Genomic DNA, 56,947 nt, shown 5'->3' on the forward strand with positions numbered 1-56,947 from the left:
ATCTCCTCGGCGACCTGTTTCACCGACCGGTTCGTGGAATCTCCTCGGCGACCTGTTTCACCGACCGGTTCGTGGACAAAACAAGCCGCACAGCATCCTCACGGAAAGCCGCATCGTATTTTCTTCTGGGCGTGGTCATCTGAACTGAAGCTCCCATCAAGCTGTCTCACAAAACCATACGACCGCATGCCAAACGGCACACGACGTGAGAGAACGTTCCGGCAAACGGCGCACGACGTGAGAGAACGTCCTGCCAAACGGCACACGACGTGAGAGAACGTTCCGGCAAACGGCACACGACGTGAGAGAACGTTCCGGCAAACGGCGCACGACGTGAGAGAACGTCCTGCCAAACGGCGCACGACGTGAGAGAACGTCCGACGGCGGGTTGGGAACCGGGGGCGCGCCGGCGCTGGAAGGCGGATCGGGGAGGAAGGGAGTAATCTCCAAGACGGACCATCGGGCCTCCAACCGCCAACCGCCAACGTCAACCACGCAACCGTCAACCGTCAACCGCCAACCGCCACCGTCACCCGTCAACCAACCCCGTCCAACCATCGGGCACAAACCCACCAACAACCCAAGCGGCAAAGGATCACACAGTGCACGTGCTCATCGTCGAGGATGACGACGCGATGGCGTCCGCTTTGAGCGCTGCCGTTGCATCCGCCGGCCACAAAGCCACCAGGGTATCCCGCGGCGAGGACGCACTCCTGGGGCATCGGCACCACGAGGTGATCCTGCTGGATCTCGGTTTGCCGGACTTGGACGGCCTGGACGTCCTGCGGAAACTGCGTCAGGTCACGCAAATTCCCATCCTGATCCTCACGGCGCGCGACGACCAGCGCAGCGTGGTCCTGGGTCTGCGTTCCGGGGCAGATGACTATCTGGTCAAACCTGTGAAGCTCGTGGAATTGCTGGCGAGGATCGAGGCTGTGACGCGTCGTACCAACCGTGCCGGGCAGTCGGCGCCCCACAACATCCAGGTGGGAGACGTCAGTGTGGACCTGGACCGCAGGACGGCATCTGTTGGCGAAAGGGAGCTCTCCCTGACCGCAACAGAGTTCGAACTCCTCAGCCTCCTGGCAAGGAATGCGGGATCAGTAGTGACAAGGGAACAGATCCTCGATGCCCTCTGGGGTGATGCTTTCCTCGCAAATTCCCGCTCGCTGGATGTGCACCTCACAGGCCTCCGGTCCAAGCTCCAACTACCCGGCTTCATCATCAACGTCCGCGGGGTCGGTTACCGCGTCGAGCAGCCGTGAAAATCCGTGTCCTGGCCATCCTGAGCGTGATCGCGGTGCTCATCGTGGTCACGGTATCCAGCGTGATACTGACATCGGCCGGCAGGGAGCTTGCCCAGGAACTCCAGATCAACCGGGTCACGTCTTTGAACCGATTCGCCCAGCTCGCAAATGACGCTTCATCGGACAACGACACCACCCAACTCCAACGCGAAATGGATCGCTATTCCGAGCTCTACGGCGAGGGGATCCTGATCCGCCTGCAGCAGCAGACAGTCCGCTCGGGCAATCTCAACGAGGACCGTGCCGAAGTCCGTGACGCACTGAACCGGGCCAGCCTGAACCTCAGCGACACCACCCTCAGCCCGCTCAGGCCCTTCGGATCCGGGACGGAGGTTATCTCGAGGTCCTTCGGCACAGCCAGCCAGGTACTTGGTGAGGCCGTCCTTGAAGTCAACCCCGAAGCGGCCCGGCAGAAACTACGGGAGCGGTGGCTCGTCGTCGGGCTTGCCGCAGTGGCGCTCGGTGCTCTCCTCCTCCTGGCAGCGGCCCGCCTCACCGGCTGGGTCCTGCGGCCGGTCCATCGCCTGAGCAAAGCCGTCCACGAACTTGAGACGACGGGCAAAACGACCCATCTTCCCGACGCCGGCCCACCCGAGCTGAGGGAGCTGAGCCGTTCGTTCACCGCGATGGCCAACACTGTCACTGAGAGCATCGATTCGCAGCGCCAACTGATCGCCGACACATCGCACGAACTACGGAATCCAGTGGGTGCCTTGCGGCTCCGGATCGATCTGCTGCAGCTGGCACTGAAGTCCGAACCCGAAAAAGCCGCGGCTGCCGGCGTGGTTGCTGAGCTTGAGCGTGTGGAGGCAATTCTCGACGGCGTGCTGAAGCTGGCGACCGCGGAACACCGCGCCTTCGAGGGTTCGGCGCGCGTGCAGCAGGAAGCTGAGCACAAACACCACACCGTCATCGACCCCTTCCCTGTCCTGCAGGGAGAGGTGGAGCGGGCGATGCCGGCTGCTGGACGCGCTGGTTCGACGATCACGCTGGCGCAGCCGGAGCAACCGCTCCACCTCGCCTGCAATCCGGACGAGCTGGCACACATGGTGGGTGAGCTTCTGGCCAACGCCATCAAATACGCCCCCGGGGCCCGGATCACGGTGGCAATGACGCGGACGCGAGGAGGGGTCGCCGTCGAGATTTCCGACGACGGTCCCGGGCTTTCCGCCGAGCAGCGCACCGCGTCCACAACGCGGTTTTGGCGGGCGCCGCAGCACAGCAAGATCGCAGGAAACGGTTTGGGCATGACGATCGTGGACCGTTTGGCGCATGCGAACGGCGGTGAGCTTATGCTCGAGGGAAAACAACCACACGGATTGACGGCACGGCTTGAATTCCGGCAGCCTCAGGGTGATCAGGATGAGTAGCAGGATCCTACCAAGGCGGGCTGTTCTCAGAGCCGGACTGTCCGCTGGTTTGGCTGGGCTACTGCTGCCGGTCTGGACCGCTTGCACCCCTGAGGAGAAGCCGCAAAAGCTAACGGTCGCCGGCGGTGAACCAGGTGGCTTTTACCTGGAGTTCGCAACATTGTTCGCGGAGTTGCTACAACGCGAGGGTGTGGCCGAAGCCGCCGTGCCACTGACCACCGGCGGAAGCCTGGAAAACATCCGGCGGGTATTGTCCGGCGAGGCAACGTTCGCCGTCGCGCTTGCGGACGCAGCTGCCCAGGCTGCGGCCACCCGACAACCCGGCGGCAATCTTGTGGCGCTCGGAAAGGTGTACCAAAACTACGTTCACTGCATCGTGCGGGAGGACAGCGGTCTGCGCTCCTTCGCCGACCTGGCCGGGAAGACAGCCGGTGTTGGCGAGGTGGGCTCCGGGACGTCGCTGACCGTTCCGCGCATCCTCTCCGCGGCGCCGGCCAGCATGGGCCTCAAGCAGGTGAACCTCGGCTTGAATCAAGGGTTGGCGGCGTTACGCGACCGTTCCATTGACGCCCTCTTCTGGTCCGGCGGTGTGCCAACCGCTGCCATCGCATCCACTGCCAATGACATTGGCCTTCGACTGATCGACCTCTCCGAACACATCAAGGCCATGCGCGAACAATATGGCGCCTTCTACGATCGCGTCCTGATCCCCGCCAAGAGCTACGGGGACGCAGCTGCCACCTGGACCGTGGGCGTAGCGAACCTGCTCCTTTGCCGCAGCGACCTGGCCGATCACCTGGTTTCGGAGGCCGTGAGGCTGTTGGCAGAGAAGGCTCAGGACCTGGTACCGAAGACGAGCACGGGCGTGCAGTTCCTCAGCCCTGAGACGCTCATCAACACCGCCGGCGTGCCCCTGCACCCAGCCGCCGAGGCAGCTTACCGCCGCTTGCACGGCTAACGGCTACCTGCGGCGGCGGCTCGTGGCGCGGGCGTTACCGGCGCCGTCGAAATCGGCTCCCCGTCGGGCAACTGGCAAGATGGAAGACATGACTTCAGCCGTTGCCCCTGCCATTGCACTGACCATCGCCGGCTCCGAAGCGACCGGCGGTGCCGGCGCGCAGGCCGACCTCAAGACCTTCCAGGAACTGGGAGTGTTCGGCATCGCGAACCTCACGTGCATCGTTTCCTTCAACCCCCAAGACAGCTGGAAACACCGCTTCGTGCCGGTTGACCAGCAGGTCATCGCGGACCAATTGGAAGCGACGACGGCGGCATATGGTGCCGCTTCCGGCGCACCCTCGGTTTTGGACACGGTGAAGATTGGCATGCTCGGAAGTCCGGCAACCATCAGCACAGTGGAGAAGGCGTTGGCCGACGGCTCTTTCGCGAATGTGGTCCTTGACCCTGTCCTGATCTGCAAGGGACAGGAGCCGGGCCACGCCTTGGACACTGACCAGGCCTTGAAAGCGCAGATCCTGCCTCTGGCTACTTTCGTCGCCCCGAATCACTTTGAGGCCGAGTCATTGTCCGGACTGAGCATCACGGACGAAGAATCGTTGAAAGCCGCTGCCATTCGCATTCACGAGATCAGCGGCGCAGTAGTCCTCGCCAAGGGTGGAGTGAGGCTGGAAGGCCCTGACGCCGTCGACGTTTACTACGACGGCGAAACGCTGGAAGTCCTGCGCAGTCCTAAGGTTGGCGACGTGGCTGTGTCGGGTGCCGGTTGCTCCCTGGCTGCTGCCGTGACTGCTGAATTGGCCAAGGGCGCCACGCCACTGGAAGCTGCCCGCACCGCCAAGGCGTTCGTAACGGCCGGCATCAAGAACCGCGTGTCCTCGGGTGCTCCGTTTGATGCCCTATGGCAGGGCGGAAACCGCTAGCGCGAGACCTTGCCCATCAGCGAGGCGACCGGGCGCAGGAACAGCGGGCGGGCCAGGAACCAGGCGGCCGCTGTGAAGACGATTGAGGCGGCGAAAATGCCGAAGCCCCACCAGCTGTAATCGTTGTTCGAGGCGTACATGTGGTTCAGGTTGTTCAGCGCACCGGTGGCCAGGACCAAGGTGACGTGGACGATCACGAACGCCACGAAGTAGATCATCACCGGGAAGTGGATCTGTCGGGCGAGCTCGATCGGGTAGAACTTGTTGATCGCCGCCTTTTTCGGCCACGCACCGGACATCCGCAAGCCCGTGATGATGGCCAGCGGGGCGGCGATGAAGACGGTGACGAAGTACGTCAGGAGCTGAAGGCTGTTGTAGTTGTTCCAGCCGTTCTCAATGGGCCAGTTCAGCGAAGCGTACTGTAGGGCTGCGGAAAGAGCGTTGGGGAAGACGTCCCAGTTGGTCGGGATGATCCGCAGCCATTGGCCGGTTGCGAACAGCAGGACGATGAAGATGATGCCGTTCAACACCCACAAGGCATCCAGCGTGAGGTGAAACCAGAGATCAAGGCTGATCTTGCCCGGTGCGTTCTTGGTCTTGATGAAGCCTTTGTTGTTCCGGGTCCAATAGGCCGGCGGCCTTGTGGTGGTCCGGACCTGCCAGCCAGAGCGGATGATCAGGACCAGGAAGAACATGTTCAGGAAGTGCTGCCAGCCGAGCCATGCCGGGAAGCCTGTTGGGGTGCCTTCGGGGATCGCTGAGTGTCCGGGGTAGTCCACCAGGAACTGCTGGACGGGTTGCATCGTCCGGAGCCACTGCGCGATAAGCACCAGGACCAGCGCCACCACCAAAGCTATGGCGGTAACGACGACGGGTTTGAACCACCTGTTCGACGTGATCCCGGACGACTTGCTTGAAACGGACATCAGGCCGCGTTCCTCTCTGGCTTTGTTTGGCGTGCGACCAGTTGGCGCTCTCTCATAGCGATTCAACCAGTTGCAGCGCGACGGTGAAAACGGCACCCGGGTTTCGGAGCGTTTGACGTCAAAAATCGCAGCATTCGGATACATACCGCAACACATATTTCTAGAACGAGCTTCTAAGATTGTTCCTTTACTTGATTGATGGTCAAGGGGTTTGATTGCTGTAAGTTTCGGACTGGGTGAAGGTACGATTCCAGAAAGAAGCCCGACGACACTCCGGCAAACAGCATGTCGCGGCGAAGGGAGCATCCTTGGTTCGCAAAACCTCCAACGCGGCAGTCCATGCCGGCTCGTGGCAATGGACCCGGACAGCCGCCACCCGAAGAAACCTCCTGGATGCGGCCAGGGAAGTTTTCTGTGAGCACGGCTTCACCGATGCCAGCATTTCCGACGTCGTAGCCCGTTCCGGGTCAAGTGTTGGCAGCCTCTATCACCATTTCGGCGGCAAGACCGAACTCTTCCTGGCGCTCTGGGATGATTACCAAAATGAACATGAGAGGCTCGTCGCCGCGGCTGTAGCAAAGGCCAGGAAGTCAGGCGAAAACGATCCGTTGGCACTGTTCAACGTGGGCAGCCGCAGCTACTTCGACTACACCTGGACACACCGCGCATTGGAGCGGGTGTTCATCGAGGGCGACACTCCCCCGGGATTCGAGGTACTGCGACGTGAACGTGGACGCGAGTGGGTCCGGCAAAACTCCGTGCTGCTGGGAGCCAGCGACGACACCCTGGGAAAGCTCACGGTCGCTGTCATCACGGACATGATTACTCTGGCCGGACACGAGGTCGCCCTGAGTTCGTCCAAACGGCAGGCGGACGACGTCGTTGAGGCTGCGGCAGTGCTGGTAGGACGGCTGGTTCGCTAGCCATCGCTCTCTCACATCCGGATGCCTTCTCCCGGACGCTCTCTCACATCCCGCCCCGTTCCGGCCGATGCTCTGTCACATCCCGGCCCGTTCCGGCCGATGCTCTCTCACATCCCTCCTTCGGCGAGCGTTAGAGGCCTCTTCTGCTGAACTCTTGCCGGATGGGTGATTAAAGGCGTGGAGTAGTCTGGCGAGGGTCTCGACGTCGGCGTCGTTCCAGTCCTTGATTCGGTCGAAAAACGAAGTTCCACGCAAATCCAGGGCTTTCTTGACCCGGGCTTCTCCTTCCGAAGTGAGCGACACGATGACAGCTCTCTTGTCACTGGGGTCAGGCGCGCCCTTGAGCAGGTTGAGTGCTTTCATGGATCGGATCAGGCTGCTGGTGGAACTTCGGTCCATCCCAACGGACTCTGCCAGGGTGCTTGGCTTTACCGGCCCGTAAGAGAAGAGCCATCGAGCGAGATGAAACGCAGCAGGCTGGAGATCCGGGTGAAATGCCGCAGCACTCCGCTCGGTAAGAACCCTTGATGCGCTCAGAAGGGCGCTCAATTCTGAGCCGAGGGCGAGTTCGAGATCGCGGCGGCCCGAATTCTTGTCGTCGTTGGGAACACTAGAACTGATGGACATTTCCCCATTAACTCCTTATGGTTAGGAAATCCCCACTATATCCCAGCCGCCTCGAAGCCCTGCCGAAGGAGAAACCTTTGCGTTCCACACCTCTGATTGTCATGACAGGAGCAACAAGCGGCTTGGGCCGCATCGTAGCCATCGAATTGGCCAGACGGGGCGCCCGTCTGGCGCTGACTACCCGGGATGCCGAGCGCGCTGCCGCAGTCTCGGCCGAAATCGAACTCTCGGCACCTGGGACTTCAGTGGATTTCTTCACAGCGGACTTCTCGCGCACGGGAGATGTCCGACGCGTCGGCCGTCAGATGGCAGAGCGGTACCACCAGATCGACGTCCTGATAAACAACGCTGGCCTCCACGCCTTCGAGCAGCGCATCACGGCGGATGGGTTTCCGGAGATGATGGCAGTCAACTACTTGGCACCGTGGATACTTACGCAGGAACTGCTTCCCTCCCTCAAAGCCACACCGAATGCTCGGATCGTGAATGTCGCCTCGGAGGCGTCACGTCGGCATGGATCCCTGGCTCTCCCTGGGGATCTCACCGATACTGCCCCTTTTTCCGCGCGAGGCTCTTCTGCGGTGTATGGGAAAAGCAAACTTTTGGACATCATGTTCACGTTGGAATTGGCCCGACGTCTGGAGGGGACCGGAGTCAGTGCCAACTGCGTAGACCCTGGCTTCAACGTCACGGGCCTAGGGCGGGAACTCAGGTTCGCGCCACTGCTGGAGAGGATCCTCGCTCACCTTCATATTGGGGATCCCGAACGCGGCGCAGGCCTCATCATCAAACTGGCCAGCGACTACACATTCTCAGGAACAAGCGGCGGCTACTACACAAGGCGGAACACGAAGCGCCTCACGCCGGTTCACCCGGCAGATGATCCAAACGTGTGCAGGCAGCTATGGGAGCACACGGAGCAGTTGCTTGCCACATCACGTGAGGGTGATGTCGCCAGCAGGTGAGAGAACATCCCGCCAAAACGGTCGGGAAGTGACCGAGCATCGGGGAAAAACCCGCAGGACGTGATAGAACATCCAGCCCAAGACCCGCAGGATGTGATCGAGCGTTGGGGGAAAGGAGGCAGGACGTGAGAGAGCGTCAGCGCTCGGAGTGGGCCGCCAGGAAGCTGTACACCTCGGTCTCGTCCACGCCGGGAAACGCGCCGGGAGGCATGGCGGCCAGCAGGTGCGAATGAGCCCGCGCCGACGGCCAGGCGTTGCCGGCCCATTCGTTTGCAAGTGAGGCAGGAGGCCTCTTGCAGCAGTTCGGGTCCGGGCAGGTCGAGGTAGCACGGGCCGTCGTCTCGCGCCCGCGGAACCATTTCACATGCTGGTACGGCACCCCAATACTCAAGGAAAACTCACCAGCGGCAGAGCGCTCGGTCCTGGCCGTGCACCAGTAAGTACCGGAAGGCGTATCCGTGTACTGGCTGTACGCGCTGAACTTGTCCGGCACGTCGAACACGGCCCGCGACGTCCAGGCCTTGCACGACGGTTGCCCTTCGATGGCGCCCGTGTGATCCTGCGGGAAGGTCACGCCGTCGTTCTCGTAGGCCTTGTAGATGATGCCTGACTGGTGTGTCTTCTGGAAGTGCGTGGTGATGCCCAGGTGCTTGGTGGCCAGGTTGGTGAAGCGGTGGGCGGCGGTCTCGTAGGACACAGCGAAGGCGTCGCGGATGTCCTCCACCGCGATTTCTTTCGCTGCCTTGGCTTTTTGGAGGAATTCAACGGTGGCATGCTCGGGCAACAGCAGAGCCGCGGCGAAGTAGTTGGTGGCCACTCGCTGTGCCAGAAAATCGCCGTAGTTCCGCGGAGTTTCATGCCCCAGGACATAATGGCCAAGCGCCTGCAGCAGCACCGAACGCGGATCGTGATCCTGGCGCTGGTTCTGCGTTAGGTAAATTCTGCGGTTCTTCAAATCCGTCACTGACCGGGTGGAATGGGGCAAATCGCCCACGTGGTGCAACGAAAATCCGAGGTTCTCGGCGATGTCCGCAATGACATGCTGGCTGAGCGGCCCAGTGGTGTAGCCGACCCCTTTGAGGACCTTCTGCGCCTCCGCCTCATACTCCGGGAAATAGTTACCGCGCTCGCGCATCATGGCACGCAACTCGCCGTTCGCGCGGCGCGCTTCTTCCGGCGTCGCGACCTGCTCATTTAGCTTGCGCTCGAGCTCCTGAAGCAGCCCCACTTGCGACTCCAGCACATCCAGCGGAAGCCGCGAGCTGATGCGGATTTTCGGCAGATTCAGCGACTCGTACAGGGGTCCACGTTGGTATCGTTCCAGCTCGATTTCCAGGGCAGCGCGGCGGCTGGGCGGCTCGGCCCCCAGAAGCTGATCGATGCTCACGTTGAGGGCCGCGGCAAGCTGCTGAAGGAGTCCCAATTTGGGTTCGCGTTTACCGTTTTCGATCAGGCTTAACTGGCTTGGCGCAGTCCCGACGGCGGCACTCAAGTCGTCCAGCGTAAGGCCGGCTTGCTTGCGCAGATGGCGCACGCGGCGGCCGAGGCTAATGACGTCCAGTTCGGGGGACGTCGTGGACGACGACGGCGGCGCGACTTCGCGATTCCAGCTCACAGGGGACATTTCTTGAGAATACGCGAAGAAGTGCATTTCTTTCCATAGCTTTCCTCTAGAAAGCCTTTTGTAAGTGCAGAAAAGTAGGTCTTACGAAAAAGAAATACAGACCCCGGGTAAGCCGGCCGATGCAGCAAAGGCGCAGCGGAGGCCGGCCCGGGGAGCCCCGCTTGGATATTAGGAGAATGCAATGACCGCATCATTTGAACCAGCAGAATCGGCACAGACTGCAGAGCAGCAGGCAGCAGCGCTGGAACTTGAATGGTCCGCCAACCCGCGTTGGGAAGGCGTCACCCGTGATTACTCGGCCACCGACGTCGTCCGCCTCCGTGGTCGCGTCTCCGAAGAGCACACCCTGGCCCGTCGCGGTTCGGAAAAGCTCTGGAAGCAGCTGACCGAGGAAGCTCCCACCGGCGGCTACACCAACGCCCTCGGTGCCTTGACCGGCAACCAGGCCGTTCAGCAGGTCAAGGCCGGCCTCCGCGCCATCTACCTTTCCGGTTGGCAGGTGGCAGCTGACGCCAACCTCTCGGGCCAGACCTACCCGGACCAGTCCCTGTACCCGGCCAACTCGGTTCCCCAGGTTGTCCGCCGCATCAACAACGCCCTGCTCCGCGCAGACCAGATCGAATACGCCGAGGGCGTCAAGACTGTTGAAGACTGGCTCGTCCCGATCGTCGCCGACGCCGAAGCCGGCTTCGGTGGCCCGCTCAACGCCTACGAACTCATGAAGTCCATGATCACCGCAGGCGCCTCGGGCGTTCACTGGGAAGACCAGCTGGCCTCGGAAAAGAAGTGCGGCCACCTTGGCGGCAAGGTCCTGATTCCCACCCAGCAGCACATCCGGACCCTCAACGCAGCCCGCCTCGCGGCCGACGTCGCCGGCACTCCGACCGTCGTCATCGCCCGAACCGACGCCGAAGCAGCAACGCTGATCACCTCTGACGTTGACGAGCGCGACCAGGAATTCATCACTGGTGAGCGCACCGCCGAGGGCTTCTACAAGGTCCGCAACGGCATCGAACCCTGCATCGCCCGCGCCAAGGCCTACGCCCCGTACTCGGACCTCATCTGGATGGAGACCGGCACCCCGGACCTGGAACTGGCACGCAAGTTCGCCGAATCGGTCAAGGGCGAGTTCCCGGACCAGATGCTCTCCTACAACTGCTCCCCGTCCTTCAACTGGCGCAAGCACCTGGACGACACCACCATCGCCAAGTTCCAGCGCGAACTCGGTGCCATGGGCTTCACGTTCCAGTTCATCACCCTGGCCGGCTTCCACGCCCTGAACTACTCGATGTTCGATCTCGCCCACGGCTACGCCCGTGAAGGCATGAGCGCCTACGTCGAACTCCAGGAAAAGGAATTCGCCTCCGAGTCCCGCGGCTACACCGCCACCAAGCACCAGCGCGAAGTCGGCACCGGCTACTTCGACGACATCGCTACTGCGCTCAACCCGAACGCATCCACCCTCGCCCTCGTGGGATCCACCGAAGAGGGCCAGTTCCACTAACCAACACGCCCAGGTGAGCTGTTCGCTTCGCTCACCACAGGGCACGACGGCGGCACTCACCGCCATCGGCCGGGAAGGGGAATCCGGAAGCGTGCGTAAAAGGGGCCCTGTCCCGGACGTCGGCCGAGCCCCGCGAGGCCATGCGGCCGGGACGGGGAATAGCACGCGGAGGATTTCTCTTCCCGGCCCCACCAACCCAGGCAAGTGCCGCCGTCGAACCTCTTCTTAGGAGTTTTGAAATGAACAGCTTCACTGACAACTTCACTATTAATGGCATCACGATCACCGCTCAGCCCATTTGCCGTCAGAACGAGGTTTTGACGCCGGACGCCCTTGAGTTCATCGGCAAGTTGCACCGGGCTACGGCTGATCGTCGTCAGGAGCTGATGCAGGCACGGCACGCCCGCCGGAACCAGATTTCCAGCGGCCAGGATCCCCGTTTCCTCCCGCAGACCGAGGGCATCCGGAATGACCCGTCGTGGCGGGTCGCTCCGCCGGCTCCGGGTCTGGAGGACCGCCGCGTGGAGATCACGGGTCCGGTGGATAAGAAGATGACCATCAACGCCCTGAACTCGGGTGCGAAGGTCTGGCTCGCTGACATGGAAGACTCCTCGACGCCGACGTGGCGCAACGTGATCCAGGGGCAGCTGAACCTGACGGATGCTTTGGAGCGCCGCATTGATTTCACGTCCCCGGAGGGCAAGGAGTACAAGCTCAAGGCTGCCGAGGACCTGCCCACCATCGTGGTCCGTCCGCGTGGCTGGCACCTGCCGGAGAAGCACATGCTGGTTGATGGAAAGCCGATCGCGGGTGGCATCGTGGACTTCGGTTTGTTCTTCTTCCACAACGCCCGCCGACTGCTGGCCCAGGGCAAGGGACCGTACTTCTACCTGCCGAAGATCGAGAACCACCTCGAAGCCCGCCTGTGGAACGACATCTTCGTCCTGGCCCAGGACCTGCTCGGCATCCCGCAGGGCACCATCCGCGCCACGGTGCTGATCGAAACCATCACGGCCGCGTTTGAGATGGAAGAGATCCTGTACGAACTGCGGGACCACGCCTCAGGTTTGAACGCTGGCCGATGGGACTACATCTTCTCCCTGATCAAGAACTTCCGTACCCGCGGACCGCGCTTCGTACTCCCGGACCGCGGCCAGGTGACCATGACGCAGCCGTTCATGCGTGCCTACACCGAACAACTCGTGCGGGCTTGCCACCGCCGCGGCGCCATGGCGATCGGCGGTATGGCTGCTGCTGTTCCGAACCGCAAGGACGAGGCCGCTAACCTGGCATCGTTTGAGAAGGTCCGTGCGGACAAGACCCGCGAAGCCAACGACGGCTTCGATGGTTCGTGGGTTGCCCACCCGGACCTCGTGCCGGTCTGCCGCGAAGTTTTTGACTCAGTTCTCGGCGACCGTCCCAACCAGCTGGAGCGCTCCCGCGAAGACGTCACCCCCGACGACCGCGCCCTGATCGACATCGCCAGCACCGAGGGCACCATCACCGAGGCCGGCGTTCGCCTGAACATCGAGGTAGGCATCCGCTACATCGAGTCCTGGCTCCGCGGCAACGGGGCTGTGGCCATCCACAACCTGATGGAAGACGCCGCCACCGCCGAGATCTCGCGGTCCCAGCTGTGGCAGTGGATCCACTCCCACGCCATCACCGACAACGGCGACATCATTACCCGCGAATGGGTGGAAGACATGCTGGACGAGGAATTCGCCCGGCTGGAACGCTTCGACGGAGACCGCTTCGCCGACGCCCGTGCCATCTTCGAAGAAGTGACCCTGGCCGAGGAATTCCCCACCTTCCTGACGATCCCGGCCTACGCCCGTTTCCTCACCGAGGCCCGTGAAGAGGCCACGGAAGAGGAACTCGTCGCCGCCTAGGTGCATTGACCTGAAAAGGTAGCGACAAACCAAGCCCCGACGCTGGGCTGCCTGCACTCTTCGCAACAAGTGACCCCGATGGTCGGGGAGGCAGCCCAGCAGCGGGGCTTTTCCATGCCACCGGCGGCCAGCTCACTCCATTTCGATGGTTAGCTGCACACCATGCCGTGCGCACGGCACGTCTCGCAGCGCACCCCCGAATCGGTAGCCCACGGAGACGGCCCCACCCGCCCATTCGATGGCCCGCTGCACACAAGACGATTCCTACCGTCTACTGCGCGGCCAGCCCCCGAATCGGGCAAGCGCATCGGACACACCCCGACGGCGGTCTCCCACCTACCGCTGCCAACTCGCTCCATTTCGATGGTTGGCTGCACACCATGCCGTGCGCACGGCACGTTCGGCAGCGCACCCCCGAAACGGGCAGCGAATGGAGACGGGCCCGCCCGCCCATTCGATGGCTTGCTGCACACAAGACGATTCCTACCGTCTACTGCGCAGCCAGCCCCCGAATCGGGCAAGCGCATCGGACACACCCCGACGGCGGTCTCCCACCTACCGCTGCCAACTCGCTCCATTTCGATGGCTGGCTGCACACCATGCCGTGCGCACGGCACATTCCGCAGCGATCCCCCGAATCGGCCAACGAACGGAGACGGCCCCGCCCACCCATTCGATGGCTTGCTGCGCGCTAGACGCTTCCTCGGTATATATCAAGCTGTTTGTGACAGCGGGGTGGGTTGTTTATGGTTGATGCCGGCCCGGGGAGGGACTCCGGGTGCGGTGGGCCTGCGGCGGTAGCGGTGTGGGTTGCGGGGCGTAGCAGGCATCGAGTGTTGTTTGCCGTTGCCGGCGTGCTTGCTCGACCAGTCCGTAGTGGACGGTGTCTGGGGTGTAGTAGTTCAGGCCGCTGTGGCGGTGGTTGGTGTTGTAGTCCGTGAAGAACGCCGCCATGTAGTCGCGTGCGTGCTGGAGGTCCTGGAAGCGTTGTGGAAAGTCCAGGCAGTATTTGACGGTCTTGAACAGGGATTCCGAGTAGGGGTTGTCGTCGGAGACCCGTGGCCGGGAGTAGGACAGGGTGATGCCCAGGGCCCTTGCGAGGTCCAGGGTGGTTCCTGCCCGCATGGGGCCGCCGTTGTCGGCGTGGAGCACTGCAGGGCAGCGCTCGTTATCGGCCACCGCGTTCCGGATTAACGTTGCGGCCAGGGCTGCGGATTCGGTGTACTCGACGCGATGGCCGACGACCCTGCGCGAGAATACGTCCATGATTGTGTAGAGCTTGTAGGTGTGTTTTCCGGGGGCCGTGGAGCATCGTGATGTCCCAGCTCCAGAGTTGGTTGGGAGCCGTGGCTTCAAGGACTGGCTTGACCCGGGCGGGGCCGGTTCCGCCGCGTTGGGCGCGGCGGTCTCCGTTTTGTCCATGGCTGGCCACGATCCGGTGGGCTGCGGCGATCGAGAATGAACAGTGGCCTTTATCGAGCATCCGGTAGTAGGCCTGGGTGACTGACAGGTTCCCGTAGTCCTGGGAGTTGAGCAGTTCCATGAACTCCTCGGATTCGGCCGGTGTGATCCGGTTTGGGTAGGCCCGGTCGGCTTGAGGGACACTGATCCCTGCCCGGACCGGCGGGTTCAGGTGCCGGTACCAGGTGGTGCGGTGCAGACCCACTAAAGCGCAGGCCTTCACCGCTGACCAGCCAGCAGCCACGAGCTTCCCGGCGAAGCTCAGGGTGACGTCTTTCCAGGCTTTGACGTCAACCATTCCGGGCGCTGGGGCTCGGGTTCCTTCAGTTCCGGATCCGTTGCCGCTGCGCTCTTGGCCATGGCGTCCAAGAGCGCGGAAGCTTTTCCCAGGATGTCCACCGCGGCCTCGGATCGGGCCAGCTTGGCTTTGAGGACCTCGTTCTCTTTCAGGACCTGTTTGAGCAGTCTCTTATCGTGTTCGCGCAATCGATGATCCTCTCTGCCTTGCTTGCTGCGGGATCTGAGCTCCCCAGTCTCGCGCTGTTGGACCCAGAGGCGAATGGTGTTATCACCGATGCCCACGGCCCGGCAGAACGCAATCCGGGAACCACGCTCGAGGCACTTGTCGTACTCATCCAGAATCGCGTGCTTTTGATCGAGAGTGAAGTGGCTCCGCTTCGTACGACGGGGAGGAACAATAAAATCCATGACGGACCTTTCCCTGCCGCGTGTATCACCTGGTGGGAACAGCAAACCTGTCACACAACAGCCTGACACACACGGTCCTACCGTCTAATGCGCAGCCATCCCCCGAATCGGGCGCAACACCGCGGCACAGCCCGACGGCGGCCCCCAGCTACCGCTGCCGGGCCACCCAGCGCACGGACAACGTAACGCACACACAGAACGCGAGCACCGAACCCAGGAGCACCAGCAGCGGCACAGTCCAGCCGCTGGACACAGCGTGGACGTAGCCGATGACCGTTGGCGCCAAGGCTGCAACCAAATAGCCCACACCCTGCACAACTGCGGACATTTTCCCCGCGGCCGCTTGGGAGTGCGCGAACTTGATGATGGCGATGAACACGACCGTGATGCCGCCACCCTGCGCAACGCCGCCCATCGAAGACCACATCCACCACAAACCGGGTGCCAGCAGCAAGCCCACGGGAACCGTTAGCCATAACGCACTCAAGGTGACGGCCACCGTCGTCGTACTCGCAAAGCGGGCCAAGAGCGGTACTCCCAGCCCGCCCACGATCGCGAAGATCTGGAACAGTGATGACCCGGCGCCGGCCTCGGCGGCGCCCATCCCGAGCTCGTCGGACAGGAAGGTCGGCAGCCACGCCGTGATGCCGTAGTACGAGAACGCCTGGCCCGCGAAGCCAATCGTCAGGCCCACGGTGAGCCAGCCCACTCCAGCAACCGCAGCGGATGCAGAACGGTCGGGCGCAGGAACCGCAGCCGGAACCAGCGCGCGCCGGAATCCAACAGTCGGTATCCAGAACAGGATGGCTGCCAACGCCAGAAGGGCGCTCGCGGCCAAGGAAAGCCGCCAGCCCATCCATTCAGCGAGCGGCGCAGTAGCCACGGATGTAAGGAACGATCCGATATTCAAGGCGGCCGTGTAGACGCCCATCGCGGTAGCTTGGCGCCGTGGAGCAAAGTCCCTGCGAATGATGAGCGGCACGGCGATATTGCCGATGGTAATAGCCACCCCGATGATGACCGTCCCCACCATCACCGGCACGCCACCGCCGCTGGACCGGATCACGACGCCGGCCAGTACGCCAAGCAGCGTGAGCATCACCGCGAATTCGGCACCGAGCCGCCGGCCAGCCAAGGAGGCCAACGGCGAGGCCAGCGAAAAACAGAGCACAGGGATGCCAGTCAACAGGCCGAGTTCAACAGGTGAGAATCCCAGGTCGGCCTGCAGGGAACCCACCACGGGGGCCACTGCTACGAACGGCCCTCGCATGTTGAGCGCGATCAGGCCAATGCAGGCGAGGATCAACCAACCCCGGGGAACTTTCGCGAGGAACTGGCTCATGGGGTGTGCTGGAAGGTGGCGGGAAACGTTTTCATCACTTTCATTGCTATCACGCCATCACCGGCCATCCCGTCACAAAAGGCGCCTATCCCGCTGCTTGGAGCGTGGCTTCAATCACTGCCGGCGACAGCACATACTGCGTCACCATCTGACTGGCGCCCAGGATTGCGGCGCGATCACCGGCCATGGAAATACCGATCCGCAGGTGCGTCGTGGCCAACGGCAGCGAACGCCGGTACACAACCTCGCGAATGCCGGCAACGAGGTGTTCGCCAGCCTCTCCCACGCTGCCGCCGATGATGATCATGGACGGATTGAGCAGGTTGACCACCGTGGCCAGCACATCGCCGACGTCCCGTCCCGCCTGCCGGAGAGCCTGGATGGCCTGCAAATTTCCTTCGCCCACCAGACGTAGAACGTCAGCGCCCGTGGCGGCTTCGAGACCTTGAGCCTTGAGTTGACGTGCGACGGCGGGACCTGAGGCGAGCGCTTCGAGGCACCCGTAGTTGCCGCAGCGGCAAAGGACGTCGTCGCCACGGGGCACCCGGACGTGGCCGAGGTCCCCCGCAGTGCCATTGGCGCCGCGCTGTAGCTGTCCACTGCTTATGATGCCTGCGCCGATGCCAGTGGCCACTTTGATGAACAGGAAATTCTCGTGGTCGGGCCAGTATGCGGTACGTTCGCCGAGCGCCATGATGTTGACGTCGTTGTCCACCAGCACGGGAACTGGCAGCGAGCGCTGGACGTAAGGGACGACGTCGAATCCATCCCAGCCGGGCATGATGGGCGGCTTGACCGGCCGTCCGGTCGCGTGTTCCACGGGGCCGGGCAGTCCGATGCCAATGCCGGCGAGGTCGCCAAGTTCGCGCCCGGCTTCCGTCAGCAGCTCACGTCCGGCGTTGATGACCTGGCCAAGCACGACGTCGGGGCCCTCGGCGACTTCCTGCGTGAGCCTGCGTTCGGCGAGGACGCTTCCACCGAGGTCGGTGACGGCAACAATCACGTGGGTCGCTCCGACGTCGACGGCCAGGACCACGCGCGCGGCGGGGTTGAAGGCAAAGCGCGACGGCGGCCTGCCGCCACTGGATGTGGCCTCCCCGGCAGGCCCTACGAGGCCGGATCCGATCAGGGCGTCGATGCGGGAAGCGACGGTGGAGCGGGCGAGTCCTGTGGTGAGGGCAAGTTCAGCACGAGTCCGGGCTTGGCCGTCCCGGAGGAGCTGGAAGAGGTCCCCGGCACGTGAAAGGTTACCGGCGTCCTGCGCGGGGGCGTCTTTTCCGCCGTGGTGTCCGGGTGCTGAGGTCATGCCATTAGTGAAGCACGATTGCTTATGCGTGTCATGCAGCAGAAGTTTGTCGGCCATATTTCAACTTTTGCTTGACGCTCGGCAAAAGTCCCCCTAGGTTGTGAGGAGCAGCACATCACCCCCTTGGATGTCGTAAATCAACGGCATCAATTTGCCTCCACCCACAACGACGAGGAGAGACAGTGTCATATTCGATCCAGCTCTACACGGTCCGAAAGGCCCTTGAAGAGGATCTGGCGGGAACCATCCAGCGCTTGGCCGAGATCGGCTTCACCATGGTTGAGCCATACCGTTTCGTTGCCAAGGCCGAAGAACTCAAGCAGGCATTGACGGAGAACAACCTCACCGCTCCGTCCGGCCACGCTCCTTTGCTCAGCGATGACCAGGACGCAATCTTTGCTGCTGCAAAGCACTTGGGCATCGGAACTGTTATTGACCCGCATGTCCCGATCGAGCGCTGGAACACGATCGAAGACATCAAAGCAACCGCGGAACAGCTCAACGCGGCTGCCGCCAAGGGATCCGAATACGGTGTCCGCGTCGGTTATCACAACCACTGGTGGGAAGTTGAGTCCGTCATTGACGGCAAAACGGCAATCGAACACTTGGCCGACCACCTCAACCCCGAGGTCGTCCTTGAATTGGACACGTACTGGGCTGCAGTCGGTGGTCAGAATCCCGCCGAACTCCTGGCCCGGCTTGGTGATCGGGTCAAGTTCATCCACATCAAGGACGGTCCCGTAACCCCCGATCCGTCGAGCCAGCTCGCCGTTGGTGCTGGCCAGATGCCTATTTGGGACGTACTGAACGCTGCCGGATCACTTGAAGCAGCGGTCGTGGAACTGGACGACTTCCAAGGCGACATGTTCGACGCCGTGGAAGACAGCTACAACTACCTCAGCGCCGGGAAGGTGTCCGCATGAGCCACGCAGCAGGAGCGGCCTTTGGTTCTCTGATGTCAACCCCCTTAGGTTCAGGTCCCGTGGGCGTGGGCATCATCGGCGCAGGTGTCATCAGCAAGCAGTACCTCGACAACCTCACAAGCTTCCCCGATGTTCGCGTTGTGGCGATCGGTGACTTGTTCGAAGAGGCCGCAGCCACCCGCGCCAGCGAGTACGGCATCCCCGTACACGGTGGCATCGATGCTGTCCTCGGCCACCCGGAGGTGGAGATTGTCATCAACCTGACCATCCCCGCCGCTCACGTGGAAGTTGCCACGCAGGCTGTCAACGCAGGCAAGCACGTTTGGAGCGAAAAGCCCTTCTCCTTGGACCGCGAAAGTGGCTTGGGCCTGCTGAAGGCCGCGGACGCAGCCGGCGTCAGGCTCGGTTGCGCACCGGACACGTTCCTCGGCGCCGGCCTCCAAACTGCCCGCCGGATGATCGAACGCGGTGACATTGGCACTCCCCTGACTGCGCTGACCTTGATGCAGTCCCCGGGCCCGGAATCCTGGCACCCGAATCCTGCTTTCCTCTTCCAGGACGGCGCCGGCCCTCTGTTCGACATCGGCCCCTACTACCTGACCACGCTCGTGCAGACCTTTGGCAGCATCCGCAAGGTAGGCGCTTTCGGTTCCAAGTCCCGCGAAACACGCGTGATCGGCTCGGGTCCCAAGGCCGGCGAGACGTTCGACGTCACAGTCCCTACGCACGTCAGCTCCATCCTGGAGTTCGAGAACGGTGAGTCTGCCCAGAGCATCTTCAGCTTCGATTCCCCGCTCAAGCGCGCAGGGTTCGTGGAGATCACGGGTTCCGAGGCCACCATCGCTTTGCCGGACCCGAACAACTTCGACGGCGACATCAGGATTTGCGCGCTCGGTTCCGACGATTGGACAACCGTCCCTTCAATTGGCTCAACTGCCAGCCGTGGCGCGGGCGTCCTGGAAATGGCCCGCGCCATCCGTGAGGGCCGGCCGCACCGCGCCCAAGGTGAACTTGCGTTCCACATCCTGGACACCATGGCCTCCATCGCAGAGTCAATCGACAACCGGGCCTTCGTGGATGTGGAAAGTTCCGCAGCACAGGTCCCTGCGCTGCCCGAGGATTGGGATCCCACGGCAGCAACGCTTTCAGCCTAGTTTCAGCCAGCACCAGCTCGACGACGAGAAAACCGGAGCATCATGAAGAATCCCCTGAAAGTCCTTTCGGCGGTTGCCGCGACGGCAGCCTTGGCACTGGGTCTCAGCGCCTGCGGTGGCGGTAGCACCCCACAGGCAAGCAGCGACACCATCACCTACTGGGCATCGGACCAAGGCAACAGCCTGGACGACACCGCAGCCAAGCTGAAGCCCACGCTCGACCGTTTTACGGAAAAGACGGGAGTAAAGGTACAGCTGGAAGTCATCAGCTGGACTGACCTCTACAACCGCATTCTCACTGCCGTCACCAGTGGCGACGGCCCCGACGTCCTCAACATCGGAAACACGTGGGCTGTGACCCTTCAGGAGACGGGCGCCTTTGAACCCGTGGAAGGTGAACTTCTGGAGGCCGTTGGCGGCAAGGACCGCTTCCTGAAGACCAGCTGGTCAACCGGTGGCGCGGAAGGCAAGACCCCCACGTCTGTGCCGCTCTACGGCTTGGCCTACAACATGTATTACAACACCAAGCTGTTCAAGGAAGCCGGCATCGAGAAGGCCCCCACGACGTGGGACGAGTTTGTAGCCGATGCCAAGAAGCTCACCAAGGACACCAACGGTGACGGCAAACCTGATCAGTGGGGCTTCACCGCAGCCGGGGCATCCGTTTCCGCCAACTCGCACCAAGCGTTCGTTCGTGGCCTGCAAAACGGCGGCACCTTGTTCGACGGTGACGGAAAGCCCACCTTCGACAGCGATCCCCAGGTAGAGGGAGTCAAGCAGTTCGTGGACTTGATGGCCACGGACAAGGTGATGTCGCCGTCGGACGCTGAACTGAGCCAAGGCAGCCAAAAGGTGGACAACCTCATCAACGGCAAGGCCGCCATGATGTTCGACCAGAGCCCGCTGAAGAACTTTGCGGCGCGCGACTTCAAGGACTGGGGCGTAGCCCCGATCCCCATGATGACCGCCGGAGCTACCGGTGAGCGTGGCACACAGAGCCACGTGGCCGGTATCAACCTCAGCGTCTTCAAGAACAGCGGCAACAAGGCAAACGCCATCAAGCTTGCCGCGTTCCTGACCAGCGACGAAGAGCAGATTGCCCTGAACAAGGCCTATTCCTCGCTGCCGGTAGTCACTGCGGCGTCGAGCGATGCAGCCTTCCAGACTGAAGAAGTCAAGGCCAAGAACGACGCCCTGGCCAACCACTCCCTGCCCATGCCGCTGATCGCGAAAGAGGGTCAGATGGAGACCCTCACCGGCACGGCAATCAAGAACCTCTTTGCCAAGGCGGCAACGGGAACTGTTTCCGAAGACGACATCCGGGCGGCCCTCAAGGACGCCAACAACCAGATGGCCGCGGCCCAGTAACCAAGCCTCATGAGCGGGGACGCCACCACAACGTGGGCGTCCCCGCTCCGGCAAAGGAGTTTCCATGTCCCATTCAGCATTGGACAGCGGCCCGGCCGCTGCAGGCAGCCCCGCTGCCATTGATCCCGAGCCCGGCCAACCACGGGCCGCAAGCACACCGCCGGTACGTAAACGGCGTCGCTCATTCCTCCCCTACGGCTTGATCCTTCCGGCCGCGATCCTTGAGCTCCTGATCCACATCGGACCGATGCTCCTTGGCATCTGGATCGCGTTCATCTCCCTGACGCAGCTCAACCTCACCAACTGGCTCAACGCACCGTTCGTTGGGCTCCAGAACTTCATCAACGGCCTCAACCCGGACAGCACCATCGGTCAGGCCTTCTTCAGCACGGTTGGCCGCACGCTGGGGTACACCATCCTGGTGGTCGGCTTCTCCTGGGTGCTCGGCATGGCAGGCGCGGTTTTCCTCTCCTCCAACTTCAAGGGACGCGCTCTTCTTCGCACGTTCTTCCTGGTCCCCTACGCACTCCCGGCCTACGTGGGAACCATTGCCTGGGCCTTCATGTTCAACCAGCGCGACGGCGCAGTGAACCAAATCCTCGTGGACACCCTCCACCTCTTCGGCGACGAACGCCCCTTCTGGCTGCTGGGCCAGAACTCCTTCGGAGCCATGGTGATTGTGAACGTGTGGCAGTTGTGGCCCTTCGCGTTCCTCATGCTGATGGCGGCCCTGCAGAACGTTCCCACTGACGTCTATGAGGCAGCGGCCATTGACGGCGCCACACTCTGGCAGCAGTTCCGGCGCATCACGTTGCCCATGGTCCGCCCGGCCAACGGTGTGCTGCTCATGGTGATGTCGCTGTGGACCTTCAACCAGTTCAACGTCCCCTTTGTCCTGTTTGGAGCCACGTCTCCCAAGGAAGCCACCCTTATTTCCCCTTTGATCTACCAAAACTCCTTCGGCAGTTGGAACTTCGGTCTGGGCGGCGCGATGAGCGTGCTCCTGCTGATCGCCTTGTTCATTGCCTCCGCTTTCTACATCCGCATGGTGCTGCCCAAGGGAGCCGACAATGATTGAGACACGCAACTTCCGGATCCTCAGGAACATAGTCCTGACCATCCTGTCCCTCTGGGTGGCGGTCCCGCTCTTCGTCGTGGTTTCCACATCGCTGAAACCCCTCAAGGACGTCTCCGGACTCTTCCAGTGGATTCCCCGCGAAATCACGGCATCACCATATCTGGACATCTGGACCACGGTTCCGCTGGCCAAGTACTTCCAGAACAGCCTCATCATCACCGTCTGCGCAACAGCGTGCTCAGTGACAGTCGCCGTCCTTGCCGCCTACGCCATTGCGCGCTTGCAGTTCAAAGGAAAGCGCGCTTTCAGCCTGACTGTCCTCTCTACCCAGATGTTCCCTGGCATCCTGTTCCTCCTGCCGCTGTACCTGATCTTCACGCAGATCCGCAACATGACCGGCTTGCAGCTGCAGGGCTCCTACCTCGGGCTGATCATCACGTACATGACGTTCACTCTGCCTTTCGCCATCTGGATGCTGAGCGGCTACTTTGCCTCGATTCCCAAGGAACTGGAAGAGGCCTCGATGATCGATGGCACTGGCAGGATGGGAGCACTGTTCCGTGTGATCCTCCCTGTTGCCAAGCCGGGCATCATCGCGGTGGCCGTGTATTCGTTCATCTCCGCGTGGGGCGAGGTTTTGTTCGCATCCGTGCTGACCAACGAATCCACAAAAACACTGTCCCTGGGGCTCAAGGCCTACGCCAGCGAGTCGGATGTTTTCTGGAACCAACTCATGGCTGCTTCGGTTGTGGTCAGCCTGCCCGTTTTGATCGGCTTCATCCTGGTGCAAAAACACTTGGTGGCAGGGCTGTCGTCAGGAGCAGTTAAGTAGGTTCACTGTTAAGTGGAAGCAACACCCAAGTACGAGCAACACCGTTATCCGGACGATCACCGAGAAGGCATCCATGTCGTATTCACTTCAGCTCTACACCGTTCGCAACGCCATCCAGGAAGACCTGCCTGGGACCATCAAGAAGGTTGCCGAGATCGGCTTCACGCAGGTTGAGCCGTACAACTTCGTGGCCACCGCCAAGGAACTCGGCGCCGCTTTAAAGGAGAACGGCCTTACCGCTCCTTCCGGGCACGCACCGCTTTTGAGCCAGGACCAGGACGAGATTTTCGCTGCGGCCAAGGAACTGGGCATCACCACTGTGATTGATCCCTTCCTTCCGGCCGAGCACTGGCAGGACGCCGAAACCATCCAAGACACGGCCGAAGCGCTGAACGCGGCAGCGAAGAAGGGCGCTGAGTACGGCATCCGCGTCGGCTACCACAACCACGCCTGGGAGCTGGAGTCCACCATCGAAGGCCAGACCGCCTTGGAGTACTTTGAGGGACTGCTGGATCCGGAACTCGTCCTTGAGGTGGACACGTACTGGGTTGCCGTGGGGGGTCAAGACCCCGTGGAACTCCTGACCCGCCTGGGTGAAAGAGTGAAACTCATCCACATCAAGGACGGACCGGCCACCACGGATACCAAGGCCCAACAGCCCGCCGGCCAGGGAAGCATCCCGGTCCTGGACATCATCGCCGCAGCCCAGTCCCTGGAAGTTGGCGTGGTGGAGTTCGACGACTACTCCGGCGATATTTTTGAGGGCATCACCGAGAGCCTGAGGTATTTGACGGCTGCGGCAAGCGTTCAGGCGGCCGAAGGAACTATTTCCGAGGAGGCAGGGGCATGAGTTTCACACCTTCAACCCGCAAGGGTCCCGTTGGCATCGCGGTCATCGGTGCGGGCAATATCAGCAAGCAGTATCTGGATAACATCACCACGTTCCCGGACGTGAAGGTCCTCGTGATCGCAGACCTCTTCGTCGAGGCCGCCGAGGCGCGGGCCAAGGAATACGGGATCCCCGAATTCGGTGCGCCCGAGCTGGCACTGAACCATCCCGACGTCGAGATCATCGTGAACCTGACCATCCCGGCGGCGCACGTCGAGGTTGCCACGGCCGCGGTCAAGGCCGGCAAGCACGTCTGGACGGAGAAGCCGTTCTCCCTGGACCGTGAGTCCGGGCTTGGCTTGTTGAAGGTAGCCGACGCTGCTGGGATGCGGCTTGGTACCGCGCCTGATACGTTCCTGGGCGCCGGGCTACAGACCGCCCGTAGGATCATCGAGCGCGGGGACATCGGCACCCCGTTGACGGGAATGACCACGTTCCAGACGCCAGGCCCGGAATCCTGGCACCCGAACCCGGCGTTCTTGTTCCAGCACGGCGCAGGCCCGTTGTTCGACATGGGCCCGTACTACCTCACAGCCCTCATCCAGACTTTCGGCTCGGTCCGTAAGGTGGCCGCCGTCGGCTCCTCCGCCAAGGCGACCCGGATCATTGGTTCCGGTCCAAAGGCCGGGGAGGAATTCGCCGTCGAGGTCCCTACACACGTCTCCGCGATGGCACAGTTCGAAAGCGGCGCGTCGTCGCACAGCGTGTTCTCCTTCGAGTCCCCGCGCCTGCGGATGGGCTTCGTGGAAATCACCGGCTCCGAGGCCACGCTCTCGCTGCCTGACCCGAACTATTTCGACGGCGACCTCAAGCTCTGGCGCCCCGGGGCGGAAGAACCCGAGATCATCCCGGCCACCGGACCGGCCAACGGCCGCGGTCTGGGCGTGCTGGACATGGCCCGTGCCCTGCGCTCAGGCGCCCCGCACCGCGCCACCGGCGAACTGGCCTATCACGTACTGGACACGATGGTCTCGATTTCCGAATCCGTGGAATCGGGCTCCTTCGTAGACGTCACCAGCAACGCGCCCACCTCCGAACCAGTCCCGGAGGACTGGGCGCCGGAAACCGCAACACTCCAGGCAACCGCAACTCCGTAAGTAACGAGGAACCACACCATGAGCACCCCCGCCCACACTGACCAGAGCCAGGGCAACCAGCAACCTACCCGCACCTTGGGGGTCGCCGCGATCGGCTATGCCTTCATGGGTAAAGCCCACTCGAACGCGTGGCGGAATGTGGCCAGCTTCTTCGACGTCCCGGCCTTCGAGCAAAAGGTGCTCGTCGGCCGGGACGCGGATGCCGTCGCGGAAGCCGCGGCAAAGTACGGTTGGACCGAGTCCGCCACCGACTGGCGGTCCGTCATTGAGCGGGACGACGTCCACATTGTCGATATCTGCGCCCCAGGCTGGATGCACGCCGAAATCGCCATCGCCGCCCTCCAGGCCGGCAAACACGTCCTGGTGGAAAAGCCGCTGGCGAACACGATCGCCGAGGCAGAAGCCATGACCACTGCCGCCGCGGCCGCCCGCGCGAAGGGCGTGCAGTCGATGATCGGCTTCAACTACCGCCGCGTCCCAGCCCTGGCCCTTGCACGCGAACTCATCGCCGAAGGCCGCCTCGGCACCGTCCGCCACGTCCGGGCCGCTTACCTGCAGGACTGGCTCTCCGACGCCGAATCCCCCATGACCTGGCGGCTCCGCAAGGAAACCGCCGGCTCCGGAGCGCTGGGCGACATCGCCTCGCACGCCATCGACCAAGTCCTGTTCCTCCTGGGTGATGCCGTCACCGAGGTCACGGGCCGCCTCCACACTTTCGTGACTCGCCGCCCCGGGGCGAATGGCCCCGAAGATGTCACGGTCGACGACGCCGCCTGGGCCACGCTCACCCTCGCCTCCGGAGCAATCGCCTCGGTGGAAGTCAGCCGGGTAGCGACCGGCCAGAAGAACTCCCTCAAGCTTGAGATATACGGCGACAAGGGCACCATCCTGTTCGACCTCGAAGCGCTGAACGAGCTCGGATTCCTGGACGCCACCGCACCAGTCCGCGAACAGGGCTTCCGCCGGATCCTCGTCAACGAACCCGAGCACCCCTACCTCGAAGCGTGGTGGCCGCAGGGTCACATCATCGGCTGGGAACACACCTTCACGCACCAGATCCGGGACTTTCTGCTGGCCATTCGGGACGGCAGCCAGCCCTCGCCGTCGTTCGAAGAAGGCCTGAACGTCCAGCATGTGCTCGCTGCCATCGAAGAATCCGCGGCGGCCAAAAGCTCACTGATCCAGCTTCACACCACCTCCCTAAACACCACCACCACTGAAGGAGCCTGACATGCCCCGCCCGTACACCCTGTTCACCGGCCAGTGGGCCGACCTCCCCTTCGAGGAAGTCGCGCGCCTCGCCTCGGGCTGGGGCTACGACGGCCTGGAAATCGCCGTCTCCGGAGACCACCTGGACGCCTGGCGCTGGGACGAACCCGGCTACGTCGAATCCAAACTCGCCGTCCTTGAAAAGTACAACCTGAAGGTCTGGGCCATCTCCAACCACCTCAAAGGCCAGGCCGTGTGCGATGACCCCATCGACTTCCGCCACGAAGCAATCGTCGGGTCCAAAGTCTGGGGTGACGGGGAGCCCGAAGGCGTCCGTCAACGCGCCGCCGAAGAAATGAAACACACCGCCCGGCTCGCCCGCGCATTGGGGGTCGACACCGTGGTGGGGTTCACCGGCTCCTCCATCTGGCAGTACGTCGCCATGTTCCCGCCCGTCCCCGAAAAAGTCATCGACGCTGGCTACCAGGACTTCGCCGACCGGTGGAACCCCATCCTGGACGTCTTCGACGAATGCGGGGTCCGCTTCGCCCACGAAGTCCACCCCTCCGAGATCGCCTACGACTACTGGACCACCGTGCGGACCCTCGAAGCGATCGGCCACCGGCCCGCGTTCGGCCTGAACTGGGACCCCTCCCACTTCATGTGGCAAGGCATCGACCCCGTGTCTTTCATCTGGGACTTCAAGGACCGGATCTACCACGTGGACTGCAAGGACACCAAGCTCCGCCCCACCGGCCGCAACACCGTCCTGGGTTCCCACCTGCCCTGGGGCGACCCGCGCCGCGGCTGGGACTTCGTCTCCGCCGGACGAGGCGACGTGCCCTGGGAATCCTCCTTCCGGGCACTGGCCGCGATCGGCTACAACGGCCCCATCAGCATCGAATGGGAAGACGCCGGAATGGATCGCCTCCACGGCGCCCCCGAAGCCCTCGCCGCCCTGAAGAAATACGACTTCCCCGCCTCCCAAACCAGCTTCGACGCCGCCTTCAGCAGCAAGGACTAGTTCAGCAGCAAGGACCAGGAAAGGACCGACGTGATCCGCACCCTTCAATCCGGCCAGCGCTGCGAGGTGTGGATCGCGTCGGTCAGTGGGGAGTCGGCACTGCTCTACACCACCGATGACCTTCTTCTCGAAGCGCCCAACTGGACCCTGGAGGGAAGCTCACTCATCCTCAACGGGGATGGCAAGCTATGGCGTTTCGATCTCGACGCAGGCTCTCTGGAACCTATCTCCCTCACTGGGGTCCCGGACCTGAACAACGACCACGTCCTGGCACCTGACGGCCAGGGCATCTTCGTCTCCGCGAACGACGGCCACATCTACCGTGCTTTACTGAGCGGCGGACCGGTCACGCGCATCACCGACGACGACGGCTCCTTCCATTTCCTCCACGGCGTCAGCCCGGACGGCAAGGAGCTGGCGTATGTGGGGATCGAAGCGGGAGACTTCACGCAGCCAGGTCGCCTGATGACCATAGCGTCCGACGGCGGCGCCAGCGCCAGCGTGGATGTCGGCCGCTTTGATGTGGGCCCAGGCCACTGCGACGGGCCGGAATACTCGCCCGATGGGGAATGGCTTTACCTGAACACGGAGTCCTTTTCGACCACACAGGGTCACGCCCAGCTCGCCCGGGTTCGCGTGGACGGCACTGGCCTCGAACGGCTCCTCGAATCCGAAACAGTCGACTGGTTCCCGCATCTCTCCCCCGATGGCAGGTACGCCAGCTACATTCGGTTCCCCAGCGGAACCGCAGGACACCCCGCGGACCTGCGGGTCGCCGTCGTGCTTGTTTCTACAGACGACTGGGCCACGCCGCTGCATACATGGCCACTTTTCGGTGGCCAAGGTAGCCTCAACGTCAACAGCTGGTCGCCGGACTCCCGGCGTTTTGCGTATGTGGCCTACCCGCTTTCTGACTCGACGAAGGACTAAGCACGTGACCCTCAGCAATGGCACCTCCGACGGAACAATCCGCTGGGGCATCCTCGGCACAGGATTTATTGCCGGACTCCAGACGCAGGACCTGAAAGAGAACGGCTTTACCGTGCAGGCTGTGGGCTCGCGCTCATTGGAGTCCAGCAAAGCATTCGCTGAGCTGCATGGAGTGATGACCGCCCACGACAGCTACGAGGACTTGGTGGCAGACCCGCTGGTTGACGTGGTCTACATCGCTACGCCGCACCCCTTCCATCATGCCAACGCACTCTTGGCCCTGAATGCCGGAAAGCACGTGCTGGTGGAGAAGGCCTTCACAATGAACGCCCGCGAAGCCCAAGAGATCGTGGATCTGGCCGAGTCAAAAGGGCTTGTGGCCCTGGAAGCCATGTGGACGCGCTTCCTCCCGCACATGGTGCGCATCCGCGCACTCATCCAGGAAGGCACCATCGGCGAGGTCCGGAAGGTGGTTGCCAGCCACAACCAGAGCCTTCCCAAGGACCCTGCCCACCGGCTCAACGATCCCGCCCTGGGCGGTGGAGCGTTGCTGGACCTGGGCATCTACCCGATCTCCTTTGCCTTCGACATCCTTGGTACGCCTGCCGTAATCCGGGCAAGCGCCTCCATGTCGGCCACGGGCGTGGACAGGCAAACGGCGGCGATCTTCGAGTACGCCGACGGGCAACAGGCCATTGTGGACTGTGAGCTCGACGCCGCCAGCGCCAACCGCGCCATGGTGATCGGTACAGAGGGCTACATTGACATCGAACACACCTGGTACAACCAAGTGCCCTTCACCGTTTTCCGCGTTGATGGCGAGGTGGTGGAGCGTTTCGAGCAGCCCGTGAAGAGCCGGGGAATGCAGTACCAGGCGGCCGAGCTGGAACGCCTGATCCGCGCCGGTGAGACCGCTGGCACCATCCTGCCGCCGAGCGAAAGCGTGGCCATCATGGCGGCCATGGATGAAATCCGCCGCCAGATCGGGCTGTCGTACGCGGCGGATGCTGTTGTTTCAGAAGAAGGTGCAACGAAATGACTGAATCTGCCCGCCTTGTGGAACTCCGCCAGCAAGAGGAAGAACTCGTCTTCGCAAGCTTTGACCACCACGACGCTTGGCGCCTGGGTTCGCTCATCGCCAACCACGCGATCGCTTCCGGTTATGGCGTTGCCATCGACATCCGCCGGCACAACCTTGTGCTCTTCCGCTGCGTCCTGCCTGGAGCCACGGCCGACCAAGAGGAGTGGATCCGCCGCAAGTCTGCCTCGGTGCTGCGTTTTGAACACAGCACAGCCTTGTTAACTGAGCAGTTCTCCGCCCGCACCCACAGCCCCCTGGGAGGCGGCTGGCTTGCGCATGAGGATTACACCCTCGCTGGTGGCTCGTTCCCGATCCGGGTGCGGGGTGCGGGTGTTATTGGTGCCGTTACTGTGGCTGGCTTGAGCTCTGATGAGGACCACCAAATGGTGGTTGATGGGATCCGGAATTATCTGAAGACGGTGGCGGGGTGATGTCAGCCGATGATCCAGAGTCCGTGCAGGAAACCCTCCACTGGCTATCCCAGCCCGGCATTCGCGAAGACCTTGCCCAGGCACGGCGCGACATCGCCGACGGCAATACCATCAGCGGCGACGATCTTCGCCGTGAATTCGAGTTGCCTATGAGAAAGTCTTACAAGATTTAGGAGACTTTATTGCGTTCTAATAAAGCGCCATAAGATGAATAAATCCCTGGCCGCTCCAAATTTGCACGGCCCAAGAGTGCAGAGACTAGCCCCCTCGCGCCTTCCGGGTTGCGGAGTCGTTGGCTTTCTGCAGCGCCGTGACGAGTTCATCCTTGCTCATTTTCGAACGGCCCTTGATGTCCAGCTCTTGGGCGCGCTGATAGAGATGTTCCTTGGAGGCGTTGGCGTCCACTCCCCCGGCGGTTGGTTTCGTTGATCCAATGCCCTCTTCCGCGTGCGGGTCCGAAGGACCGCGTTCCTCCTTCGCCTCCCAATGGTCGCCAACCTTCTCGTAGCTATGCTTCACCGCGGCAAAGGCGGTGCGGGCCGCCCGGCTCTCATCGTTGTCGTAGGTCTCCATAGCAGAGTCGTAGGTCTTGGCGAAAGTGTCCTGGGCCTTCTGCTCAGAACGCTGCAGCGTCGATGGGAGTTCGTCTTTACGGGCATGATCGTTCTTGCCGGTCTTAGGCATAATACTCACGCTCCTTTGTCAGAAAGCCTGATCATGGACGTGCACCCAGTTTATCAATTGACCCTTGGGGCAAGACGGACGGGCACCCCGTCACAAGCGGCTCACCGCCCCTTCAGCACATACCTTCTCTCAGGACGCCCGACGCCGTATTTGAGCCTCACTTCCAGCGCACCTTCATCGTGGAGGTACTCAAGGTAACGGCGGGCACTCACCCGGGAGGTCCCCAATTGCTCGGCAACTTCGGCGGCGGAGACGTCGCCGGGGGCCGATTTCAGTGCGGTCTCCACGAGTTCCAGTGTCTCCACGCTGCATCCCTTGGGCAGCGTACGTTGAGCAGAGTCCAGCCCGAATACCCGGTTGACATCCGATTGCTCGGCCACGTCCTTGGTAGCGTCCAGCCCTTGGTAAGCATTCAAATAGTGCTGCAATCGCTCCTGAAGATCAGACTGCGAAAACGGCTTGATCAGGTAGTGCACAATACCCCCGCGCAGTGCTTTGCGCACCGTCTCGGTTTCCCGGGCCGCGCTGATCACCAACACGTCAAGGTCCGGGGCAACGTCCCGGAGCTGATGCATCAGGTCCAGGCCGTTGACGTCCGGGAGGTGGATATCCAGCAGCACAAGGTCCGGCTGCAACCGCTGCGTCTCAAGGATGGCCTGCGCGCCAGTGTGCGCTACCCCCACGACGCCGAACCCGGGCGTCCGTTGGATGAAACCGGCGTGGACCTTGGCCACCATGAAGTCGTCATCCACAATCAAGACTTTGATCATGATTACACTGCCCCTTTATTGAATTGTGCGGTGAAAACTGCCCCGTGGTCGTTGGTTACCGTCAGGTCGCCACCGGACCGACGGCAGATCACCCGTGAGAGCGCCAGGCCGAAGCCGCGGGCGTCGCCGGGCCCCGGCTCCTTAGTGGAAAAGCCCTGACGGAAAATGTCCTCTGCGGAGTCGGAGGGCACGCCTGGTCCGTTGTCCCGGACGGTGACTGAAACACCGTCCGCTGAGTTGACCACCAACACACTCACCGACGCCCCAACCAGCCCAGTGACGGCGTCGAACGCGTTATCCACCAAGTTGCCCACCACAGTGGTGAGGTCCCGGGACAGTTCATCATCGACGCGCGGAAGCCCGGACTGCGGGTCGAGTTGCAGTTCCACGCCGCGCTCGGTGGCCAAACTGGCTTTGGCTATCAAGAGGGCTGCGAGCGCCGGGTCCTGGATACGGCTGGTCACTTCATCGTTGAGCCGGGTCCGGTCCACGGTGGCGCCGTTGACGAACTGCACCACGGAATCATATTCGCCAATCTGGATCAGGCCGGAAATGACGTGGAGTTGGTTTGCGAATTCGTGGGCTTGGGCACGCAAGGTGTCGGTCACGGTTCGCGTGGCACCGAGTTCACTCTCCAGGGACGACAACTCGGTCCGGTCCCTCAGGGTTGTCACGGAGCCGATGTCGCGCCCATGGGACTTCAGGGCCACCCTGTTCATGACTACCAGCCGGTCCCCCACGAGCACCAGTTGGTCGGGGTCTGACTGTTCCCGGGTTAATCCCACCTTCAGCGCGTGGTCCACATGGAGAGACCCAAGTTTTCGGCCCACACAGTCTGCGGGCAATCCGAGGAGTTGACGGGCGCTCTCATTTGCCACTGTAATCCGCTCGTGCGGGTCCAGCGCCACCACCCCTTCCTTGAGGCCTTGCAGCATCGCTTCACGGTTTTCCACGAGCCCGGTGATCTCCCGGGGCTCCATTCCGAGGGTTTGCCGTTTGACGCGACGGGACAGCAGAAGGGAACCGGCGACGCCCAGGACACTCGCGACGCCAAGGTAGGTGAGGAGGTTGGGGACCACGTCTTCCAGCCGTTCAAGGGCGGACGGATAGTTCCTGCTGATGGAGGCGATGCCGATCATGGTCCCGGAGTCGTCCAGTACCGGCACATGTGCTGAGAGAACTTTCCCTTCGTTGCCGGCAAGGACTCCGGTCCAGGCCCGGCCTTCCTTGACCCTGCTGTCGCCCAGCAGGAGCGGCTTGCCCAGCTGGCTGGGATCCGAGGACGTCACTACTGTGCCATCCAGCTTTGCGAGTGCCACGTGGGAAGATCCAGATACAGTGCGAATGGACTCGGCCACGGCGGGAAGGGATGACCCGTTGCGGGGTTCGGCGGTGGGCAACAGGGCGCGCACAGTGGGGTTGTTGCCCAGGGCCTCTGCCGCGGACAATGCCCGGCGTCCTTCAGTGCGTTCAAAAGCAGCAGCAGATTGGGCCAGGGAGATGGCTACAACAGCGACCAGGACCGCCAGGACGATCAACAACTGCAGCACAAGGTACTGCCCTGCCAAGGACATTCCTCTTCGTCGAGTCACTGTTTGGATCCTTTGATGATTCCACTATGCAAGGGCCGTTAACAGCTTCAAAAGCAGTCCGCCTTGGCGTATCGGAACTATACCCTAAGCACGCTGAGCACCAGCGGGGCCAGGCCCTATGCGAAGGCAAAGGCGTGAACGCAATGAACTTAAAGATCACTGCGAACACAAGAGTGATGACCGTCACGCCGGCACCTAGCATCAATTCACGGGGGCACAACGCTGATCGCCCCGCACTGAATTTTTCGATGATGAGAAGAGGAACACCATGCGCCAGATCCGCGCATTGCGAGTCGCCGCCGTCGCTGCCGGCATCGCCCTGATGGCCACCGGTTGCGGCGCCACAGGTAAGAGCTCCACTGGTTCTGCCAGCTCCGGCGCTGCAGCCGGACCCGTCACCGGACTCCAGATCATGGTTCCCAATACTCCCGGCGGCGGTTACGACACCACCGCACGGGCAGCCGCCAAGGTGCTCGACGACGAGAAGATCGCCAACAACACGGAGGTGTTCAACCTTGCAGGTGCAGGCGGCACGGTGGGTCTCGCCCGCGTCGTCAACGAAAAGGGCAACGGGGACCTCACCATGCTCATGGGTCTGGGTGTTGTGGGTGCCAGTTACACCAACAAGTCCGAGTCGAAGCTGACCCAGACCACCCCGCTGGCACGGCTCATTGAAGAGCCCGGCGCCATCATGGTCAGCAAGGACTCCCCATACAAGACCATCGATGACCTCGTGAAGGCTTGGAAGGCAGATCCAGGTTCGATCTCCGTGGGTGGCGGTTCCTCGCCTGGTGGTCCCGACCACCTCTTGCCCATGCAGTTGGCAGGCGCAGTTGGCATTGACGCCACGAAGGTCAACTACGTCGCTTATGACGGCGGTGGAGATCTCCTTCCAGCCATCCTGGGCAACAAGCTTGGCTTCGCTGCTTCCGGTGCCGGCGAGTACCTTCAGCAGATCAAGTCCGGTGAAGTACGCGTCCTGGCCACCAGTGGCGAGAAGCGTCTTGAAGGTGTTGACGCTCCCACGCTGAAGGAGTCCAAGATCGATCTGGTCTTCACCAACTGGCGTGGCATGGTGGCCCCTCCGGGCATCAGCGAGGACGACAAGAAGTCCCTGATTGCCGCACTGGAGAAGATGCACGAATCCGCTGGCTGGAAAGAAGCTCTCAAGACCCACAGCTGGACCGACGCCTTCATCACCGGTGACGAGTTCCAGAAGTTCCTGACGGACCAGGACAAGCGGGTGGCGGACGTGCTCACCAAGCTTGGCTTGGCGTGAGCACTCTGGCAACAGGCCTCAAAGGCCGCGCCGAGCTGGGGGTAGCCCTCCTGCTCGGCGCGGTAGGCGTCCTTGTCTTCCTCGACGCCAACGGCCTGGTGACCCCATATTCGAAGTCGGACCCGGTAGGGCCCAAGGCGGTTCCCTTCGTTGTTGCCGGGCTCCTGGTGGTCTGCGCAATTCTGCTGGCCATCAACGTTCTCCGCGGTGGCAAGGGTGAGGTGGAAGGCGGCGAGGACATTGACCTCGCGCACCCCGCCGATTGGAAGACCGTGCTTCCTCTTGCAGGAGCATTCATCCTCAACATCCTGCTCATCGACTGGGCCGGCTGGGTCATCTCCGGCACTGTCCTGTTCTGGGGCAGCGTGCTGGCACTTGGCAGCCGGCACTACGTCCGTGACGGGATCATCTCCGTTGCACTATCCCTGGCCACCTTCTACGGCTTCTACCTCGGCCTTGGCATTGCGTTGCCGGCCGGACTCCTGGAAGGAATCCTCTGATGGACGTCTGGTCCTCTTTGATGGACGGTTTCGCAACCGCCCTCACCCCCATGAACCTCTTGTACGCCATGATCGGCGTGCTCCTGGGTACGGCCGTTGGTGTTCTGCCAGGGCTCGGCCCGGCCATGACTGTGGCGCTGCTGCTTCCTGTTACGGCCGCTCTTGAGCCCACCAGCGCCTTTATTATGTTCGCCGGCATCTACTACGGCGGCATGTATGGCGGCTCAACAACTTCCATCCTGCTGAACACACCCGGCGAATCGTCGTCTGTTGTGACGGCCATCGAGGGCAACAAGATGGCTAAAGCCGGCCGGGCAGCCCAAGCGCTGGCGACTGCGGCCATTGGTTCCTTTATTGCCGGTACCATCGGTACGGCCCTGCTGGCAGGTCTTGCACCGTTGGTGGTTCAGTTCGCCGTGAGCCTGGGCGCACCGAGTTACTTCGCCATCATGATCCTCGCTTTGCTGGCCGTCACCGCAGTCCTGGGTTCATCCCGGCTCAGGGGCTTTGCCTCCTTGGGACTGGGCTTGGCCATCGGTTTGGTGGGCATTGACTCCGTTACGGGACAGCGCCGCCTGACATTCGGTCAGCCGATGCTGGCCGACGGCCTGGACATCGTGGTGGTGGCAGTGGCCATCTTCGCCGTGGGTGAAGCACTGTGGGTTGCCGCGCACTTGCGGCGTTCACCGCTTCACATCATTCCCGTCGGACGGCCTTGGATGGGCAAGAAGGACTGGGCCCGCTCCTGGAAACCCTGGTTGCGTGGCACGGCGTTCGGCTTCCCGTTTGGTGCACTCCCCGCCGGTGGTGCCGAGATCCCCACCTTCCTCTCCTATGTCACCGAGAAACGGCTGACCAAATATCCGGAGGAATTCGGCAAGGGAGCCATCGAAGGCGTCGCGGGCCCGGAGGCGGCCAATAACGCTGCAGCCGCCGGGACCCTGACCCCAATGCTTGCCCTCGGCCTGCCCACCAACGCCACAGCCGCCGTCATGCTCGCGGCTTTCACCTCCTACGGCATCCAGCCCGGTCCGCAGCTGTTCTCCAGCCAAGGTCCCCTGGTGTGGGCGCTCATCGCGAGCCTCTTCATCGGCAACCTGCTGCTCCTGCTCATCAACCTGCCCCTTGCACCCCTGTGGGCAAAGCTGCTGCAGCTTCCGCGGCCCTACCTCTACGCCGGCATCCTTTTCTTCGCTACGTTGGGCGCCTACTCGGTGAACCTGCAGGCGTTCGACCTGGTGATCCTGCTGGTGCTCGGAGCCTTGGGATTCATGATGCGGCGCTTCGGGCTACCTGTGTTGCCCCTGATTCTGGGCGTCATCCTCGGCCCGCGCATCGAAGGCCAGCTGCGCAGGACTCTCCAGCTGTTCGCCGGTGACCCCGCCGGGCTGTGGAGCGAGCCAATCGCCGTCGTCGTCTACATCATCGTGGCTATCGTCATCCTCTGGCCGCTGCTCTTCAAGCTGGTCCGCCGCAACCGTCCGGTGCCAGCCAGCGTGGTCCCGGCGCACCCCAGTGAAGCACTCCTGACGGAGGACGCCGCCATCCAAGCAGACAAAACCACCACCCCGCTCCAGCACGACATCCACCACAACAAGGAGAAGCCATGACCATCGTGGTGGGCTACGTCCCCACGCCCGAGGGCGAAGCCGCATTGACCCAAGCCATTGCCGAAGCCAAGAAAAGCAACGACACCCTGCTGGTGATCAATTCTTCCAAGGGCGACGCCTTGGTGGACAACAGGTATGCGCAGGAACCGGAGATCCAGACCATCGAGGAGCGCCTTGCCCTGCAAGGCATCGAGCACATCATCAAGCAGCCCGTCCGCGGCCACGATGCCGCTGCTGAGGTACTGGATGCGGCGGACGAGCACAACGCGGAGCTGATTGTGATTGGCCTCCGCCGCCGCAGCCCGGTAGGCAAACTCATCATGGGCAGCGTCTCGCAACGGATCCTGTTGGAAGCGGACTGCCCGGTGCTCGCGGTGAAAGCCGACTAAACGCAAAACCGGGAGATTGTGAACAACTAATGCCCTTAAGATTCGTTCTTAGGGGCATTAGCCGTTCACAAACTGCAAGGAGGGCCACGTGGCCGAGACCATTCGAACAGCAACAGCGGACGACGCCGGGAAGCTGGCTGAGCTTGCGGCCGTCACCTTCCCGCTGGCGTGCCCACCGGGCGCCTCACCGGCGGACATACAGGCCCATCTCGAGAAGACGCTCGCCGAAGCGAACTTTGTGGATTACCTCGCCGATCCGAACATCACCATTTTGGTGCTCGACGACGACGGCCAGCTCAACGGGTACACCATGCTGATTGCCAAGCCGGCAGGCGACCCGGATGTAGCTTCTGTCCTCTCGGCGCTCCCCTCCACGGAACTCAGCAAGTGCTACGTCCACCCGGACCACCACGGCCAAGGAGCCGCATCCCGCCTCATGAAGGCCTCCATCGCCGACGCGGCGGAGAAGGGCGCGGCCGGACTCTGGCTCGGCGTTAACAGTGAAAACGCCAAGGCCATCCGTTTCTACGAAAAGAGTGGTTTTCAGAGGGTGGGCACCAAGTCCTTCAAACTGGGCGACACCGTGGAACATGATTTCGTCATGGAGCACGCGCTCTAGCCAATGGCAGCTCGGCCTGAGGCCGTGGCCAGCTAGCCGAACAAGTCCCCCGCCAAGGGTGGTCGGGGATCGGAGTGCAACTCCAAGCCGGCCGGCAATCCTGTCACGGTGCCATTGCCCGCGGAAGCCTGGATGGTGACCCGCGAGCGCCCCAGCAGCACGTTTTCGGCTTTGAACTCCCCGAACGCGTCCGGGAGGATGGGCGCCAGATGGAGTACTTTCCTGGTGAAATCGGGGTCAAACCGCAGCAGGATGCGGGCCAGCTGAATCGGGGCCGCAGCCGCCCACGCCTGCGGGGAACACGCCGTCGGATAGGGCACCGGCTCCGGGAAGTCCGAGCGGTCAAAGCCGCAGAACAGTTCCGGAAGCTGACCGCCAAAGTGCTCAGCGGCGTCGAACAATCCACTCGCTACCCGGCTGGCTTCCTTGACGAAGCCGTACCGCATGAGTCCAGTCGCCACGAGAGCCGTATCGTGCGGCCAGACCGAGCCGTTGTGGTAGCTGACGGGGTTGTAAGCTCCCATGTCCGAACCCAGGGTGCGGATCCCCCAGCCCGTGAACATCTCAGGCGACATCAGCCGCTCCGCCACAAGTGCAGCCTTGTCCTCGTCCACAATGCCCGTCCACAAACAGTGGCCCATGTTGGACGTACAGGAATCCACGGGTTTCTTGTCCTTATCCAGGGCAAGGGCGAAATAGCCCTTGTCCGGCAGCCAGAAAGCCTCGTTGAACGCATCCTTCAGCGCTTCGGCCCGGTCGGCGCAACGGCGCTCGACGGCGGTATCGCCCGCGGCGCGCGCCAGCAGCGAACGCCCAACGTAGGCGCCGTAGGCGTAGGCCTGGACCTCGCACAGGGCAATGGGGGTTTCAGCGATCTTGCCGCCGGCGAAGTTGATGCCGTCCCAGGAGTCCTTCCACCCTTGATTGATCAGGCCGTGGCTGTTGGGGCGTTGGTATTCGATGAACCCGTCGCCATCCCGGTCACCGTAGTTTTCCATCCAGGAGATAGCACGATCGGCATGGGGAAGGAGGGACTCGATGATGTCCGCGCCCAAGCCCCATCGGCTCAGCTCCCCCAGCAGCATGACGAAGAGAGGGGTCGCATCGATCGTCCCGTAGTAGGCGGTTCCGCCCAAGGAGAGTCCTGCGGTGACTCCCAGCCTCACCTCGTGGGGCATCCGGCCCGGTTCTTCCTCGGAGTCGACGTCCTCTTTGCTGCCCTGAAGTCCGGCCAGTGTTTGCAACGAGCCCGCTGCCAGTCCGGGATCCACCATGAGTGACATGTACGACGCCACGATAGAGTCGCGTCCAAAAAGTGCCATGAACCAGGGTGCGCCTGCTGCGACTGCAGCACGCCCAGGGTGTTCGTGGTCGAAGATCCGCAACGAACCAAGATCGCTCTGGCTTCGTTCCAGGACTTCCTCAACGTTTCTGTCCGTGACAGCGATCCGGGGAATGTGCTCTGCCCACGCCATGTGCCGCCGTACCCCAATGGTGTGGTGCAGCGCCGTGGTTTCCGTGAACGGGTCATCGGGTCGTTTTCCGTTGATCAACGGAATGGCAATGACGCTGGTACTCCATTGACTGCGGGGAGGGATGGTGATGTGGAACGTTAATCCTTCCGGATTCGCTTTGGCTCCCGAAGCCCGGAACACCACGCCACGGCGTTCCCCGTTGGCGTGGACGGACTCAATGTGCAGCTCCTTCTTGTGGGCAGTCTTCTCGGCGGCTCCTGCCCTGCTTGCCCGGCCACCCTTGACGTCGAAGAGGTCTGCGAGGTCGGCGTCGATGAGCAACTCGATTTCGCACGGCGCCGGCTGGCCGGAGTAGTTCCTGATGGTGAGATCATCCCGCAGGCCGGCGCCCACGTGCCGCTCATGCTGGACCACCAGCGGACTGTCGAAGCGGCCATCGCTGGAGCAGGCCCGGCCAACATATTCGGCCTGAAAGGCGGTTCGGTTGGTGGTGACCAATGGTTCCCGAAGGGCACCGTTGATCCTGAGGATCCAACGCGACACGATCCGGGTGTCCTGGTAGTAGGTGCCTTGGGAGCCGCCGCCGTGGATGTCACCGGAATGGGCTGAGATGCAGAAGGATGAACCTTCGACGATGGTCACGGCGCCCAGCTCGGAAGCGCCTGCCTCCGTATCGGCGTTCCAAGCAGTCATGGCCCACGAAGCCTTCCTCGGGAAATGTCCTGCTTATCAATCACAGGTTGATGGGGGCTTGCCTCTGATTGTCTTGCAACTTGCCGTCGCCGGGAAGGCCTCCGGCCTTGAATTCTTCGATGACCGTGGCATAAAGCTCCAGATGGTCCGCCGCCATCCGTGCTGCGTTGAAATACTCATCCACGGTACGCCGGCACTCCGCACGGCTAAGCCCTTGCACGTCCTGTACAAACCCTGCGAGTTCATTGGTCTGCGCGAGATATCCTGTGACGCCATGCTGGACTATTTCCGGTGCCGCGCCCATGGGGGTGGACAGAACTGGTGTTCCTGTGGCCAACGCCTCAATCATGACCAGCCCGAACGGTTCATGCCACTGGATGGGGTTGATCAGGGCCATCGCTCCACCCATCAGTTCGTACTTCTCCGGATCTGAGAGTTCGCCGAGGAATTCTTCCTGTGACCCAAGGATCGGCTCCACGACGTCGTGGAAGTAGTCCCGCTCCTCCTTGGCATGCATCTTGGCCGCGATGCGCAGCGGCACACCGGCCTCGCGGGCAACTGCCACCGCCTCCAGCAAGCCTTTGTCCGGGCACATACGTCCAACAAAGCATGCGTAGCCGCCGGCCCCGTCGCCGACAGAAACCGTGGACAGGTCCAGGCCATGGTGGATGACTGCGGATATTTGCAGGTCGGAAATGCGGCTGCATTGGTCACGCGAAATGCCGATGATTGCGGTGTCCTGGGCCATATCCCGGTAGAGCCCTGCATACCTCGGTGTCAGCGGGCCATGGACGGTGGTCACTACGGGAACACCCGGCGGCCGGTGGGCGTAGAGGGGCCCGGCAAGGGTGTGGTCGTGGATAATGTCCACGTCCTTCATGCCGGCATAAGCCTTGATGACGTGGTGCAACTCGCTGAGCGTCTGCCCCAACTCTTCAGGCTCGCTCGGCCCAAAGCCCCGCAATTGGGGAACCGGGCAAGTACTGTCGGCTGCCGTGGCCAGGAGCACCTCGTGCCCGGCATCGGCCAAGGCCCGCGCCAAGGCGTCCACCACCCGCTCCGTGCCGCCATACCGTTCCGGGGGCACTGTGAACCATGGCCCAACGATGAGTCCAATGCGCATGCTGAAGGCCTCCACAAATATGCGAACCCACGCACGGGGTTCAACCTCGTGTTGATCGCGGCCCCAGACACACGCGATTCCTGGGGCGAAGAGCGCCCCACCGGCTAGCTGCATAACCTGCTTCACACATTAGGCTGGGCACGCCCGCCCCGGCAATGGGTGACGAAAATAACAGACTTTTCCGGAATGCCCCCGCGGCCCTGGAGGTTGATCACAGCATGAAGATTGAGATCTGGTCCGACGTCGCGTGTCCGTGGTGCTACATCGGCAAGCGCCGTTTTGAGACTGCCCTGGCACAGTTCCCGCACCGTGATTCCGTGGACATTGAGTGGAAGAGCTACCAGCTGGATCCCTCAATCCCGGAGCACTATGACGGCACGGAACTGGATTATCTGAGCAAGCGCAAAGGCATGGCTCCGGAGCAGGTCAAGCAGATGTTCGCCCACGTCACGGAGACCGCCAAGGGCGAAGGCTTGGACTACCAGTTCGACAAGGTAGTGGTTGCCAACAGCTTCACGGCTCACCGCCTCATCCACCTGGCCGCAGCCCATGGCCGCCAGGATGCCGCGAAGGAACGCCTGCTCAGCGATCACTTTGAGCATGGCAAGGACATCGGCAACCAGGAGTATCTGACGGAACTTGGCACCGCTCTGGAACTCCCCGCGGGCGAAGTGGCGGAGCTGTTCACCACTGACAAATATTCAGACGCCGTCAACGAGGACATCAATGAAGCGCGCGCCATCGGCGTCACCGGCGTTCCGTTCTTCGTCATCGACCGCAAGTACGGCATCTCGGGCGCCCAGCCGGCTGAGCTCTTCAGTGAGGCGCTGAACCAGGCATGGCAGGAAGCCAATCCCCTGATCCCCGTGGGCGCATCCGACGCCGAGGCCTGCGGTCCGGACGGCTGCAGCGTCAATTAAAACAACGCGAGGTCACTTATGGCCCATAATCCCCCTCGGGATAGGCCATAAGTGACCCAGCGTTGCTCTTAAAGGGCGGCGCTAGGCCTTCACAACCTCAAGCTCGACGACGGCCCAGGACAATGCGGGCAGCGTGAGCCGAAGCTCCGAACCAGTCGCCTTGACGCCTTCCAGCGGCTTCAGACCGACGCGGCCCTGCTGGTCCTGCGTGTTGGTGGTGAACCTGTCGCCGCCCTCGGGGATCTCCAGGACTTCGGCGCGGAGAACCTGGCGGGCGTCGAAGCCGCGCAGGGCAACCTCGACGTCGGCAGCTTCTTCCAGCCCGCGGTTCGCGAAGAACAATGCCGCCCGGCCCGTTTCCTCGTTCCACGTCGCGCTGACGTCCACAAGGTCCGTGTCCCCGAAGCGGCTGTTCGAGTACTTGTCCGAGTCCACCGAAAGCCGAAGGATCTGGCCCTTGGCGAGCTCAGCCATCCGCGCGAACGGGTGGAAAATGGTCTGCTTCCAGGCCGGTCCGTTCTCTTCTGACAGGATGGGCGCGATGACGTTGACCAGTTGCGCCTGGTTGGCGATCTTGACGCGGTCGCCGTGGCGGAGCAGCGAGTTGAGCAGGGTGCCCACCACCACCGCATCCGTCACGTTGTACTTGTCCTCGATGACACGGGGGTGCTCGCGCCAGCCCGCCTTGATCACGTTGTGAGGCTGGTCCTCAGTGTCCAGGCCGCGCTGGTACCAGACGTTCCATTCGTCGAATGACAGGTTGATGTGTTTCTTGTGCTTGCCCTTGGCCCGCACGGCGTCCGCGGTGGCGATCACTGACTCGATGAAATAGTCAGTATCGACGGCGGATGCCAGGAAGCTGCCGACGTCGCCTTCGTGCTCGTAGTAGTAGGCATGGAGGGAAACGTAATCCACCTCGTCGTAGGTGTGTGTCAGGACGGTCTGCTCCCAAGCGCCGAACGTCGGCATCCGGGAGTTGGAACTGCCGCATGCAACAAGCTCAATGTCTGGGTCCACGAAGCGCATGGCCTTGGCCGCTTCCTGGGCTAGGCGCCCGTATTCGTCGGCGGTCTTGTGGCCGATCTGCCACGGCCCATCCATCTCGTTGCCGAGGCACCACAGCTTGATATCGAACGGGTCCTTGTGGCCGTTCTTGGCGCGGAGATCGGACCAGTAGCTCCCGCCGGGGTGGTTGGCGTACTCCACGATCTCGCGGGCAGCATCCACTCCCCTGGTGCCCAGGTTGATGGCTTCCATGATTTCCGTGCCGGCCTGCTTGGACCAGTCCACGAACTCGTGCAGGCCGAAAGCATTCGTTTCCACCGTGTGCCAGGCACCGTCCAGGCGGCGGGGCCGGGTTTCGCGGGGGCCGATGCCGTCTTCCCAGTTATAGCCGGAGACGAAGTTGCCGCCGGGGTACCGGATAACAGTGGCGCCAAGTTCCTTGACCAGCTTCAGGACGTCCTGGCGGAAGCCGTTCTCGTCGGCCTCGGGGTGTCCGGGTTCGTAGATGCCGCTGTACACACAGCGGCCCATGTGTTCCACGAAGGAGCCGAAGAGGCGTCGAGGTACCTCGCCGATGGTGAAATCGCGATCGAGGGTGATGCGTGCGCGGGACATGTATCTCCTTGGTTGTGTTCTCAAACAGTTGGTGAGCGAAGGTGCCGGATCAGGTTCCGGCGAGTCCCGTCGTCGCGACGCCCTTGATGATCTGGCGTTGGAAGAACAGGAAGACGACGATGAGCGGCAAAGCTGCCAACAAGGCGGACGCCATGTTCTGTGCGTACTGGACGCCGTAAGCACTCTTGATGGTTTGCAGACCTACGGGGAGGGTCAGCAGGGAGTCGTCGTTGGTGGAGATGAAGGGCCACAGGAAGTTGTTCCACGCACCGATGAACACGAAGATCGCGACGGCGGCCAGGATGGGCCGGGACAACGGCAGGATGATCTGCAGGAAGATCCGTAGACGGCTGGCACCGTCCATTACTGCCGCTTCTTCAAGCTCATGCGGGATCTGGTCGAAGAACTTTTTGAGAACAAACACCATGGCGGGATGGATCACCTGCGGCAAAATGATGGCCCAGGAGGTATCGATCATTTTGAACGCGAGCATTTGGTAAAAGAGCGGAATCATCAGCACGGGTGGCGGGACAATGATGGCGGCGATGATCACGACCATCAGAACCTTCTTGCCTTTGAACTCGATCCTGGAGAGTGCGTAAGCCATGAGAGCCGAGATCACCAGTGTGATTGCCGTGATGGCTGCGGAGGTGTAGAGCGAGTTCCACGTCCAGAGCGGGATGTTCCCGGCTTGGAACACATTGACGAAGGCATCGAAGGTAAAGCCCGACGGCGGGAACCAGCTGACCTTGGACGCCGACGCATCCGCTTCGGACTTGAAGGCAGTGACCGTGGCCCATGCGAACGGGATCAGCCAGAGGACAGCGATCAAAGCGGCGACGACGACTGCTGCGACCCTGCCGACGGTCAGCTTCTTGCGCGGCTGGCGGATCTTCAGGGCGGTGGTGGGCGCGGCTGGGGTCGAACGGGTGAGGGTAGGGGTTGCCATGGCTATGCGCTCCTGCGGCGGGTGATGACGAACTGCAGCGCGGAAACCAGCACAATCAGTCCGAAGAAGATGTAGGAGATAGCTGCGGAATACCCCAGCCGGTATCCGGTGAACCCGGTTTCGAAGATGTACTGGACCACGGGACGGGTAGATCCGCCCGGACCCCCGGCTGTCATCTGGTAAATCTGGTCAAAGACCTTCAGGGAAGCCAGGATCTGGAGCAACACGATCATTACGGTGGTGGGCGTGAGCTGCGGCAGAGTGATGGAGAAGAATTGCCGCCAAGGGCCGGCACCATCCAGTGACGCTGCCTCATAGTGCTGGACGGGGATGTTCTGCATTGCCGCCAGGTAGAGAAGGAAATTGAAGCCCACCGTCCACCAGAGTGTCGCGATCACGATTGACCACATGGCCACATTGGGATCGTTCAGCCACCCGACTTTTGGTATTCCGAACTTTGACAGGAAATCGTTGATCAAACCCAGTTGCGGGTTGTACATCCAGACGAAGAACAACGACACAACCGTGGAAGCCAACAGGAACGGTGCAAAGTAGGAAAGCCGCCATAGCCACTGGGCTGGAAGGCCGATATTCAGGAGCGCCGCCATCACCAACGCAACCAGCACCAGGGGGACAGTGCTGATGACTGTGAAGTACAGGGTGTTGCCCAATGAACGCCACATGCCGGCATCGGCAAAGGCTTCAGCGTAGTTTGCAAAGCCGATGAGACTGTCGTTGGCGCCTGTCAGGGATTTGCCCGTGAGACTCATGTAGAAGCCGTACAGAATGGGCCAAACGAGGAAGACGAGGAAGAACACCAGGAACGGGGTTGCGAAGGCCCATCCGTTCACATTGTCCCTGCTTCTTCGCAGAGATAGCCCGGCCTTGCCTGGGCTGGGTGTTGTCCGTGGTTGGCTTGTCTGCCGGGACAGTGTAGAGGAACTCATGAAGGACTCCTTTGTCGCTCGGTGCGCTGGTACCGGTCAGACCGGGTTGGGCCGGGATAGAAGGTCGTTGGTGCGGGCCACGAAGCCATCCCACCCTGTGCTTGCTTTGTCGCGCCCCAGAAGCACGTTCTGGATATGCTCGGCAAAGTAGGTCTGCCAGTCCGATCCCGAGCCGCTGAACCAGGATTCGGGATCGTAGGCGATGATGTCCGCCGCGTTGGCGTAGTGGATCTGCGGCGTGAGCTTCCCGTAGTCCGGCGATTGAACCACCGGCTGGTAGGCCGGGATATGGCCGGCCTCAGCCCACAACAGCGAACCCTTCAGAACGTCACTGACGAACTTGTACGCATCCTTCCGTTTCGCTTCATCTACCGCGAGCTGCCGCGGGAGGACGAAGGAATGCGAGTCGGCGTAGGAGGCCGGTGTCCCATAAAGAGTGGGGATGGTGGCGGCGTCAACCGGCAACTTTGCCTTCTTCATGGTGGGCAATTCCCAGCCACCACTGAAGAGCATTCCCGAATCGCCACGGACGAATTCTGCGATACCGGTGTTGATGTCGCCGCTCTTGGCCGCGATGGTGTCGTCGAAGAGCGAGGCCATGAACTCCAGCGATTCGATCGCAGCGTCCCTGTCCGCCTCCATCTGCCGGCCGGGCGTGAGGACAATTTCCGCTCCGTGCTGCTTGTAGAGCGTGTAGAACAGCCGCCACATCTGCGAGCCCAGGTTCAGGTAGCCAAAGGACAATCCGTGGGCCTTGGTGATCTTTTGCATCTCCAGTGCCATGGCCTTGAACTCGCCAGGCGAACTGACCTCCTGCAACTGGCCATTACTTTCCAGGAGCCCGGCTTTACCGGCGACGTCTGTGTTGTAGAACATGATGAACGGGTGGGAGTCCAGCGCGATGGAGAAAACCTTCCCATCTTGCTGGCCCTTTTCCCAGATGCGCGGCGCGAAGTTCTCCGGCGTGATGCCATTCTCCGCGAGCAGCCCCAGATCCCAAGGCTCTATGAGGCCGCCCGGGGCATATCCCGGGACCCGGCTGGCGTGCATAATAGCTACCTCAGGAGGTCGGCCCCCGGCAGATGCCATGGCCAGCTTGGTGTAGTACGGAGGACCCCACGCCAACACGGTGGGGTGCACCTTGAAGCCGGGATTGGCTTGGTTGGCGTTGGCAATCATGGCTTGCATCTTGGTGCCGTCACCTCCGGAGAGGAGATGCCAGAAGTTGATGGTCTGCACGGATGCAGCTCCGGCTGTACCTCCACAGCCTGTGAGGCTGGTGGCCAGAAGCCCGCCTCCGAGGAGGGCCGATCCCGTTAATAACTGTCTCCGGGACAACTGTTTCCCGGTCAAAGATTCAAACTGCTTCACCCGTCACTCCTTTGGAAGGGTCCGCTGAAAAGGACACAACTGCTGCGCAAATCCGGCTTCGGTGCATCTCCACTGCCGGGTAAAAGGGTGACCCGGGGGTGACGCGGCTCTCACATTACATCGTTGTAATATCTGAGGCAAGAGAAATTGTTAGCGCACACACTTAAATTTGAAAGGCCGCTTAGCCCGTGCTGTCCCGCTCTACAATGGTGTAGTCCACCGTGACGACGCGTTGTCCGTGGCCCCTGTCCGCCACACGCTCAGTGAGCAGGCGCAGCGCTTCGGTGGCAATGGTCCGCTTGTCGAAAGATACGGTGGTCAGCGAGGGAACTGCGTAGCGCCCATCCATGACGTCGTCGAAACCGGCCACCGCGACGTCATCAGGAACACGGACGCCCCTCTTCCACAGCGTATTGAGGGCTCCAATGGCCAGCGAATCCGTGAAGCAGAACAGCGCCTCCGGCAGCGGGTTGGAATCCAGATAGCGGGTCAGTGATTCGGCTGCAGCTCCAGGCGTCCAAGGCGAGCAGGAAATCAGCAGGGATTCATCCAAGGGGATCCCGAGGATCTGGAGTGCAGCCTCGTAGCCCTGTCTGCGTTGAATCGACGTGGCAGACTGCCTGGTCTTGTTTATGCCGAGCACGGCGATACGCCGACGCCCGGATTTGGCCAGGGCCAGCGTCATATCCCGTGCCGCCGCGAAACTGTCCACATAAACCCGGTCCGCAAGCTCCTGGCTCACTTCGCCCAGCAGCACCACGGGAGGCAAGGCCACCCCAACCTTGACGGCACTTTCATCCAGCACCACCGGATTGAGAATGAGCCCATCGATGAGGTTGGAGCGCGCGCGGGTCATCAACTCCTGCTCGCGCTGCGGGTCCGAACCGGTTTCCTCGATCTGGACGCTCCAGCCTTGCTCGTGGGCTACTTCCACAATGCTCTGCGCTATCTCAGCGGAGAACGGGGTGGCCAGGTCAGGCAAGGCCAAGGCGATCACACCGGAGCGGCCGTTGCGGAGTCCGCGGGCGGAAAGGTTGGGAACGTAGTCCAGCTCCTGCATTGCCTGCTCAACCCTGAGCCGCGTTGGAGCGCTGACCGGCACGATCCCGTTCATGACGTTCGAGACGGTTTTCGGCGACACGCCCGCGCGGCGTGCCACATCCTTGACCGTTGCCCGCAACAGTCCCCCTTGTGAATTTAGTGTCCGGGTGAAGTTCGAGTCCGGTTCCCACGATGTTACGCGAGTTTGTCTGAACCTAACGCGCCCCGGCAGGCCTCCAAGGGCGCCAGGTGTACACCAATTGGCAGGACTTGGTGACACATCATTGTAAAGTGTCTATATGCCCAGGATCACGGCCGCCACGAATGCTGCCCAACGCGCCGAGACCCAACGCCGTATTCTGACCGCCTTTGGCGAGCTCCTCTTTACCCATGGCCTGCCCGGCCTCACCATGACGGACGTCGCGCGCCACGCAGGTGTTGGCCGCACTGCCGTTTACAACTACTACGCAGACATGGAGCAACTGCTCATTGCTTACGCGCTGGATGAAACCGAGCGCTTCATCGTGGACCTTCGCGAATCGCTTGCAGCCCTTGATAACCCGGTGGACCGGCTGGCCCTCTACGTCCGCGCCCAGGTAGAGGACCTCAGGCGCCGCCACCTTCCGCCGGGGCCAGCGATGGCCGCCGTCTTATCGCCAGCCTCGTTCGCTAAGCTCGCGGATCATGTGGGCGATCTCAACGTCCTCCTCCAGGACATCCTGACTGACGGCGTCCAGCAGGGCTACCTGCCGGACACGGATGTCGCCCAGTTGGCGCGGCTCATCCACGGCACACTCTCAGCAAGCGCCGCACGACGCAACCGAACGCCCGACGGCGAGACTCCCCCGCCTGCCCCAGCCTCCGACGTCGAGCTCCAGACAGCGCAAACGGTGCGGTTCATCCAGCTAGGTGCGGGAGCGCAGTTCGACGAGGCAGGTAAGCCCATCCGCGTGGATGGTGCAGTCCCTGACACCCTGGCCGGCTAACGCCAGAGCAACAGGGCGGCGACACCCAAATCAGGGCATCGCCCACCACTTTGCGTGGCGAAAATCAGCCTACGCGTCGTCAGCCCGGCCTACTGTCCCGCCCTACTGAGCCGGGCGAGTGGGGATGATCGGCCATCGGGAAGTATCCGCAATCCTCAGGTCCTCACGCGGACAGCTGAGCTTGCCGGGAGTCTGATCCACGAGCTGCGGTTCCACCAAGCCCTGAAAGCCACGGGTGAGGACTACGTCCACTGATTCGTCTTCGCGGTTGTCCTGGAAGTAATCCGTTCCGGCCAAATTCCGCTGGATGTTGAATGCAGCTGCTTGGCCTTTGACTCCTGAAACCACCACGCCGATCCCCGAGTAGGCAGTATCACTGTTGTCCACGGATAGGACTTTGTGCCCCCGTGCTTTGAACTCGTCGGCAACAGTAGTTGCCAGGCCTGCACGCGATGTGGCGTTGAAGACCTTGATATTCACGGTTTCGTTCGGCACGTAATCGAACGTGGTGGTGGGGCAGAGGCTGGTGGGCGCCTTGCTGGCGATCGCCGTCGGAATCCTGATGACGCCGTTCATGATGGCCCAGGCGCCGATTGCTCCGGCGGCTATGACACCAACCAGCAGGACAAGAACGATGGCGTGGAAGACCCGGCGCCGGAAGCGGCTGCGTTGGGCACGTGCGTCCTCGGCGAAGGTGGCACGAAGCTCCGGTCCGGTCACCACATGGTGCCCGTGCAACTGCGTCACATCTTTGGGACGCTTGCGCTGCCTAGCCATCGATCACCAGCACGCGTGCGTGGATGGCCGTCCTCTGGTGGAGCGCGGTGCGGACTGCCCGATGCAGCCCATCTTCGAGGTACAGCACGCCCTGGTACTGAACCACGTGCGGGAACAAATCGCCAAAAAACGTAGAATCTTCTGCCAGTAACGCCTCCAGATCAAGGGTGCGCTTGGTGGTCACAAGTTCGTCGAGGCGAACGGGCCGCGGTGGAAGGGCAGCCCAGTCACGGGGCGCGGAATATCCATGGTCAGGGTACGGGCGTCCCTCGCCCACAGCTTTGAAGATCACCCTGCAAGCCTATGGAAGTTGCTGCGCTAACGGAACTTGTGACCCCCGGCACACGCAGGTTGTGGCCAAACGGTGACTATCCGAACGTCTGGCGTCACAGCTGTGATGCACACCTCGGGGACTGACAGAATAGGGGCATGACTCAATCGCTCCAAGGTACCGACCGGACCGCTGCCCACACGGCCCCAGCCCTCGCGCTGCTGCTGGACGTCGACGGCCCCATCGCCAGCCCTGTGACGCGCGACGTCAAGCCGGATATCATCGCAGACCTCGTGGCGCTGGCTTCGGCCGGCATACCCGTCATCTTCAACACAGGCCGCTCGGATGCCTTCATCAGCGAACAGGTCATGGGGCCGATGATCGCTGCTGGAATGCCGGCCGACACCATCATCCACGCCATCTGCGAAAAGGGCGCCGTGTGGTTCAGCTACACCGCCGCCGGTCCTGGCCCCATCCACGTGGACCACGAACTCGCCGTTCCCAAGGCATACGGGGATGACATCCGCAGGCTCGTTGCCGAGGACTACTCCGCGCATATGTTCTTCGATGAGACCAAGCGCGCCATGGTCTCCGTTGAACAGCACCTTGAAGTGGCCAGCGAAGATTACCTGGCCGAGCAAAAACTCTTCGACGCCGATGCCCTGAACATCATGGGCCGCCACGGCCTGAACGCCGCCATCCTGGACCACCACGCCCCTGAGTCCGATGACACCGTGGACTACCGACTGGACCCCACCATCATTTCCACGGACATCGAATCCGTCCGCTTGGGCAAGGACCTTGGCGCCAGCCGGGCAGTGGAATTGTTGGCCGCCCAGGGAATCACCCCACTCTCCTGGCGCACAGTAGGTGATTCCCGTACGGACTACGCCATGGCAGACTGGCTTCACCACAACGACCACGACGTGAAGCACGTGGACGTCCGGCCCGCAGACGGCGTTCCGGTGAAGCCTTACACCATTCTTACCGCCGCTGACCTCGAGCTGGCGGACGACGTCATTCACGACGACGCCGGCGGAGCCTTCCTGCGCAGCTGGCGCGACGCCCTCGCCATTTAGACTCCTGCATTCCCCAGAAACGACTCACAACAGTAACGACTCACAACAGTACGGAGAAAAGCCATCACTCAAGCACAGGTCGATCCGATTTACCACGGCAGCCCCACCGTAGAGGAAGATGCGATCGCCGAGGCGGTCTCACCTGCCGTCGTTGCCCACCTGAAGCACAGGTCCGACGTCGTCCGTCACCGCGGGCGATACGCCCTCCTTAACGGCGACCTCACGCCCCAGCAGGCCATGGTTGCTGACCTCCTGGCCATCCGCGCTGCCTTGGACGCAGCCGGCGTGGACTTCATCCTGGTGCGTGGCAACGACGAAAGGCCGGTCATCGCCGTCGACTGGGAGTCGCGCAAGGATGTGCGCGAGGCCCTGGTTGYTGCCTTCCGCAATGAGCCGTTCTACTCCATGACCGTCGATGCCAAGAAGAAAACCTCGGTCCTGGTGGCAGATGGCGAACTCTCGGCCAACCGGAAGGCACGGATCTTCCGCTTGTACCGGCCCAGGGTGGAGCTCGGCGGCGGGCTTTGGTACGGCCCTGCCCTTGGTGTCCAGTTGGAACTGTGGAGGTTCGAAGGCGACCACCTTGAACTCCCCGTGGAGAATTCCCTGACCCGGCGCACCATGCTGCGCCAGGACGCCATTCGCGGTACCGTGCAGCGCCACGGCCTCACCTGGCCGACCATCGAGAACATGTTCGCTGACCATGCAAGCGACATCGATTTCGACATCGACATCGTCTTCTCGTGGGTGGATGGCAGCGACCCCGAATACATCGCCAGGAGGCGCGCCCAGCAGTCTGGGGCTGTCCTCGGCGAGGGCGACGACCATGAGGCACGCTTCCGGCAGATCAACGAGCTGAAGTATGCGCTGCGCTCGGTACACATGTTTGCACCGTGGATCCGCAGGATCTTCATCGCCACCGATTCGCCCGCCCCGGCGTGGTTGGCCGACCACCCCTCGGTGACGATCGTGCGCAGCGAAGAGTTCTTCGCCGATCCGTCAGTGTTGCCCACCCACAACTCGCAAGCCGTGGAGTGCCAGCTGCACCACATCGAGGGACTGTCCGAGCACTTCCTCTACTCCAACGACGACATGTTCTTCGGCCGTCCCGTTGGCCCGGACATGTTCTTCACGCCCGGAGGAATCACCAAGTTCATCGAGGCTGACACGCGAATTGGGCTCGGAGAGAACGATGCCGAACGCAGTGGCTTCGAGAACGCTGCACGTGTCAACCGCAAGCTGCTGTGGGAACGCTTCGGACGGATCACCACCAGGCACCTGGAACACACAGCCGCTCCCCTGCGCCGGAGCGTGGTGGCCCAGATGGAGAAGGAATTTCCCGCCGAGTTCGCGAAGACCGCTGGCAGCCGGTTCCGGGCCGCCGACAACATTTCAGTGACCAACTCGTTCTACCACTACTACGCACTGCTCACGGGCCGCGCCGTTACGCAGACCAACGCCAAGGTCAGGTATGTGGACTCCACCATGTGGGCCGGACTGCACTACCTGCCCAAGCTGCTCGCAAAGCGCCACATGGACTTCTTCTGCCTGAATGACGGCAGTTTCCCCGAAGTCGAGGCGAATGAACGAGCAGACCTGGTGACCGACTTCCTGGAGAAGTACTTCCCGGTTAAGGCACCTTGGGAGAAGTAAAGCCACCGGGAGAAACAAGCGGAAGCGAGGAGGTGTGCGTGCCCGGCGACGTGTGGGCCCCCACCCGGGACTCGTGCGGAATGCGGATGCCGGCCGCTCCCAGCCGCCGCTGAACCTCGGCTGCATCCAAGGGCTCGCCAACTGTGACGCCACCGGACATCGGAACCACGGAATGCACGATCGTGTGCTCGTAGACGTGGATCATGTTGTACGACTGCGCTCCGTCACGTCCGCGCTGTCCGCCAGCACGCACCCCCAGGTCCTGGGTATAGCAGGTAGCTGAGGCGACGGATACCGGGATGCCGGCGAAGCTCGCCGTCGTCGAGTAGTGCAGGTGGCCACCCAGGATGGTGCGGACGTCTGTGTTTCGGACGACGGCGGCCAGGGCGGCTTGGCCGCGCAACTCCACCAACACGGCCAGGTCCTGGACGCACGGGACCGGCGGATGGTGAAGGGCAAGTATGGTGCCGTCCGGGGCGGGAGTGGCCAACTCGTCAGCCAGCCACTGAAGCTGGGATTCGGACAACTCGCCATGGTGGTGTCCGGGGACCGTGGTGTCCAGGGTGATGATCCGGAGCCCGTTGACGAAGTAGCTGCGGTCCACAGGATCCTGCGGCCGGCTCGCTACGGATGCATCCAGGAAGGCGGAACGGAAGTTCGCGCGGTTGTCGTGGTTGCCCATGGCCCAAATGGCCTTCGCTCCGAGCGCATCGCACACAGGCTCAATCATTTCGCGGAGACGTTTGTAGGCTCGGAACTCGCCCTTGTCCGCAAGGTCTCCGGTGAAGATGATGGCCTCTGGCTTGATCCTGGAGGCAATGATCTGATCGCAGATCTCCTGGAGCCTGGCAGCGCTGTCAACAGAACCATGAAGTGTGTCTGGACCGGCCACCAAGTGAAGATCGCTCAAGTGCAAAAGCACATGACCTGGTTTGGGGTACTCGGCCTCGATGAGCTCCATAGCTGCCTTAGCGTTTGGTGGGAGACGGCGTCTCCCGTGTCATTCCAGTACTTCCAATCCAACCAGACAACAAGCCAACAAGAGGCCAACTGCCGGCGGAATGTTGGAAAATTTCTTTCTCCTTTCGAATTCGAGGACTCTTATGACAAAGCCTTTTCAACGGCGTCAACCAGTTCCTGCGCGTCAGGTTCAACCGTTGAGGGGAATCGTGCAACCAGCTCGCCGTCACGGTTTATGACGAACTTTTCAAAGTTCCACTTGACCTTGACCGGCTGCCCGGACTCATCCCGGGTCAGCTCGGCAAACAACGGATGCTGCTCTTTGCCCAGGACGTTGGCCTTGCTGGTGAGCGGGAAAGAGACGCCAAAGTTGCGTTCGCAGAACTCCGCGATTTCCTCGTCGGCGCCGGGCTCCTGGCCGCCGAACTGGTTGCAGGGGACGCCAAGGATTTCCAGGCCGTCCTCGCGGTACTTTCCGTAGAGTTCCTCAAGGCCCGCGTACTGGCGCGTGAAGCCGCATTCGGAGGCCACGTTCACCACCAGCACCGCTTTCCCTTCAAAGCGTCCGAAGTCTGCTTCAGAGCCATCGTTGAAGGTGAGGGGAATGCTGTACAGGGTTCTCATGTGATCGCTTCCTGACGACGTCGTCTGGCGGGATTGCCGCCATCGAGCTTACGGGAGCTGCCGCAGCCATGAAACCTAGGGGTACCTACGCTCGCTGGCTTATGACGCGGGAAGGATGAGCGAAGACAACGGCACGATCACGCCGTCCGGCCGCTGGACCTTGTCCGGGCCAATGAGGATGTATCCAGGCGGAAGAACCACTGCCGGAGGCGTTGACGGAAGCACTGCCGCGGGGCTGGGCACGGGGGCCGCCGGCACGGGAGCCACGGGCGCCACGGTTTGAGTGACCACGGCCGGGGCGGGAGCAACCACCACGGGCGCCGGTGCTACAACTACCGGCGCTGGCGCAACTACCACGGGGGCTGGTGCAACAGCCACCGGTGCGGGCGCAGGGGCTACTGGAGCAGGGGCCGGATTCACGGGCGCTGCGGGAGCAACAGGCGCCACGGGCGCGACCGGCGCCACGGGCTCGACGACGGCGGGCGGGGTGGCGGTGTTGAGAGCCACCGGCGACGTGCTGGGCACAGTAGTCGTTGTGCCAGGTGTTGTCGTACCAGGCGTCGTCGTGCCAGGCGCCGTTGTAGTGGACGTCGGCGTCGGCGTCGGCGTGGAAGTCGCCGTCGGGCTTGGCGTTGCCGTCGCGGTTGGTGTCGCTGTAGCCGTTGGCGTAGGCGTTGCCGTCCCTGTCGGGGTTGGCGTTGGCGTGGCCGTCGGAGTTGGTGTGACAGCCTGCGTGACAGGCGGCGTCGTGCCCGAAGTGGCGGGTGGCGTCTGCGTGACAGGCGGCGTCGTGCCCGAGGTGACAGGCGGCGTCGTGCCCGAAGTGCCCGGCTGTGTGATCACCGGCGGAGCAACGCTCTCTTCGTTGTCGCCACCTATAACGGCCCGGTTGCTGCTGTCTGACACCGGCACAGCCCACTGCGGCGAGGCAGAGACGCCTGTTCCAACTCCAGGCTGGTAGTTCACCATGGTGATGTTCTGCAGCGGATCGATCTGCCGGAGCGGCAAGTAGATCCAGCCGTTGGGGTTGGTGTGCAGGCCGTTTACGATCGTCTCAAAGTGCAGGTGGCAACCAGTGGACCACCCTGTGGTCCCTACCTCGGCGATGACTTCTCCGACTCGCACGGACTGGCCTTGGGTAACACCAATCCCTTGAAGGTGGTTGTACGTGGTGACCAGGCCGTTGCCGTGTTCGATCTCAACACGGTTGCCTCCACCCCAAGGGTGCCAGCCGACGGCCTTGACCACTCCGGCGTCGGCGGCGTAGACGCGTGTGCCGCATGCCGCGGCGTAATCCTGGCCCCAGTGGAACTCGCCGGGAAGTCCGGTCAACGGGCTGTAGCGGTAGCCGTACGGAGAGCTCGGATTGAGGACTTCCAGCGGCGCGTAAAGGCTGCCGGTTGGTGGACGCGACAAGCCTGACGAAGCGACCGTCAGGCCGGACGATCCGTCCTTGGCCACTGTCCGGACAAGTGCACGGTCGAAGTAGACCATGGGCGTGCCAGCCTCTTGGGCCGGCGGCTCAGGCATGGTGTCGATCACTGTTGTTTCGGCTTCTGGCGGCACTAGGCTGCCAAGCGAGAAAGGTCCAACGACGCCTTGCGCCACAGAACCATCCACGGAGCCGGTAGAGACGGAATTCAGGGGTTGGAAACCAAAAGCGAAAAAGGCTACGGCTGCCAGGATTCCGGCGATGAGCATGCGACGAAAACCGTCGGTGCGCACCAAGTCTACATATCGGTAAGATTCACTATGCTTGCCCACAAGAACACTCCCCAAAGCCAGCGGCACCAAACCCCAGCCTGGCGTGCAAGCACCATTGTTGCGGGAATCAAAATGAAAATAAAGGCTTTCCGGCCCCAGTGAAGCGCAGGGTTTCCTCAGTTTTTGCTCAAGGGATCTTGAGATTCGGGGACGACGCCTTAGCCGAGGTTTTCCTTGAGCAGTGCACGGTGTTCCACCGCGGCGGATTCGTGCAACGCGCGGCCGGCTTCTGTGAGTTCAAGAAACAGGGAGCGACGATCATCGGCGCACGTTTGGCGGGAGACCAGCCCTGCTTTTTCCAGCCTGTCCACCACCTTGGACACGGCGCTTTGGGTCATGGGGGTGCGCTCCCCCAAAGACTTCATGCGGCAAGCGGCGTCAGTGCTTTCTGCCACGAGGTCCAGGATTTCGAACTCGTTCAAGCCGATATCGAACTTGGCTTCCAAGGCGCGGTCAATGGCTCCTGCGGTGCGGAAGTAGGAGTCCTGAATGCTTCGCCACTGCTCAACGAGTTGGCGGTCACGCGTCGTTGCCATGCCCCGATTCTAGTCCATCCCGCCATTAGAATCCACGTCATAATATTCTGCGTCATATTCCTTGTCATTCAATGACGTGTCATATAGCTTGGTGGCATGACATCACCCACCACCCTTCAAAGATCCGCCGAGACCGTGGTTGCAGCCGTACGTTGGACGCGCGCCCAGTGGCTGTTGCTGATGGTTGTCTGCACCGTCCTCGCCCTGGACGGGCTGGATGTTTCCATGGTTGGCGTGGCCCTGCCTTCCATCGGACATGAACTCAACCTCGGAACCGATTCCCTCCAGTGGATCGTCTCCGCCTACGTCCTGGGTTACGGAAGCCTCCTGCTCCTGGGCGGCCGACTCGCGGACCTGCTGGGCCGCCGTCGCATATTCCTCATCGCCTTGGCGGTATTCGCTGCAGCCTCACTCCTCGGTGGCCTCGTGGATGATCCCGCCATCCTGATCGCCACCCGGTTCGTCAAGGGCCTCGCCGCAGCGTTCACCGCGCCAACAGGTTTCTCGATCATCACCACTAACTTCGCCGAGGGCCGCGAGCGCAACAAGGCCCTCTCCATCTTCACCACGTTCGGCGCCAGCGGCTTCTCATTGGGCCTTGTGGTCGGTGGACTAATGACCAGCCTGAGCTGGCGGTGGACGTTCCTGGTGTCCGTGCCGATCGCCGTCGCCGTTGTCCTGCTGGGCATGAAGTTCATTCCGAAAGACAAGCCGTCCGCAGAAAACAGCGGGCATGACATCTGGGGTGCCGTGACGCTCGCGCTGGGCATGCTCGGCCTCGTCTATACGCTGGTTTCAGCGCCGGAGCAGGGCTGGGGATCTGTGGCAACTATCGCCGGATTCGCAGTATCTGCAGCGGTCCTT

At 62.2% G+C, this 56,947-nt stretch carries 56 protein-coding genes (1 of these 56 cut by a window edge); 31 read left to right on the forward strand and 25 right to left on the reverse strand.

The window, feature by feature from the left end; translation table 11 throughout:
* Positions 1-19: 19 nt before the first annotated feature.
* Positions 20-157 carry a transposase gene (locus AC1DCM_RS23250; protein WP_477519878.1) on the reverse strand — a complete coding sequence of 46 codons (138 nt, stop codon included), beginning with the start codon at positions 155-157 and terminating at the stop codon, positions 20-22.
* Positions 158-602: 445 nt separating this feature from the next.
* Here AC1DCM_RS23250 and AC1DCM_RS23255 point away from each other — a divergent pair, with 445 nt between their 5' ends.
* The 4 genes from AC1DCM_RS23255 to AC1DCM_RS23270 all read left to right on the forward strand — a co-directional run bounded on the left by AC1DCM_RS23255 (position 603) and on the right by AC1DCM_RS23270 (position 4,557).
* Complete coding sequence (locus tag AC1DCM_RS23255) at positions 603-1,265, forward strand: response regulator transcription factor (protein WP_477519879.1); 663 nt, start codon at positions 603-605, stop codon at positions 1,263-1,265.
* Positions 1,262-2,677, forward strand: coding sequence for a sensor histidine kinase (locus AC1DCM_RS23260; protein ID WP_477519880.1), 1,416 nt, complete (start codon positions 1,262-1,264; stop codon positions 2,675-2,677). Before AC1DCM_RS23255 ends, AC1DCM_RS23260 begins: the two co-directional genes overlap by 4 nt.
* Complete coding sequence (locus tag AC1DCM_RS23265; protein WP_477519881.1) at positions 2,670-3,635, forward strand: TAXI family TRAP transporter solute-binding subunit; 966 nt, start codon at positions 2,670-2,672, stop codon at positions 3,633-3,635. Before AC1DCM_RS23260 ends, AC1DCM_RS23265 begins: the two co-directional genes overlap by 8 nt.
* An 88-nt stretch (positions 3,636-3,723) precedes the next feature.
* Complete coding sequence (locus AC1DCM_RS23270) at positions 3,724-4,557, forward strand: hydroxymethylpyrimidine/phosphomethylpyrimidine kinase (RefSeq protein WP_477519882.1); 834 nt, start codon at positions 3,724-3,726, stop codon at positions 4,555-4,557.
* Here the strand turns inward: AC1DCM_RS23270 and AC1DCM_RS23275 are convergent.
* Positions 4,554-5,483, reverse strand: coding sequence for a cytochrome b/b6 domain-containing protein (locus tag AC1DCM_RS23275; RefSeq protein WP_442017416.1), 930 nt, complete (start codon positions 5,481-5,483; stop codon positions 4,554-4,556). The genes AC1DCM_RS23270 and AC1DCM_RS23275 overlap by 4 nt on opposite strands.
* A 308-nt stretch (positions 5,484-5,791) precedes the next feature.
* On the opposite strand from AC1DCM_RS23275, the gene AC1DCM_RS23280 reads away from it, so the two are divergent.
* A complete protein-coding gene (locus AC1DCM_RS23280; RefSeq protein ID WP_477519883.1) occupies positions 5,792-6,406 on the forward strand; it encodes a TetR/AcrR family transcriptional regulator in 615 nt (204 codons plus the stop codon).
* 75 nt (positions 6,407-6,481) lie between these two features.
* Here the strand turns inward: AC1DCM_RS23280 and AC1DCM_RS23285 are convergent, their stop codons facing one another.
* Positions 6,482-7,033, reverse strand: coding sequence for a MarR family winged helix-turn-helix transcriptional regulator (locus AC1DCM_RS23285; RefSeq protein WP_477519884.1), 552 nt, complete (start codon positions 7,031-7,033; stop codon positions 6,482-6,484).
* Positions 7,034-7,110: 77 nt separating this feature from the next.
* On the opposite strand from AC1DCM_RS23285, the gene AC1DCM_RS23290 reads away from it, so the two are divergent.
* On the forward strand, positions 7,111-7,998 hold the full coding sequence (locus AC1DCM_RS23290; RefSeq protein ID WP_477519885.1) for an SDR family NAD(P)-dependent oxidoreductase: 888 nt from the start codon (positions 7,111-7,113) through the stop codon (positions 7,996-7,998).
* Positions 7,999-8,134: 136 nt separating this feature from the next.
* Here the strand turns inward: AC1DCM_RS23290 and AC1DCM_RS23295 are convergent, their stop codons facing one another.
* On the reverse strand, positions 8,135-9,649 hold the full coding sequence (locus AC1DCM_RS23295) for a helix-turn-helix domain-containing protein (protein ID WP_431118201.1): 1,515 nt from the start codon (positions 9,647-9,649) through the stop codon (positions 8,135-8,137).
* A gap of 154 nt (positions 9,650-9,803) precedes the next feature.
* Between AC1DCM_RS23295 and aceA the strand changes: the two genes are divergently transcribed.
* Positions 9,804-11,126 (forward strand): isocitrate lyase, encoded by a 1,323-nt coding sequence (aceA, locus tag AC1DCM_RS23300; RefSeq protein ID WP_442017420.1) that lies wholly within the window; start codon positions 9,804-9,806, stop codon positions 11,124-11,126.
* Positions 11,127-11,365: 239 nt separating this feature from the next.
* The gene (gene aceB / locus AC1DCM_RS23305; RefSeq protein WP_442017421.1) at positions 11,366-13,018 is read left to right on the forward strand and encodes a malate synthase A; all 1,653 of its coding nucleotides are present in this window, start codon (positions 11,366-11,368) and stop codon (positions 13,016-13,018) included.
* A gap of 744 nt (positions 13,019-13,762) precedes the next feature.
* Here aceB and AC1DCM_RS23310 read toward each other — a convergent pair.
* From AC1DCM_RS23310 to AC1DCM_RS23330, 5 genes are all read right to left on the reverse strand, one after another.
* A complete protein-coding gene (locus AC1DCM_RS23310) occupies positions 13,763-14,284 on the reverse strand; it encodes a transposase (RefSeq protein WP_477519886.1) in 522 nt (173 codons plus the stop codon).
* The gene (locus AC1DCM_RS23315) at positions 14,187-14,777 is read right to left on the reverse strand and encodes a hypothetical protein (RefSeq protein ID WP_442017451.1); all 591 of its coding nucleotides are present in this window, start codon (positions 14,775-14,777) and stop codon (positions 14,187-14,189) included. Before AC1DCM_RS23315 ends, AC1DCM_RS23310 begins: the two co-directional genes overlap by 98 nt.
* A complete protein-coding gene (locus AC1DCM_RS23320; RefSeq protein WP_442017423.1) occupies positions 14,741-15,187 on the reverse strand; it encodes a hypothetical protein in 447 nt (148 codons plus the stop codon). The genes AC1DCM_RS23315 and AC1DCM_RS23320 overlap by 37 nt, the downstream gene beginning before the upstream one ends.
* A 148-nt stretch (positions 15,188-15,335) precedes the next feature.
* Positions 15,336-16,529, reverse strand: a complete 1,194-nt coding sequence (locus tag AC1DCM_RS23325; RefSeq protein ID WP_442017424.1) for an MFS transporter — start codon at positions 16,527-16,529, stop codon at positions 15,336-15,338.
* A gap of 85 nt (positions 16,530-16,614) precedes the next feature.
* On the reverse strand, positions 16,615-17,835 hold the full coding sequence (locus tag AC1DCM_RS23330) for an ROK family protein (RefSeq protein ID WP_442006887.1): 1,221 nt from the start codon (positions 17,833-17,835) through the stop codon (positions 16,615-16,617).
* Positions 17,836-18,017: 182 nt separating this feature from the next.
* On the opposite strand from AC1DCM_RS23330, the gene AC1DCM_RS23335 reads away from it, so the two are divergent.
* The 13 genes from AC1DCM_RS23335 (at position 18,018) to AC1DCM_RS23395 (ending at position 30,024) form a co-directional block, all read left to right on the forward strand.
* Positions 18,018-18,758 carry a sugar phosphate isomerase/epimerase family protein gene (locus AC1DCM_RS23335; protein WP_442017425.1) on the forward strand — a complete coding sequence of 247 codons (741 nt, stop codon included), beginning with the start codon at positions 18,018-18,020 and terminating at the stop codon, positions 18,756-18,758.
* 32 nt (positions 18,759-18,790) lie between these two features.
* Positions 18,791-19,912 carry a Gfo/Idh/MocA family protein gene (locus AC1DCM_RS23340; RefSeq protein WP_442017448.1) on the forward strand — a complete coding sequence of 374 codons (1,122 nt, stop codon included), beginning with the start codon at positions 18,791-18,793 and terminating at the stop codon, positions 19,910-19,912.
* Between the two features lie 42 nt (positions 19,913-19,954).
* Positions 19,955-21,280, forward strand: coding sequence for an ABC transporter substrate-binding protein (locus AC1DCM_RS23345; RefSeq protein ID WP_442017426.1), 1,326 nt, complete (start codon positions 19,955-19,957; stop codon positions 21,278-21,280).
* Between the two features lie 64 nt (positions 21,281-21,344).
* Positions 21,345-22,358: a carbohydrate ABC transporter permease gene (locus AC1DCM_RS23350; RefSeq protein WP_442017427.1), complete on the forward strand. Its 1,014-nt coding sequence runs from the start codon at positions 21,345-21,347 to the stop codon at positions 22,356-22,358.
* Positions 22,351-23,190 carry a carbohydrate ABC transporter permease gene (locus AC1DCM_RS23355; RefSeq protein WP_442017428.1) on the forward strand — a complete coding sequence of 280 codons (840 nt, stop codon included), beginning with the start codon at positions 22,351-22,353 and terminating at the stop codon, positions 23,188-23,190. The genes AC1DCM_RS23350 and AC1DCM_RS23355 overlap by 8 nt, the downstream gene beginning before the upstream one ends.
* Positions 23,191-23,263: 73 nt before the next feature.
* The gene (locus tag AC1DCM_RS23360; RefSeq protein WP_442017429.1) at positions 23,264-24,040 is read left to right on the forward strand and encodes a sugar phosphate isomerase/epimerase family protein; all 777 of its coding nucleotides are present in this window, start codon (positions 23,264-23,266) and stop codon (positions 24,038-24,040) included.
* Positions 24,037-25,176, forward strand: a complete 1,140-nt coding sequence (locus tag AC1DCM_RS23365) for a Gfo/Idh/MocA family protein (protein ID WP_442017430.1) — start codon at positions 24,037-24,039, stop codon at positions 25,174-25,176. Before AC1DCM_RS23360 ends, AC1DCM_RS23365 begins: the two co-directional genes overlap by 4 nt.
* Positions 25,177-25,194: 18 nt before the next feature.
* The gene (locus tag AC1DCM_RS23370; RefSeq protein WP_442017431.1) at positions 25,195-26,406 is read left to right on the forward strand and encodes a Gfo/Idh/MocA family protein; all 1,212 of its coding nucleotides are present in this window, start codon (positions 25,195-25,197) and stop codon (positions 26,404-26,406) included.
* A 1-nt stretch (position 26,407) separates the two neighbouring features.
* A complete protein-coding gene (locus tag AC1DCM_RS23375) occupies positions 26,408-27,409 on the forward strand; it encodes a sugar phosphate isomerase/epimerase family protein (protein ID WP_442017432.1) in 1,002 nt (333 codons plus the stop codon).
* Positions 27,410-27,439: 30 nt separating this feature from the next.
* Positions 27,440-28,339 carry a TolB family protein gene (locus AC1DCM_RS23380; protein WP_442017433.1) on the forward strand — a complete coding sequence of 300 codons (900 nt, stop codon included), beginning with the start codon at positions 27,440-27,442 and terminating at the stop codon, positions 28,337-28,339.
* 4 nt (positions 28,340-28,343) lie between these two features.
* Entirely contained in the window at positions 28,344-29,378 is a 1,035-nt protein-coding gene (locus AC1DCM_RS23385; protein ID WP_442017434.1) for a Gfo/Idh/MocA family protein, read from the forward strand.
* The gene (locus tag AC1DCM_RS23390; protein ID WP_442017435.1) at positions 29,375-29,851 is read left to right on the forward strand and encodes a heme-degrading domain-containing protein; all 477 of its coding nucleotides are present in this window, start codon (positions 29,375-29,377) and stop codon (positions 29,849-29,851) included. The genes AC1DCM_RS23385 and AC1DCM_RS23390 overlap by 4 nt, the downstream gene beginning before the upstream one ends.
* The gene (locus AC1DCM_RS23395) at positions 29,851-30,024 is read left to right on the forward strand and encodes a hypothetical protein (RefSeq protein WP_442017436.1); all 174 of its coding nucleotides are present in this window, start codon (positions 29,851-29,853) and stop codon (positions 30,022-30,024) included. The genes AC1DCM_RS23390 and AC1DCM_RS23395 overlap by 1 nt, the downstream gene beginning before the upstream one ends.
* A gap of 85 nt (positions 30,025-30,109) precedes the next feature.
* Here the strand turns inward: AC1DCM_RS23395 and AC1DCM_RS23400 are convergent, their stop codons facing one another.
* The 3 genes from AC1DCM_RS23400 to AC1DCM_RS23410 form a co-directional block, all read right to left on the reverse strand.
* The gene (locus tag AC1DCM_RS23400) at positions 30,110-30,535 is read right to left on the reverse strand and encodes a ChaB family protein (RefSeq protein WP_442017449.1); all 426 of its coding nucleotides are present in this window, start codon (positions 30,533-30,535) and stop codon (positions 30,110-30,112) included.
* 101 nt (positions 30,536-30,636) lie between these two features.
* Positions 30,637-31,305, reverse strand: coding sequence for a response regulator (locus AC1DCM_RS23405; protein WP_442017437.1), 669 nt, complete (start codon positions 31,303-31,305; stop codon positions 30,637-30,639).
* Between the two features lie 2 nt (positions 31,306-31,307).
* Positions 31,308-32,879, reverse strand: coding sequence for a sensor histidine kinase (locus tag AC1DCM_RS23410; RefSeq protein WP_442017450.1), 1,572 nt, complete (start codon positions 32,877-32,879; stop codon positions 31,308-31,310).
* A gap of 286 nt (positions 32,880-33,165) precedes the next feature.
* Between AC1DCM_RS23410 and AC1DCM_RS23415 the strand changes: the two genes are divergently transcribed.
* From AC1DCM_RS23415 to AC1DCM_RS23435, 5 genes are all read left to right on the forward strand, one after another.
* Positions 33,166-34,176, forward strand: coding sequence for a Bug family tripartite tricarboxylate transporter substrate binding protein (locus tag AC1DCM_RS23415; protein WP_477514460.1), 1,011 nt, complete (start codon positions 33,166-33,168; stop codon positions 34,174-34,176).
* Complete coding sequence (locus AC1DCM_RS23420; protein ID WP_216921747.1) at positions 34,173-34,676, forward strand: tripartite tricarboxylate transporter TctB family protein; 504 nt, start codon at positions 34,173-34,175, stop codon at positions 34,674-34,676. Before AC1DCM_RS23415 ends, AC1DCM_RS23420 begins: the two co-directional genes overlap by 4 nt.
* On the forward strand, positions 34,676-36,286 hold the full coding sequence (locus AC1DCM_RS23425) for a tripartite tricarboxylate transporter permease (protein ID WP_477514461.1): 1,611 nt from the start codon (positions 34,676-34,678) through the stop codon (positions 36,284-36,286). The genes AC1DCM_RS23420 and AC1DCM_RS23425 overlap by 1 nt, the downstream gene beginning before the upstream one ends.
* On the forward strand, positions 36,283-36,675 hold the full coding sequence (locus AC1DCM_RS23430; protein WP_442006904.1) for a universal stress protein: 393 nt from the start codon (positions 36,283-36,285) through the stop codon (positions 36,673-36,675). The genes AC1DCM_RS23425 and AC1DCM_RS23430 overlap by 4 nt, the downstream gene beginning before the upstream one ends.
* 88 nt (positions 36,676-36,763) lie before the next feature.
* Entirely contained in the window at positions 36,764-37,294 is a 531-nt protein-coding gene (locus AC1DCM_RS23435) for an N-acetyltransferase family protein (RefSeq protein ID WP_477514462.1), read from the forward strand.
* Between the two features lie 32 nt (positions 37,295-37,326).
* Here AC1DCM_RS23435 and AC1DCM_RS23440 read toward each other — a convergent pair whose 3' ends face one another.
* Together AC1DCM_RS23440 and AC1DCM_RS23445 are read right to left on the reverse strand one after the other, a co-directional pair.
* The gene (locus AC1DCM_RS23440) at positions 37,327-39,462 is read right to left on the reverse strand and encodes an amylo-alpha-1,6-glucosidase (protein ID WP_477514463.1); all 2,136 of its coding nucleotides are present in this window, start codon (positions 39,460-39,462) and stop codon (positions 37,327-37,329) included.
* A gap of 40 nt (positions 39,463-39,502) precedes the next feature.
* Entirely contained in the window at positions 39,503-40,585 is a 1,083-nt protein-coding gene (locus AC1DCM_RS23445; protein WP_477514464.1) for a glycosyltransferase family 4 protein, read from the reverse strand.
* Positions 40,586-40,803: 218 nt separating this feature from the next.
* Between AC1DCM_RS23445 and AC1DCM_RS23450 the strand changes: the two genes are divergently transcribed.
* The gene (locus AC1DCM_RS23450) at positions 40,804-41,505 is read left to right on the forward strand and encodes a DsbA family oxidoreductase (RefSeq protein ID WP_477514465.1); all 702 of its coding nucleotides are present in this window, start codon (positions 40,804-40,806) and stop codon (positions 41,503-41,505) included.
* 81 nt (positions 41,506-41,586) lie between these two features.
* Here the strand turns inward: AC1DCM_RS23450 and arfA are convergent, their stop codons facing one another.
* From arfA to AC1DCM_RS23475, 5 genes are all read right to left on the reverse strand, one after another.
* Positions 41,587-43,125 carry an arabinosylfuranosidase ArfA gene (gene arfA / locus AC1DCM_RS23455; protein WP_477519887.1) on the reverse strand — a complete coding sequence of 513 codons (1,539 nt, stop codon included), beginning with the start codon at positions 43,123-43,125 and terminating at the stop codon, positions 41,587-41,589.
* 49 nt (positions 43,126-43,174) lie between these two features.
* Positions 43,175-44,074: a carbohydrate ABC transporter permease gene (locus AC1DCM_RS23460; RefSeq protein WP_442018683.1), complete on the reverse strand. Its 900-nt coding sequence runs from the start codon at positions 44,072-44,074 to the stop codon at positions 43,175-43,177.
* Positions 44,075-44,076: 2 nt separating this feature from the next.
* Positions 44,077-45,021 (reverse strand): carbohydrate ABC transporter permease, encoded by a 945-nt coding sequence (locus AC1DCM_RS23465; protein ID WP_442018682.1) that lies wholly within the window; start codon positions 45,019-45,021, stop codon positions 44,077-44,079.
* A gap of 36 nt (positions 45,022-45,057) precedes the next feature.
* A complete protein-coding gene (locus tag AC1DCM_RS23470; RefSeq protein WP_442018681.1) occupies positions 45,058-46,392 on the reverse strand; it encodes an extracellular solute-binding protein in 1,335 nt (444 codons plus the stop codon).
* A 181-nt stretch (positions 46,393-46,573) separates the two neighbouring features.
* Complete coding sequence (locus AC1DCM_RS23475) at positions 46,574-47,572, reverse strand: LacI family DNA-binding transcriptional regulator (protein WP_477519888.1); 999 nt, start codon at positions 47,570-47,572, stop codon at positions 46,574-46,576.
* Between the two features lie 160 nt (positions 47,573-47,732).
* Between AC1DCM_RS23475 and AC1DCM_RS23480 the strand changes: the two genes are divergently transcribed.
* Positions 47,733-48,419: a TetR/AcrR family transcriptional regulator gene (locus AC1DCM_RS23480; protein ID WP_477519889.1), complete on the forward strand. Its 687-nt coding sequence runs from the start codon at positions 47,733-47,735 to the stop codon at positions 48,417-48,419.
* A 102-nt stretch (positions 48,420-48,521) separates the two neighbouring features.
* On the opposite strand, the gene AC1DCM_RS23485 is transcribed toward AC1DCM_RS23480, so the two are convergent.
* Positions 48,522-49,196 (reverse strand): LytR C-terminal domain-containing protein, encoded by a 675-nt coding sequence (locus AC1DCM_RS23485; protein ID WP_477519890.1) that lies wholly within the window; start codon positions 49,194-49,196, stop codon positions 48,522-48,524.
* On the reverse strand, positions 49,189-49,488 hold the full coding sequence (locus AC1DCM_RS23490) for a type II toxin-antitoxin system VapB family antitoxin (protein ID WP_062069994.1): 300 nt from the start codon (positions 49,486-49,488) through the stop codon (positions 49,189-49,191). The genes AC1DCM_RS23485 and AC1DCM_RS23490 overlap by 8 nt, the downstream gene beginning before the upstream one ends.
* Positions 49,489-49,625: 137 nt before the next feature.
* Between AC1DCM_RS23490 and AC1DCM_RS23495 the strand changes: the two genes are divergently transcribed.
* Both AC1DCM_RS23495 and AC1DCM_RS23500 read left to right on the forward strand, forming a co-directional pair.
* Positions 49,626-50,546: a Cof-type HAD-IIB family hydrolase gene (locus tag AC1DCM_RS23495; RefSeq protein WP_477519891.1), complete on the forward strand. Its 921-nt coding sequence runs from the start codon at positions 49,626-49,628 to the stop codon at positions 50,544-50,546.
* Between the two features lie 123 nt (positions 50,547-50,669).
* Complete coding sequence (locus AC1DCM_RS23500) at positions 50,670-52,199, forward strand: stealth family protein (RefSeq protein WP_477519905.1); 1,530 nt, start codon at positions 50,670-50,672, stop codon at positions 52,197-52,199.
* Here AC1DCM_RS23500 and AC1DCM_RS23505 read toward each other — a convergent pair.
* From AC1DCM_RS23505 to AC1DCM_RS23520, 4 genes are all read right to left on the reverse strand, one after another.
* Positions 52,177-53,160: a phosphodiesterase gene (locus tag AC1DCM_RS23505; protein WP_477519892.1), complete on the reverse strand. Its 984-nt coding sequence runs from the start codon at positions 53,158-53,160 to the stop codon at positions 52,177-52,179. The two genes, AC1DCM_RS23500 and AC1DCM_RS23505, sit on opposite strands and share 23 nt — an antisense overlap.
* Before the next feature lie 140 nt (positions 53,161-53,300).
* Positions 53,301-53,783, reverse strand: coding sequence for a glutathione peroxidase (locus AC1DCM_RS23510; protein ID WP_442018676.1), 483 nt, complete (start codon positions 53,781-53,783; stop codon positions 53,301-53,303).
* A gap of 99 nt (positions 53,784-53,882) precedes the next feature.
* A complete protein-coding gene (locus AC1DCM_RS23515) occupies positions 53,883-55,508 on the reverse strand; it encodes a M23 family metallopeptidase (RefSeq protein WP_477519893.1) in 1,626 nt (541 codons plus the stop codon).
* 197 nt (positions 55,509-55,705) lie between these two features.
* Complete coding sequence (locus AC1DCM_RS23520; protein ID WP_442004331.1) at positions 55,706-56,083, reverse strand: MarR family transcriptional regulator; 378 nt, start codon at positions 56,081-56,083, stop codon at positions 55,706-55,708.
* 96 nt (positions 56,084-56,179) lie between these two features.
* Here AC1DCM_RS23520 and AC1DCM_RS23525 point away from each other — a divergent pair, with 96 nt between their 5' ends.
* Positions 56,180-56,947 carry the 5' portion of an MFS transporter gene (locus AC1DCM_RS23525; RefSeq protein WP_477514475.1) on the forward strand. The gene runs 672 nt beyond the window's last position, so 768 of the gene's 1,440 nt are visible here — the first part of the coding sequence; its start codon is at positions 56,180-56,182; its stop codon lies off the right edge, out of view.

Source organism: Paenarthrobacter sp. 10N417 (assembly GCF_056394745.1).

Coding starts and splice junctions, on each gene's coding strand:
- AC1DCM_RS23250 (WP_477519878.1), bottom strand. CDS start 157: ATGGGAGCTTCAGTTCAGATGACCACGCCCAGAAGAAAATACGATGCG.
- AC1DCM_RS23265 (WP_477519881.1), top strand. CDS start 2,670: ATGAGTAGCAGGATCCTACCAAGGCGGGCTGTTCTCAGAGCCGGACTG.
- AC1DCM_RS23270 (WP_477519882.1), top strand. CDS start 3,724: ATGACTTCAGCCGTTGCCCCTGCCATTGCACTGACCATCGCCGGCTCC.
- AC1DCM_RS23275 (WP_442017416.1), bottom strand. CDS start 5,483: ATGTCCGTTTCAAGCAAGTCGTCCGGGATCACGTCGAACAGGTGGTTC.
- AC1DCM_RS23285 (WP_477519884.1), bottom strand. CDS start 7,033: ATGTCCATCAGTTCTAGTGTTCCCAACGACGACAAGAATTCGGGCCGC.
- AC1DCM_RS23295 (WP_431118201.1), bottom strand. CDS start 9,649: ATGCACTTCTTCGCGTATTCTCAAGAAATGTCCCCTGTGAGCTGGAAT.
- aceA (WP_442017420.1), top strand. CDS start 9,804: ATGACCGCATCATTTGAACCAGCAGAATCGGCACAGACTGCAGAGCAG.
- aceB (WP_442017421.1), top strand. CDS start 11,366: ATGAACAGCTTCACTGACAACTTCACTATTAATGGCATCACGATCACC.
- AC1DCM_RS23310 (WP_477519886.1), bottom strand. CDS start 14,284: ATGGACGTATTCTCGCGCAGGGTCGTCGGCCATCGCGTCGAGTACACC.
- AC1DCM_RS23315 (WP_442017451.1), bottom strand. CDS start 14,777: ATGGTTGACGTCAAAGCCTGGAAAGACGTCACCCTGAGCTTCGCCGGG.
- AC1DCM_RS23320 (WP_442017423.1), bottom strand. CDS start 15,187: ATGGATTTTATTGTTCCTCCCCGTCGTACGAAGCGGAGCCACTTCACT.
- AC1DCM_RS23325 (WP_442017424.1), bottom strand. CDS start 16,529: ATGAGCCAGTTCCTCGCGAAAGTTCCCCGGGGTTGGTTGATCCTCGCC.
- AC1DCM_RS23330 (WP_442006887.1), bottom strand. CDS start 17,835: ATGACCTCAGCACCCGGACACCACGGCGGAAAAGACGCCCCCGCGCAG.
- AC1DCM_RS23340 (WP_442017448.1), top strand. CDS start 18,791: ATGTCAACCCCCTTAGGTTCAGGTCCCGTGGGCGTGGGCATCATCGGC.
- AC1DCM_RS23345 (WP_442017426.1), top strand. CDS start 19,955: ATGAAGAATCCCCTGAAAGTCCTTTCGGCGGTTGCCGCGACGGCAGCC.
- AC1DCM_RS23350 (WP_442017427.1), top strand. CDS start 21,345: ATGTCCCATTCAGCATTGGACAGCGGCCCGGCCGCTGCAGGCAGCCCC.
- AC1DCM_RS23355 (WP_442017428.1), top strand. CDS start 22,351: ATGATTGAGACACGCAACTTCCGGATCCTCAGGAACATAGTCCTGACC.
- AC1DCM_RS23360 (WP_442017429.1), top strand. CDS start 23,264: ATGTCGTATTCACTTCAGCTCTACACCGTTCGCAACGCCATCCAGGAA.
- AC1DCM_RS23365 (WP_442017430.1), top strand. CDS start 24,037: ATGAGTTTCACACCTTCAACCCGCAAGGGTCCCGTTGGCATCGCGGTC.
- AC1DCM_RS23370 (WP_442017431.1), top strand. CDS start 25,195: ATGAGCACCCCCGCCCACACTGACCAGAGCCAGGGCAACCAGCAACCT.
- AC1DCM_RS23375 (WP_442017432.1), top strand. CDS start 26,408: ATGCCCCGCCCGTACACCCTGTTCACCGGCCAGTGGGCCGACCTCCCC.
- AC1DCM_RS23390 (WP_442017435.1), top strand. CDS start 29,375: ATGACTGAATCTGCCCGCCTTGTGGAACTCCGCCAGCAAGAGGAAGAA.
- AC1DCM_RS23395 (WP_442017436.1), top strand. CDS start 29,851: ATGTCAGCCGATGATCCAGAGTCCGTGCAGGAAACCCTCCACTGGCTA.
- AC1DCM_RS23400 (WP_442017449.1), bottom strand. CDS start 30,535: ATGCCTAAGACCGGCAAGAACGATCATGCCCGTAAAGACGAACTCCCA.
- AC1DCM_RS23405 (WP_442017437.1), bottom strand. CDS start 31,305: ATGATCAAAGTCTTGATTGTGGATGACGACTTCATGGTGGCCAAGGTC.
- AC1DCM_RS23410 (WP_442017450.1), bottom strand. CDS start 32,879: ATGTCCTTGGCAGGGCAGTACCTTGTGCTGCAGTTGTTGATCGTCCTG.
- AC1DCM_RS23415 (WP_477514460.1), top strand. CDS start 33,166: ATGCGCCAGATCCGCGCATTGCGAGTCGCCGCCGTCGCTGCCGGCATC.
- AC1DCM_RS23425 (WP_477514461.1), top strand. CDS start 34,676: ATGGACGTCTGGTCCTCTTTGATGGACGGTTTCGCAACCGCCCTCACC.
- AC1DCM_RS23430 (WP_442006904.1), top strand. CDS start 36,283: ATGACCATCGTGGTGGGCTACGTCCCCACGCCCGAGGGCGAAGCCGCA.
- AC1DCM_RS23440 (WP_477514463.1), bottom strand. CDS start 39,462: ATGACTGCTTGGAACGCCGATACGGAGGCAGGCGCTTCCGAGCTGGGC.
- AC1DCM_RS23445 (WP_477514464.1), bottom strand. CDS start 40,585: ATGCGCATTGGACTCATCGTTGGGCCATGGTTCACAGTGCCCCCGGAA.
- AC1DCM_RS23450 (WP_477514465.1), top strand. CDS start 40,804: ATGAAGATTGAGATCTGGTCCGACGTCGCGTGTCCGTGGTGCTACATC.
- arfA (WP_477519887.1), bottom strand. CDS start 43,125: ATGTCCCGCGCACGCATCACCCTCGATCGCGATTTCACCATCGGCGAG.
- AC1DCM_RS23460 (WP_442018683.1), bottom strand. CDS start 44,074: ATGGCAACCCCTACCCTCACCCGTTCGACCCCAGCCGCGCCCACCACC.
- AC1DCM_RS23465 (WP_442018682.1), bottom strand. CDS start 45,021: ATGAGTTCCTCTACACTGTCCCGGCAGACAAGCCAACCACGGACAACA.
- AC1DCM_RS23480 (WP_477519889.1), top strand. CDS start 47,733: ATGCCCAGGATCACGGCCGCCACGAATGCTGCCCAACGCGCCGAGACC.
- AC1DCM_RS23485 (WP_477519890.1), bottom strand. CDS start 49,196: ATGGCTAGGCAGCGCAAGCGTCCCAAAGATGTGACGCAGTTGCACGGG.
- AC1DCM_RS23495 (WP_477519891.1), top strand. CDS start 49,626: ATGACTCAATCGCTCCAAGGTACCGACCGGACCGCTGCCCACACGGCC.
- AC1DCM_RS23505 (WP_477519892.1), bottom strand. CDS start 53,160: ATGGAGCTCATCGAGGCCGAGTACCCCAAACCAGGTCATGTGCTTTTG.
- AC1DCM_RS23510 (WP_442018676.1), bottom strand. CDS start 53,783: ATGAGAACCCTGTACAGCATTCCCCTCACCTTCAACGATGGCTCTGAA.
- AC1DCM_RS23520 (WP_442004331.1), bottom strand. CDS start 56,083: ATGGCAACGACGCGTGACCGCCAACTCGTTGAGCAGTGGCGAAGCATT.